At 36.3% G+C, this 57,671-nt stretch carries 48 protein-coding genes and 1 riboswitch (1 of these 49 running past the window's edge); of the genes, 9 read left to right on the plus strand and 39 right to left on the minus strand.

Annotation, left to right across the window (positions count from 1 at the left end):
• Window positions 1-92: 92 nt before the first annotated feature.
• Together BCR25_RS12455 and BCR25_RS12460 are read right to left on the minus strand one after the other, a co-directional pair.
• Window positions 93-1,253 carry a Cys-Gln thioester bond-forming surface protein gene (locus BCR25_RS12455; RefSeq protein WP_069663919.1) on the minus strand — a complete coding sequence of 387 codons (1,161 nt, stop codon included), beginning with the start codon at window positions 1,251-1,253 and terminating at the stop codon, window positions 93-95.
• A gap of 368 nt (window positions 1,254-1,621) precedes the next feature.
• Window positions 1,622-1,999 (minus strand): hypothetical protein, encoded by a 378-nt coding sequence (locus BCR25_RS12460; protein WP_069663920.1) that lies wholly within the window; start codon window positions 1,997-1,999, stop codon window positions 1,622-1,624.
• A gap of 725 nt (window positions 2,000-2,724) precedes the next feature.
• On the opposite strand from BCR25_RS12460, the gene BCR25_RS12465 reads away from it, so the two are divergent.
• A complete protein-coding gene (locus tag BCR25_RS12465) occupies window positions 2,725-3,621 on the plus strand; it encodes a helix-turn-helix domain-containing protein (protein WP_069663921.1) in 897 nt (298 codons plus the stop codon).
• A gap of 143 nt (window positions 3,622-3,764) precedes the next feature.
• Here the strand turns inward: BCR25_RS12465 and BCR25_RS12470 are convergent, their stop codons facing one another.
• The 3 genes from BCR25_RS12470 to BCR25_RS12480 all read right to left on the minus strand — a co-directional run bounded on the left by BCR25_RS12470 (window position 3,765) and on the right by BCR25_RS12480 (window position 7,084).
• The gene (locus BCR25_RS12470) at window positions 3,765-4,676 is read right to left on the minus strand and encodes an aldo/keto reductase (protein WP_069663922.1); all 912 of its coding nucleotides are present in this window, start codon (window positions 4,674-4,676) and stop codon (window positions 3,765-3,767) included.
• A gap of 65 nt (window positions 4,677-4,741) precedes the next feature.
• Window positions 4,742-6,229, minus strand: coding sequence for an AcpB/EbpR/MafR family transcriptional regulator (locus tag BCR25_RS12475; protein ID WP_245792158.1), 1,488 nt, complete (start codon window positions 6,227-6,229; stop codon window positions 4,742-4,744).
• Window positions 6,230-6,520: 291 nt separating this feature from the next.
• On the minus strand, window positions 6,521-7,084 hold the full coding sequence (locus tag BCR25_RS12480) for a hypothetical protein (RefSeq protein WP_069663923.1): 564 nt from the start codon (window positions 7,082-7,084) through the stop codon (window positions 6,521-6,523).
• Window positions 7,085-7,393: 309 nt separating this feature from the next.
• On the opposite strand from BCR25_RS12480, the gene BCR25_RS12485 reads away from it, so the two are divergent.
• The 3 genes from BCR25_RS12485 to BCR25_RS12495 all read left to right on the plus strand — a co-directional run bounded on the left by BCR25_RS12485 (window position 7,394) and on the right by BCR25_RS12495 (window position 10,422).
• The gene (locus BCR25_RS12485) at window positions 7,394-8,209 is read left to right on the plus strand and encodes a helix-turn-helix domain-containing protein (protein ID WP_069663924.1); all 816 of its coding nucleotides are present in this window, start codon (window positions 7,394-7,396) and stop codon (window positions 8,207-8,209) included.
• A gap of 346 nt (window positions 8,210-8,555) precedes the next feature.
• Window positions 8,556-9,863 carry a peptidoglycan DD-metalloendopeptidase family protein gene (locus BCR25_RS12490; protein ID WP_069663925.1) on the plus strand — a complete coding sequence of 436 codons (1,308 nt, stop codon included), beginning with the start codon at window positions 8,556-8,558 and terminating at the stop codon, window positions 9,861-9,863.
• Window positions 9,864-9,987: 124 nt separating this feature from the next.
• Window positions 9,988-10,422: a universal stress protein gene (locus BCR25_RS12495; RefSeq protein ID WP_069663926.1), complete on the plus strand. Its 435-nt coding sequence runs from the start codon at window positions 9,988-9,990 to the stop codon at window positions 10,420-10,422.
• Between the two features lie 73 nt (window positions 10,423-10,495).
• On the opposite strand, the gene BCR25_RS12500 is transcribed toward BCR25_RS12495, so the two are convergent.
• The 13 genes from BCR25_RS12500 to BCR25_RS12560 form a co-directional block, all read right to left on the minus strand.
• A complete protein-coding gene (locus BCR25_RS12500) occupies window positions 10,496-11,254 on the minus strand; it encodes a class I SAM-dependent methyltransferase (protein WP_069663927.1) in 759 nt (252 codons plus the stop codon).
• Window positions 11,255-11,471: 217 nt separating this feature from the next.
• Window positions 11,472-12,845, minus strand: a complete 1,374-nt coding sequence (locus BCR25_RS12505; RefSeq protein ID WP_069663928.1) for a glycoside hydrolase family 1 protein — start codon at window positions 12,843-12,845, stop codon at window positions 11,472-11,474.
• 16 nt (window positions 12,846-12,861) lie between these two features.
• Window positions 12,862-14,127: a glycoside hydrolase family 125 protein gene (locus BCR25_RS12510; RefSeq protein ID WP_069663929.1), complete on the minus strand. Its 1,266-nt coding sequence runs from the start codon at window positions 14,125-14,127 to the stop codon at window positions 12,862-12,864.
• Window positions 14,128-14,142: 15 nt separating this feature from the next.
• Window positions 14,143-14,940: a MurR/RpiR family transcriptional regulator gene (locus BCR25_RS12515; RefSeq protein ID WP_069663930.1), complete on the minus strand. Its 798-nt coding sequence runs from the start codon at window positions 14,938-14,940 to the stop codon at window positions 14,143-14,145.
• Window positions 14,941-15,111: 171 nt separating this feature from the next.
• Window positions 15,112-16,434, minus strand: coding sequence for a PTS sugar transporter subunit IIC (locus tag BCR25_RS12520; RefSeq protein WP_069663931.1), 1,323 nt, complete (start codon window positions 16,432-16,434; stop codon window positions 15,112-15,114).
• A gap of 22 nt (window positions 16,435-16,456) precedes the next feature.
• Window positions 16,457-19,081 carry a glycoside hydrolase family 38 N-terminal domain-containing protein gene (locus tag BCR25_RS12525; RefSeq protein WP_069663932.1) on the minus strand — a complete coding sequence of 875 codons (2,625 nt, stop codon included), beginning with the start codon at window positions 19,079-19,081 and terminating at the stop codon, window positions 16,457-16,459.
• 344 nt (window positions 19,082-19,425) lie between these two features.
• On the minus strand, window positions 19,426-19,758 hold the full coding sequence (locus tag BCR25_RS12530) for an antibiotic biosynthesis monooxygenase (RefSeq protein WP_069663933.1): 333 nt from the start codon (window positions 19,756-19,758) through the stop codon (window positions 19,426-19,428).
• Window positions 19,759-21,198, minus strand: a complete 1,440-nt coding sequence (locus tag BCR25_RS12535) for an ABC transporter ATP-binding protein (RefSeq protein ID WP_069663934.1) — start codon at window positions 21,196-21,198, stop codon at window positions 19,759-19,761.
• Window positions 21,198-21,893, minus strand: coding sequence for an energy-coupling factor transporter transmembrane component T (locus BCR25_RS12540; RefSeq protein WP_069663935.1), 696 nt, complete (start codon window positions 21,891-21,893; stop codon window positions 21,198-21,200). The genes BCR25_RS12535 and BCR25_RS12540 overlap by 1 nt, the downstream gene beginning before the upstream one ends.
• Window positions 21,868-22,485 (minus strand): MptD family putative ECF transporter S component, encoded by a 618-nt coding sequence (locus tag BCR25_RS12545; protein WP_069663936.1) that lies wholly within the window; start codon window positions 22,483-22,485, stop codon window positions 21,868-21,870. The genes BCR25_RS12540 and BCR25_RS12545 overlap by 26 nt, the downstream gene beginning before the upstream one ends.
• Complete coding sequence (locus BCR25_RS12550; protein ID WP_069663937.1) at window positions 22,482-23,627, minus strand: hypothetical protein; 1,146 nt, start codon at window positions 23,625-23,627, stop codon at window positions 22,482-22,484. The genes BCR25_RS12545 and BCR25_RS12550 overlap by 4 nt, the downstream gene beginning before the upstream one ends.
• A gap of 207 nt (window positions 23,628-23,834) precedes the next feature.
• Window positions 23,835-25,883, minus strand: coding sequence for a J domain-containing protein (locus BCR25_RS12555; RefSeq protein ID WP_069663938.1), 2,049 nt, complete (start codon window positions 25,881-25,883; stop codon window positions 23,835-23,837).
• A gap of 228 nt (window positions 25,884-26,111) precedes the next feature.
• Window positions 26,112-27,620 (minus strand): Lsa family ABC-F type ribosomal protection protein, encoded by a 1,509-nt coding sequence (locus BCR25_RS12560; protein ID WP_069663939.1) that lies wholly within the window; start codon window positions 27,618-27,620, stop codon window positions 26,112-26,114.
• Between the two features lie 441 nt (window positions 27,621-28,061).
• Here BCR25_RS12560 and BCR25_RS12565 point away from each other — a divergent pair, with 441 nt between their 5' ends.
• The 3 genes from BCR25_RS12565 (at window position 28,062) to BCR25_RS12575 (ending at window position 30,356) form a co-directional block, all read left to right on the plus strand.
• Entirely contained in the window at window positions 28,062-28,445 is a 384-nt protein-coding gene (locus BCR25_RS12565; RefSeq protein WP_083242692.1) for a VOC family protein, read from the plus strand.
• Window positions 28,446-28,477: 32 nt separating this feature from the next.
• On the plus strand, window positions 28,478-29,317 hold the full coding sequence (locus tag BCR25_RS12570) for a Cof-type HAD-IIB family hydrolase (RefSeq protein ID WP_069663940.1): 840 nt from the start codon (window positions 28,478-28,480) through the stop codon (window positions 29,315-29,317).
• A 187-nt stretch (window positions 29,318-29,504) separates the two neighbouring features.
• Complete coding sequence (locus BCR25_RS12575; RefSeq protein WP_069663941.1) at window positions 29,505-30,356, plus strand: MurR/RpiR family transcriptional regulator; 852 nt, start codon at window positions 29,505-29,507, stop codon at window positions 30,354-30,356.
• 133 nt (window positions 30,357-30,489) lie between these two features.
• Here the strand turns inward: BCR25_RS12575 and BCR25_RS12580 are convergent, their stop codons facing one another.
• Window positions 30,490-31,665 (minus strand): glycoside hydrolase family 3 protein, encoded by a 1,176-nt coding sequence (locus BCR25_RS12580; protein ID WP_379975126.1) that lies wholly within the window; start codon window positions 31,663-31,665, stop codon window positions 30,490-30,492.
• 226 nt (window positions 31,666-31,891) lie between these two features.
• Between BCR25_RS12580 and BCR25_RS12585 the strand changes: the two genes are divergently transcribed.
• On the plus strand, window positions 31,892-32,290 hold the full coding sequence (locus BCR25_RS12585) for a VOC family protein (RefSeq protein WP_069663943.1): 399 nt from the start codon (window positions 31,892-31,894) through the stop codon (window positions 32,288-32,290).
• A 259-nt stretch (window positions 32,291-32,549) separates the two neighbouring features.
• Here BCR25_RS12585 and BCR25_RS12590 read toward each other — a convergent pair whose 3' ends face one another.
• The 7 genes from BCR25_RS12590 to BCR25_RS12620 all read right to left on the minus strand — a co-directional run bounded on the left by BCR25_RS12590 (window position 32,550) and on the right by BCR25_RS12620 (window position 42,471).
• Window positions 32,550-34,106 (minus strand): hypothetical protein, encoded by a 1,557-nt coding sequence (locus tag BCR25_RS12590; protein WP_069663944.1) that lies wholly within the window; start codon window positions 34,104-34,106, stop codon window positions 32,550-32,552.
• A gap of 107 nt (window positions 34,107-34,213) precedes the next feature.
• Complete coding sequence (locus tag BCR25_RS12595; protein WP_069663945.1) at window positions 34,214-35,512, minus strand: MFS transporter; 1,299 nt, start codon at window positions 35,510-35,512, stop codon at window positions 34,214-34,216.
• A gap of 368 nt (window positions 35,513-35,880) precedes the next feature.
• Window positions 35,881-36,462, minus strand: a complete 582-nt coding sequence (gene thiT / locus BCR25_RS12600; RefSeq protein WP_071879537.1) for an energy-coupled thiamine transporter ThiT — start codon at window positions 36,460-36,462, stop codon at window positions 35,881-35,883.
• Between the two features lie 54 nt (window positions 36,463-36,516).
• A riboswitch (TPP riboswitch) is annotated at window positions 36,517-36,615 on the minus strand.
• 94 nt (window positions 36,616-36,709) lie between these two features.
• Window positions 36,710-38,554 (minus strand): beta-glucoside-specific PTS transporter subunit IIABC, encoded by a 1,845-nt coding sequence (locus BCR25_RS12605; RefSeq protein WP_083242677.1) that lies wholly within the window; start codon window positions 38,552-38,554, stop codon window positions 36,710-36,712.
• Window positions 38,551-39,954, minus strand: a complete 1,404-nt coding sequence (locus BCR25_RS12610; RefSeq protein WP_069663947.1) for a glycoside hydrolase family 1 protein — start codon at window positions 39,952-39,954, stop codon at window positions 38,551-38,553. The genes BCR25_RS12605 and BCR25_RS12610 overlap by 4 nt, the downstream gene beginning before the upstream one ends.
• A gap of 104 nt (window positions 39,955-40,058) precedes the next feature.
• Window positions 40,059-41,837 (minus strand): BglG family transcription antiterminator, encoded by a 1,779-nt coding sequence (locus BCR25_RS12615; protein ID WP_069663948.1) that lies wholly within the window; start codon window positions 41,835-41,837, stop codon window positions 40,059-40,061.
• Window positions 41,838-42,009: 172 nt separating this feature from the next.
• Complete coding sequence (locus BCR25_RS12620) at window positions 42,010-42,471, minus strand: phage tail protein (RefSeq protein ID WP_069663949.1); 462 nt, start codon at window positions 42,469-42,471, stop codon at window positions 42,010-42,012.
• Window positions 42,472-42,633: 162 nt separating this feature from the next.
• Here BCR25_RS12620 and nrdI point away from each other — a divergent pair, with 162 nt between their 5' ends.
• Window positions 42,634-43,068 carry a class Ib ribonucleoside-diphosphate reductase assembly flavoprotein NrdI gene (gene nrdI / locus BCR25_RS12625; RefSeq protein ID WP_069663950.1) on the plus strand — a complete coding sequence of 145 codons (435 nt, stop codon included), beginning with the start codon at window positions 42,634-42,636 and terminating at the stop codon, window positions 43,066-43,068.
• A 125-nt stretch (window positions 43,069-43,193) separates the two neighbouring features.
• Here the strand turns inward: nrdI and BCR25_RS12630 are convergent, their stop codons facing one another.
• The 13 genes from BCR25_RS12630 to BCR25_RS12690 all read right to left on the minus strand — a co-directional run.
• Window positions 43,194-44,165, minus strand: a complete 972-nt coding sequence (locus BCR25_RS12630; protein WP_069663951.1) for a diaminopimelate dehydrogenase — start codon at window positions 44,163-44,165, stop codon at window positions 43,194-43,196.
• Window positions 44,166-44,259: 94 nt separating this feature from the next.
• A complete protein-coding gene (locus BCR25_RS12635) occupies window positions 44,260-45,375 on the minus strand; it encodes a hypothetical protein (RefSeq protein WP_069663952.1) in 1,116 nt (371 codons plus the stop codon).
• Window positions 45,368-46,489, minus strand: coding sequence for an ATP-grasp domain-containing protein (locus BCR25_RS12640; protein WP_069663953.1), 1,122 nt, complete (start codon window positions 46,487-46,489; stop codon window positions 45,368-45,370). Before BCR25_RS12640 ends, BCR25_RS12635 begins: the two co-directional genes overlap by 8 nt.
• A gap of 3 nt (window positions 46,490-46,492) precedes the next feature.
• A complete protein-coding gene (locus tag BCR25_RS12645) occupies window positions 46,493-47,833 on the minus strand; it encodes a F390 synthetase-related protein (protein WP_169819020.1) in 1,341 nt (446 codons plus the stop codon).
• A complete protein-coding gene (locus BCR25_RS12650; protein ID WP_069663954.1) occupies window positions 47,814-48,656 on the minus strand; it encodes an MBL fold metallo-hydrolase in 843 nt (280 codons plus the stop codon). The genes BCR25_RS12645 and BCR25_RS12650 overlap by 20 nt, the downstream gene beginning before the upstream one ends.
• Window positions 48,653-49,645 (minus strand): 3-oxoacyl-[acyl-carrier-protein] synthase III C-terminal domain-containing protein, encoded by a 993-nt coding sequence (locus BCR25_RS12655; protein ID WP_069663955.1) that lies wholly within the window; start codon window positions 49,643-49,645, stop codon window positions 48,653-48,655. Before BCR25_RS12655 ends, BCR25_RS12650 begins: the two co-directional genes overlap by 4 nt.
• Before the next feature lie 4 nt (window positions 49,646-49,649).
• On the minus strand, window positions 49,650-50,666 hold the full coding sequence (locus BCR25_RS12660; protein ID WP_069663956.1) for an NAD-dependent epimerase/dehydratase family protein: 1,017 nt from the start codon (window positions 50,664-50,666) through the stop codon (window positions 49,650-49,652).
• 131 nt (window positions 50,667-50,797) lie between these two features.
• On the minus strand, window positions 50,798-52,015 hold the full coding sequence (locus tag BCR25_RS12665) for an RbtT/DalT/CsbX family MFS transporter (protein WP_069663957.1): 1,218 nt from the start codon (window positions 52,013-52,015) through the stop codon (window positions 50,798-50,800).
• 110 nt (window positions 52,016-52,125) lie between these two features.
• Complete coding sequence (locus BCR25_RS12670; protein WP_069663958.1) at window positions 52,126-54,723, minus strand: glycoside hydrolase family 38 N-terminal domain-containing protein; 2,598 nt, start codon at window positions 54,721-54,723, stop codon at window positions 52,126-52,128.
• On the minus strand, window positions 54,723-55,838 hold the full coding sequence (locus BCR25_RS12675) for a PTS fructose transporter subunit IIC (RefSeq protein WP_069663959.1): 1,116 nt from the start codon (window positions 55,836-55,838) through the stop codon (window positions 54,723-54,725). Before BCR25_RS12675 ends, BCR25_RS12670 begins: the two co-directional genes overlap by 1 nt.
• Window positions 55,839-55,853: 15 nt before the next feature.
• Window positions 55,854-56,177, minus strand: coding sequence for a PTS fructose transporter subunit IIB (locus BCR25_RS12680; RefSeq protein ID WP_069664221.1), 324 nt, complete (start codon window positions 56,175-56,177; stop codon window positions 55,854-55,856).
• Window positions 56,178-56,192: 15 nt separating this feature from the next.
• On the minus strand, window positions 56,193-56,639 hold the full coding sequence (locus BCR25_RS12685) for a PTS sugar transporter subunit IIA (RefSeq protein WP_069663960.1): 447 nt from the start codon (window positions 56,637-56,639) through the stop codon (window positions 56,193-56,195).
• On the minus strand, window positions 56,640-57,671 hold the 3' portion of the coding sequence (locus tag BCR25_RS12690; RefSeq protein ID WP_069663961.1) for a BglG family transcription antiterminator. Its footprint extends 876 nt past the window's final position; the window shows 1,032 of its 1,908 coding nt (coding positions 877-1,908); the start codon falls outside the window, past its right edge — the gene reads right to left on this strand; its stop codon occupies window positions 56,640-56,642. It abuts the gene before it with no gap.

The raw sequence follows: 57,671 nt of genomic DNA on the forward strand, positions 1-57,671 counted from the left end.
AAGGTGCATGTACGGTGTGGAGCGGGGGAAAACCTAGAGAAGTTATTTGCTTTTAGTAGCTAAGAAAGCAAACTTCAAAAGGTTACCTATCGCTATCGAAGCTTAGTTTGTGTTGGAACTGCTTCTCCGGCAGTTGTCACTGTTTGGGCTCCCGGTTTGAGCCAAAAAAATTGGGTTCCTGAATAAGGGGAGTTTCTCTGAAAAGAGATCTCTCCGTCAACAGAATCACCTGAAGGTGTAATCTTTAGAACGTCCCCTTCTTTAACTACTGAGGCATTAGTAGTATTGCTGATTTGATTATAATGAGCAAATACATTTTTTGTATCCTTGATCATTAACGTCTCACCAGCAACCACGGTAAATATTTGTTCATCAAATGAAGGTTTTAAACGATGGTGGTCTGCCGCAGCATCAATCATAGCCTTGTAAGCACCGTAATTCTCAAGATTACTTTCCACAGAATAGCCAATTGATTCCCAAACATAGAATTGTGTAGCAAAATAAAAATTGATTGGATCATTCATTTGAGCACCAAAATTGATAATGTTATTAATAACTCGTTTTTGATCCTCTGATACCTCTGAAAATGATATCTGAGGTGTATAACCTTCTCCTTTTTGAAACTCAACAGCAGGTTGTACACAATATGCAAGCATATTGTCAATCATTATTTTTCCCATCATTTCTGCTCCGAAAAGCCAATTTCCATTTAACTTGACATTCCATTTACAAGGATACAAGTCATAAGAACCTACAGCGAATGATTGTGCATAAGTGATGTTGATTATTTCGCCTTTATCATTGATGACTTGAGTTTTAAAAGTTGGATTTGTTTGAGCATATGCTCCATACATATAATTTGCTAGAGCGATGATTTCTTCATCAGTCAGTCCATTTACATCATAAGGATCTTCTCTTGTTGCTAGTTCTGCAGCAGAACGTCCTTGCTGAGCACTTTGTTGATCATTCTGCGCTTCTGATGATGTTTCGTTTTCGTTTGTCGGCTCTATCGTTGTAGATTCGATTGTTTGTTCAACTGGAGCTAGCTCTTCTTTAGTGGTCTCGTCGGTTACGGGATTCACAATAGTTTCATCTAATTTTTCTGTATCGGCCTTTTCTTGCTCCGCCATCTGACTGGTCTCTGGATCATTTTCTGCATAAGCTAGAACTGGCTTAAGAACAGGCAAAAAATTCGAAGTCAATGTAAATAAAAGTACAACCCAAGTAATAAGTTTCCTTTGTTTTATTCTCATTATTTTCCCTCACTTACTCTTTTTTTGATTCCCCTTTTTTTCTGTTAATCGTCGGCGACCGTATTCTCACTACTACACCACCTTTCAAGTACAAAAAAAGACGACATTTTTGTCGTCTTTTTTGAGTTTCACTGATCTTCACTACCTAACCTAGCTACCGTAATTTTATGCAACTAAAATAAATAACTTCATTGAAACTCATGTCCAGTCGTGAAGTTTATAGCAATCGGAACTCCAAACTCTATGAGAGTAGAATACTTTTACAAGTCTCTCAATGTCACAGCAATACCTTATTCGGTTCTACTCTTTCGCCCTAAGCTGTACTGATAACGAAAGCGGCGGACTCGCCGGATATTTAATTTTGGACATTACTTTTTATTCAACCGATAAATCCGTGCATTTATCTTTAGCTTTTGATTGTATGATAAACGCTGAAGTATCCGGTCATAAGCATCTCCTTTTCCTGTAAATTGAAGAACTGCTCCTTTTCTAGCTCTTTTGGCAATCATTGTATTCTTACAATCAAACACCATATGGATGCCGTCATAAATCTCTTCTAGCTCCATTGTTTCAACCACTGCAAACTGTTTTCCAACCTTTCCTTCTTCAAAATACATCACTCGTTTTTCAATTTTTTCTTTTTCTCTATTTACAAACAAATCCTCTGAACGATGAAACAATTTGAGCGACTTGGCAGAAAAAAAGAGATCCTCTTTCGTCATTTTTAAAGTGTCTTTTCTTGCCATCCTATCACCTCCAACAACCACTACTTATTCATTTATATTTAAAATCTAAAAAGAAGAAACTAATAAAAAAAGCTAGGGCACGCCACTATTTAAGTGTAACGCGCCCTAGCTCAAATAAACACACAAACAAAATAAGAGAATCACAAAACGAAAGTTAATTCTTACCATTAATAGAAAAATAAAAAGCTCTTTTTCCCTATCAAAAATGAGAAAACTTTGCTATACTCTAGAATGTGGCTTGCTTTAGTAAGCTACAGGGGTGCATTCCACATAAACCAGTGCAGTCTGTTTTATTGTGGACTAGTATTATGCTGACCTAGGCCTGAGAAACCTGGAGAGTAATACTAGTGCATCTCTATTTTTTTATATTAGTTTCTTCTTCTTAAACTTCAATACCTTTTTAAATTAACATGCTTTCAAAAATAAAACAACTACTTTTTTGTTTTTATTTTTTACTTATTGAATTCAAAATCACCTTTTCCTGTAAAAAACAATATGCACAGGCCACATTCTCTACTTATTTTCTTCGTGTTTATTAGCACCATTATAGGCTCTTTAATTGAAAATTTCTATCGAACATCAGTAAAAGAGCGAATTCCAATTATCTGATTACATATTTCGTCTTATTTTAGTCATTTTGAGCAAAATATGGACGTTTTTATTAATTTTTTCTAATAGTTCAGCTATAATCTGTTCTTGAAAGCAATCGAAAAGGAGAGACTATCATGCAATCAAAAACAGATGGAGAAGTATTAAAGCAATTACGTGCCTATCGAAAAATTACTCAAACAGACTGCTGTCAAGGAATTATATCAAGACACACTTATTCCAAGATAGAACGTAATCAAACGAGCCTGCATGTTCATATTTTAATAGAATTACTTGAACGTTTAAATGTCAGCTACGATGATTTCCTTTTTTTAAAAAATGGGAGAATTACATCTGAATCTTATCGTAAAAAATTTGCCGCTTTTACCAAAGAAAATATCCAGAGTATGGATCCTTCTGAACTGTATAAAGCTTTAAAAAACAAAAAGGAAAGCAGCATGAAACACTTTCACTATTATTTACTTTGTAAAAAAAGAATGACTGAACTTAAATATGGTAAGATCGAAGGCATCTCTAAGACTGATTTAAATCGTTTAAACTCTTATATACACGGACTAACCTTTTTTTCTACGAATGACTTAGCCTTATTTTCAGATATGTGCAGTTACCTAAGTTATCAAACGGCAAAATATACAAGCTCAAAAATCATTAAACAGCTTGAACACTTTTCACACTATTATGACCTCACACAAGCCTATCAACAAGCTTTTCACCAAGTACTATACGCAATCACTTCTATAGCATTAACTAATCATGACTACCTATTTGCTCAATATCTATTGGAAAAAACAAAGGAATTTATTTTTAAATTTCCCAATCATTATTATTTAGTTATGTTTCATCTGAATACAGATTCATTAAATTATCAAAAAACTAAAAATAGCTATTATTTGACCAAATTATTTGTATTGAAAGATTATATGAAAATAGTGGAAGATTACGCTTTAGCCGATACCATAGAAGGACAGATACGATCGTTACTCGATCATAGTTCTTCACTGCCAACGAAATAAAGTAATTAAAATTGTACCAAAAAAGTCCATTCTGAACATTCAGAATGGACATGGTTTATTCTCTTTTCGCATACCTATCATAGATTTACAGCATGTTTTCGATAAAACGTAATAGCATAGAGATTTAAGATTTGAGGACTAAATTAAGGTAAAATATTTCCAGCTGCACGATAAATCTCGTACCATTCTTCTCTACTTAGAACAATGTCTGCCGCTTTAGCAATCTCTTGGATTCGATCTTTATTCATCGTTCCAGCAATAACCTGCATATTGGCAGGATGTCTTAAAATCCATGCAGTAGCTAAGCCAGTTGACGTACACTCGTGTTTTTCAGCAATTCGATCCAATACATTATTCAATTCGGCAAATTGCTCGTTGCCAATAAACACGCCTTCAAAAAAGCCATACTGATAAGGTGACCAAGCTTGAATCGTCATTTGATTCAACCTAGAATAATCTAGAATGCTGCCGTCTCTATCGGTACTTGCTTCATCAGTCATATTTACATGAATTCCTTGATCAATCATTCCTGTATGTTTGATACCAAATTGAAGTTGATTTGCTACTAAAGGTTGCTTGACCGTCTTTTTCAACAGTTCGATCTGCATTGGTTTTTGGTTGCTAACGCCAAAATATTTCACTTTTCCTTGTGATTCCAATTGATCAAAGGCTGCTGCAACCTCTTCGGGCTCCACAAGGGTGTCAGGACGATGTAATAATAAGGCATCAATATAATCCACACCTAGACGTTTTAGGCTTCCTTCTACAGAATTAATAATGTGTTCTTTTGAAAAATCAAACATTCCTTTGCGAATTCCACATTTCGTCTGAATAATGATATCTTCTCTTTGAATTGCAGATTCTTTTAAGGCATTACCAAAAATTGTTTCACACTCACCGCCACCATAAATATCCGCATGATCAAAAAAGTCAATCCCATGCTCATATGCCGTTTCGATGATTTCCGTAGGGTTTTCAGCTCCATTCATTCTCATACACCCAAGAATGACTGATGCCGCCTGTAATTCACTTTTCCCAAATTGAATCTTTTTCACTGAAAAACCTCCTAGTATTTGTCTTTACTTTTATAGTTTACCACATTTGATTGAAAGGGCTTCATTTATTTTCTTTTTCTTGCATTTTTCAAATAAACTTCAAGTTGATCAAATTGTTTTTCTGAGAAATGTTGATCAATAAGCATCACCTTATGTTTATGTTTTTGAAACAGCTCACTGTGAAAAACAGTCGTTAAAATAACACTAGAGTATGAGATAGAGGATGATTTCCGAGCATAGATAACCATAATATTATATTTGTTGTGAAAATAATCGGTAATTCTTTTACCCAATTCGTGTTCTAGTTCCAATGATAAGTCTGTCAACAAACAGATAAAAAGCCTTTGTTCAAAATACACTGGAGGAATGAGTGTAGCAAAAAGTGTAAAATAACGATGGATAAGAATTTCTTCAGGAATTCTACGAAAAAATGACTCCTCCTTTTTCAACTCGTACAGTCCTTCATTTAACTTCCGCATAAATTTAGGGTATCTCTCCTCTAAAGTCAATACAACTCTAGTTCTTTCAAATGAAAAATCTGAGACTAGTTCATAAAGTAAATGAAAAGCTAGAAAAGCCAAAACACTTGATTTTGAATGTTCAATCTTTTTCTCCCAAAAGATATGACGAAATTGATTTGTTGCTTTCAAAGTAGTTAAATAACAATTTGTCTTATTTAAAAAATGTTCTTCAATGATATATGCTTGTACACTTGAACCAAAATAAGGCAAAAAATTCGCCTGAATAATTAAATACAGATAAGATAGCTCTGCTCTGTCCATTTTTTGACTCGTTTCATCCTTCAAAACTCTCTTTACGAATTTTGAGAAAATGGCACTGTCGTTTAAGTAGGGCTCCCACTCTTTTTTCAACTGAATTCTATGGCCTTTTCGCTCCCGCCAGATTGCGATATGTATCATTCTGATAAATGTCTTTCTTTGAAGTTCATTAAGTTGAATTTGAAAAAACAGGAGAAATGTTTCTTCTATTTTAGAATAAAAGTGCGTATCGATTGGTAAAAAATGAGCTTCTGTTCCTTGATAGACAAACCAATAAAAGTGCAAAATGAATGCACGAATCTGACTTTCATCTCCAAGCAACTCATAACTTCCACGTCTTAAACGCAGTTTCTTTTTTTGTAGCCAGATGTTGATTCTTTTTATTCGTCTTCTTAAGCTGGATTCACTGATAGATAAATGATCAGAAAATTCTTTTGTGTGAATCGGCTCTTCTTCAATAACAGCTTTCAGAAAACTGATTTCTGGACGCGTCTTTAAAAAGTAAGTAACAAACACATCAATATAATAATCACTCGAACGTTTGAGATAAAATAAATTTCTTGATTTAGTGCTAATTGATAGATGCTGTTCTAATTGAAATTGCCGGATAAAATAGTTCAGTTTTTTGATATAACGCAAAATTGTTTTCGCATCGATCAACAATTTTTTTGAAAATAGCTCCAACTTCTCCTTACCGTCAGCAGAAACAAGTAAGAAAAAAAGGTCCAACAATTTTCTTGATTCATAATCAACTAACTCTCTATAATCTATCATTTGACTTCTCCCTAGTGTTTAAACTTTTTTGAGCCCCTTCTAAATTAATGAAAAAAGAGCCTACATAGATAAACTACGCAGGACTCATTATTTTTCATTTTTTATTTATAGATAGATGTTTAATGCTGTCTAAATTACACATACAGCTACCTTTGCAAGTTCTCATTAATGCTCATATATCTGCAACAAGTTGATCATCAAATACAGCTTTCCAGACTTTGATAAAAATATACAAGATTTTTTCACATAAACGAGATTTTCTTGCGTATCTTAATAATAAGGGAATTTCTTTTAGCGCCAAGTATAGCTTTTTACCAGCCACAATGTAGTATCCTTTTTCATTTTTAGTTTTTGATAGTTTCTATTCCAAGTATCTTGCAAAAATCTAGTTAGATTGCGTTTGGAAGTCTGTTTGATTATTTTATACATTTGTTTGATTGCTTTTCGATTACTTTTATACTTTTGGCGGTTTCCACCAGTAAAGCCATAAAAAATGTCGATGCCTTCAGACTTTTTAACCAATGGAGATTGTTGAAGTAGTTCATGTTGAGCTTTTTTGATTCTCTTTAAGATTCTCTCAGTCGTTTGTTGATCATACTTTTGTTTGATAATCATTTTGCGCAACCTAGAATACTCTATTTTTGCAATATGATTATAGAGGTGAGCAGCATAATCGAGTCCTTTGTATAAAATATTAGCACTGAAAGACATGTTTACTAACAGCTTGTATTGATGTACAAAAGCTTCTTCAATTTTTTGATTATCACTTTGAGAGGGTACCTCTTTATTTAATTTTTCTAAAAATTCATAGAGTAGATGATTTTTTTGCTCTTCTATTTTTGCTATTTTTTTCATTATAATTTTCCTCCTTTAGATAATTGAATAAATTTCGGTATTTTAAAATAAAAATAAAATGGGTTGCAAATAAAATATATCTATTATGTATCACTAAAAAAACAACCCTTTAAAAAGCTTTCTTGATACTAACACGCCCTAATACTCTCTTCATGCCTATCACCTCCAACCATTTGAATGAAATTATTTCGGTATAAAAACATAATATCATTCGAAAGAATAAAAAGCAACAACATTTTGACTATTAAACACTACAAAACAACTCTAAAAAATGATATAGTTAAAAGAGAAAAAACAGGAGGTACTAATTTGAAAATTGATTTAAAAGCAGCTGGACAACGAATCAAAGATATTCGTTGTCAGCACAATTATTCTATGGCACGTTTCTCAAAGTTAGTGGGAAATTCTAGTGCTAGCACAGTAAATAATTGGGAAAAAGGCAATAACCTACCCAAACAAGAACGCTTGGAGAAGTTAGCGATTCTCGGTAATACAACTGTCGAATGGATTCGCTATGGCACTTTTGACGACTATGTTGCTCGTTTGCTAAACCAAAACAATTTGAAAAGCGCTCTCGATGAAAACCAGTTTCAACAATTGATCAACGTATTAAAAAAACAGAAAATAACTTACTTGCAGGATTTAGAAATCTTAACGATTGCTAACGACCTGTTTCCAAATTCATTTGAAACAACCTATCAAATAAGTCTTTCACCAAAAAGTACTTTAGTGATATCAGAAGATTCTGTAACGTACGGTATCGAACAAGACGAACAATATAGACAACGTTTTCTACCTAAAATAGATTCGCTATTTTACAACTCTGATCAAAAAGAGATCAATAAGATGATTCTATTTCAGCTGTTTGATTTGCTGAAACGTTCAGAAACATCTGTACATTTCTCATTACTTTCAAAGATTTTTTCTATTATTTCTGAAATCGTCACAAATGATATCGCGTATAAGATCCATGAATCAAAGATTGTAGATTATTCAAAAGATCTAGATACGCATGAGCACGAGAAAAAGCTGTCAAATAACGCTATCCAAAGCAAGTATATTGATGCACAACAAGAACTTACAGAACTTTTAGATACATTTTTTTTAGCGAATAACGGCGAATGAATTCTTCTTTAAAAAGTTTTAGACAAATAGTTGCTGATTTTCTTATTCTGAAACACATGTCATATATTACAAATAGATGATATTTTTATTGCTAGATTTTAAATTTCATCGCTTTTTATTAATCTTGCAGTCGATCAATGATTATTCTTCGTCGGTTATGGTATACTTTATTTTGTGTTATTGAAGTTTTTGGAGCGCAAAACGAACGTCCAGTTCATCTCATGCCCTAATCACGAATCAGTCCAAGATGGACTCAAAGCAACAACTGGAGATTATGTTATTCAGGCGTTGGGTATCTTTGTTCCATTTTCTAAAATACGATAAATAAAAAGCGAGGAACCTCATTTTGAAGAAGAAATTATTACTTACACTTTCGTTTATTTTATTAGTAAACGCAGCCCCAATAAGTGCGTCTGCTGAAGATATCGATCAAAAGATCGATAGCCAAACAAAAAAAATCGAAGAGATTGTTAAAACCGAACAAGATGCTAAAGAATATCTTGCTTCACTAGAATCTGAAATTGAAACGATCGAAACGGAGTATCAAACAGTATTATCAGAAAAACAAAAACATGAAAAAGAAATGAATAAATTAAATTCAGATATCGCAACTTTGGAAAAAAAGATCGAAAAAAGAAATGACCAATTGAATGCTCAAGCAAGAGTTACACAAACAAATAATGAACAAGATTCTGTATTAAATGTGGTTTTAAATGCTGAATCAATTTCAGATGCTATTTCTAAAATGTTGGCGGTAAACACATTAGTGACTGCCAATAACGACATTTTAACAGCTCAAAAAGAAGATAAAGACGAACTTGATACTTTAAAAGTCTCGTTGACTAAAACACTAGCAACTCTTGAAAAGAAAACCGAAGAACTTGAAGAAAAAGAAGCAGCTCTAACTGAAGCTAAATTAGAGCAGAACGTAAAAATCAATGAAATCTCTGCTGCACTGGCTACTGAAAAAGCAGAAAAAGATAAATTTGTAAAACAAAAAGAAGAAGCAGCAAAGAAAAAAGAAGCTCAATTAAAGGCAATCGCTGAAGAAAAGAAAAAAGAAGCTCAAGCCAGAGCTATTGCTGAAAAACAAGCAAAAGAACAAGCTGCTAAAGAACAACAAGCACAAGCTTCAGCTAAAACAGCTCCAGCAGAACAACCTGCTGCAAGTGTTCCAGATACAACTACTGCAACAAATGATGATGCACCAGCTAGCTCTGATGATACTCAAAATGCTGTAACTCCCCCAACCTCTTCTGGCGGCTGGGCGACTCCGGTTTCAAGTATGATCGTAACAAGTGGTTTTGGCGGCAGAGAAGATCCTACAGGAATTTCTGGTTCATTCCATGATGGTATCGATTTTGGTGGTGCCAGCGGTACGCCGATCATGGCCTCTCGAGGTGGCGAAGTTGTCAGTGCAAATTATAGTGGTATGGCTGGAAATCACGTAGTTATCAAACATGATAACGGCTATTATTCATACTATTTGCATATGAGCAGTTTAAGTGTTGCAGCTGGACAAAGTGTAAGTGCTGGACAGACACTAGGTGGTATGGGTACAACTGGAAATTCAACTGGTGTACATTTACATTTTAGTATTTCTACCGGCTTATGGAGTGGATTTGTTAATCCAGCGCCATTCTTAGGACTATAATTAAATAAAAAATAAGAAAATCAGATAAACACTGATTTTCTTATTTTTTTATTTTACTCTATTAGTTAAAGTCTGCTACTGAACATGGTATAATAAAAGTAGATAAAGAAAGGTGATGAGTAACATGAGCAATGCTTACAAAAACATCTTAGTTGCTGTTGACGGTTCAAAAAATGCTGAGTTAGCTTTAGAACATGCGGTTTCAATCGCAAAAGAAAAAAATGCTTCACTTTACCTACTTTCTGTTGTTGATGAAAATGCAATCAGTCACAGCTCATACGCGTATTCAAAAGTTCTAGCCGAAGAAAAAGAAGCAATCGAAAAAGAATTATTAAAGAGTATCTATTATGCCACACAGCAGGATGTTCACGATGTAACTCCTTTGGTGGAAATAGGCAATCCCAAAGAGATGATCGCAACCGTTGTTCCCACAAATCAATCGATTGATTTGATTGTGGTCGGTGCTACTGGAAAAGGTCAAATTCAAGCTAATCAACTTGGTACTACTACGAGCTACGTCGTACAGTATGCCCCGTGTAATGTGTTAGTCGTTAAATAAACAATAAAAGAGCGTAACAAAACTAGTCGTTCGTTTTGTTACGCTCTTTTTGCTTTGTTCTTAGCCAACTTGCCTATTTTAACGATTTCCCAATTAAAATAAAGCGATGTTGATAGTTCGTAATGAATCCGTTCACTGCCAGTTCTTCTTGTAATTTTAATAATGATTCAAACTGACTTGTTACCGTAAATTCAGGATATTCCCAAGGAATTCGCTGAATATAATAAATCAACCCTTCCATATCATAGAATTTTTGAAGCGGAAAGGATTCATCTTTGAAAAGAACCTCAAAGTTTTCCTTTAATAATTCTTTTTCAGCTGTTACTAATGACCAGCTTGATGAATGACGTTTATCTGCTATTTTTAATTTTTCTGAAAGTATACGACCGTTTTTATCCCCCACCTGTTGTGTGATAAAGAGTCCGCCGGGTTTCAATACGCGACTCACTTCTTTTGGGTCATAAGACTCATGACTATTCAAGATTAAATCAAATGAATCATCTGGAAAATCCAACTGGTCTGTTTCATCCACAAAAACGACGGTGACACCTAATGGCAAAAGACGTTCCATAAGTAACTGGAAATTAGGTAACCATCCTTCTGTTACAGCAGTCATGTCATCTGGATGTCCAAAAGTTGACAATAATTCTCCTCCACCGGTGCCCATATCTAATAAATACATCGTTTTTTTCAGATATTTTCGAACCAAACTCGAATAATCCCACGGCAAAGGCTCTATGCTCCAGCGATTTGTCATAAATGAAAAATCCCACCCTATAGGCGTATTTCCTTCCAGCATTTTCCAATACTCTTTTTGACTTTCTTTTTTCATAACCGTTTCTCCCTTACAAAGTATTCTTTTCAAGTAAGTTCAATACAGTTATTGATCTGATAGAAATTCATTCACTCAATACAGCTTCTATCACATTATAACTGTATTGAGCAGCTACCTCGACACATCACCTTACTCCTTTCGGTCAATTATTTTAACGGCAAAAAGAATCTCCTAAAAATCAGCTTTTAAGAGAAACTTTGCATTTGTCTTTGGATCATTTTAACCCATTTTGATCAACTAATTCCTTAAACCACAGTCCGCTTTTCTTCAATCGACGTTGGTCATTGTTTAAATCTAACTGATAAAAACCATAACGATTTTTGTATCCATTTAGCCATGACCAGCAATCAATAAACGTCCATGAATGATATCCAAAGCAATTACTTCCTGCTTCAATCCCTTTATGCAGTTGAGTGAGATGATCTTCCATAAACTCAATCCGATAGTCATCTTGAATCATTCCAGAGGCATCCATGAAGCGTTCCTCATCAGCAACACCCATCCCATTTTCAGAAACATACCAAAGAATATTTTTATATTCATTTTTAATCATCATTGCCACATCATACAAGGCTTCGGGGTAAATTTCCCAGCCTCGGTAAGGATTGATTTTTTTATCCGGCCAATCATAATGATCATAGAAATCTGCCGGTGAAACAGCTGGTTTATTAACCTCTTTCGGCGCTTGAACACGGCTCGGCTGATAATAATTCATTCCAATAAAATCAACTGTGTTCTGTTTGATTTCTTCTAAATCATTTGCTTCGGTGACCGGAAGTAATTGATTTTGTCTTAAACAATCGATCAACCCAGCTGGAATCGTTCCTAATACAGCTGGATCTAAAAAGCTTTTTGTGTTCAGCAAATCGGCTAGCTCGGCTGCCTGTAAATCTTCTTTTGATTGACTTCTCGGATAGCAAGGAGAAACATTTAGAATAATTCCAATTTTGCCTGAATGGCTACCTTCTTTAAACGCTTTGACTGCCAAGGTATGAGCCATCAATGTGTGATAGCCAACTTGAACAGCTTTCTTAAAGTCATGGATCGCAGGATAATGATAGCCGTATAAATATCCACATTCCACATGAACCATAGGCTCGTTAAAGGTTGTCCAGTCGTCAACTAAATCACCAAATAATTCAAAACATGTTTTGGCATAATAGGCAAATGCATCGACAGACGCACGAGTTTCCCAGCCGCCTTTTTCCATCAACCACCAAGGCATATCAAAATGAAAAAGATTGATAATTGGCTTTACCCCATTTTCTTGCAATTCCTTAAAATAATCACGATAAAAATCAACAGCTTCCTGATTGATTGTTTTGCCGTCTGGTAGTAGGCGAGTCCATGCGATTGAGGTCCGATATGAATTCATATGGATTTCCTTCATTCGCTTAATATCCTCATGATATAATTCGTACATATTCGTCGTATGTTCAGGGCCTTGGTCTTTTTGAAATTTTTCTGGAGCCAGTTCATACCATTTGTCCCATGTGGAAGGACTTTTACCATTTAATGAGCTGTGTCCCTCTGATTGCGGCGCTGAGGTAGCTGCTCCCCATAAAAATGATTTGGGAAATTTTTTCATTTTACGTATCTCCTATTTAGCTAATTTTTAATGAATCTAACAATAATTCACAAAACATCATATTTGCCCATGAAAACCATTCACGGGTGTATTGGCTAGGATCATTGACGTTTACGCCCTCGTGCATATGATTTGTTCCATTTTCTGTTTGAACGAGTCTATCTAAAAGAGCTTCTTTTTCTGCTTGATTATTTGTTGTGAGTCCCTGAATCGATAAAGCGATTGGCCAAACATAGTCTTTTGGCGTATGCTCACTTCCGATTCCCTTCAAAGTAGTTCCTTCGTAGTAATAAGGATTGACTTTAGAAAGAATCATCTCCCGTGTATTTTGATAGATTTCATGGTCGATCGAACAATAACCTAAGTATGGCGCAGACAATAAACTGGGAACATTTGCATCGTCCATCAACAGATAGTTTCCTAAACCGTCTACTTCATAAGCATAAACTTTTTTCCCTTCATGTTCAACAATTCCCCACTTTTCAATTCCTTGTTTGATTTCCTGTCTCAATTGTTTCGCCTGTTTGATCAATGTTTGATCATTAAAAAACTCTAGCAAAATTTCCTCTATATAGCCTAAAATAACAACCGCAAACATATTTGCTGGAATGAGATAATTGTATGTACAGCTATCATCACTCGGACGAAAACCTGACCAGGTCATACCGGTATAGCCGCATGGTTCTCCAATGCCGTCTGTCAACGTGTCTTCCGGACGCTCTCCCAAACGCTCAAAACGATAAGGCGAGTTTTCATGTCTTTGCTCAGTTTCAAAAACAGTGAGAATATTCTCTATCGCTTGCTTAAAATGCTTAGTAAAATGTCCTGTTTCTCCAGTTTTTTTCCATAAAAGATACGCTAGTTCGATTGGGTAGCATAATGAATCAACCTCATACTTTCTTTCCCAAATCCAACCATTCATATCCGTGTTATCCTGATGATAACAGTGTCCATTTTCAGTCTCATTGAATGCATTGGCATATGGATCAATCAATATGCATTTGATTTGTCGATCAATCAATCCTTTTATTAATTGTTTAATCTTTTCATCTTGATTCGCAACGACTAAATATGGTTTGATCTGTGCTGATGAATCCCGCAGCCACATTGCTGGAATATCACCAGTGATCACAAACGTATCTTCGACGGTCTGAACGACGGTTGTTTCCAATGTATTATCAAAGCAAGTCGAAAAAACATCGCTCCATCGCGGATTGACAGACCGCTCTTTGACTTTCTCCTTTAGCGCTTCAATCACAGCTTTGGAATAGTCGACTGTCATACTTCTTGCTCCTTTCTATTTTCCTTTTAAAATCACTTCTGATTTGATCCATGATTTAATTGTATCTTCATGATACATAGCTAAAATTTCTGTATATAATATGTCGATCACTGTTAAAATCGGGATTTGTGGAGAAATTCCTCCCATATCTTTTTTTCCCATTGAACTCGTCAAACAAAAAGAAGCTGCAAAATGTTTATACGGGCTTTTTTCATTTGCAGTAATAACAATCAATTTTGCTCCCTTTTCAAATACGATCTTCACAGCTTCTTCAACCTCTTCCTTATTTCCAGAAATGGAAGAAACGACAACAAGGTCTCCTTGTTGGACACCTTGAGCCATCATGGCAATCGAGTGTTCATCTTTGATCACATTGACAATTTTACCTAGTCTTGAAAATTTAAACTGAAAATCTTCTCCGCAAAATGAATTATAACCTGTCCCCCAATAATGAATGATCCGGCCGGCATCGATCATAAGTGCAGCTTTTTTTACTTCTTCTTTATCTAATTTTTCAACAATATCATTTAACAGTAAGGAATAATTCAAATTAACATAGCTAATGCTGGAATCTGATTGTTGTTTCGTTCCTTTACTTGAATACTTATATAAGTAAATCAACTCTTTGTAGTTTGCTAAACCGATTTTTTTACAGAAACGAGTGATCGATGCGTTCGACACACTTAGTTTTTTTGCCAACTCCTGAATGCCTAGTTCTTTATTACCATCAAGAAAATACTGAGCAATCACTTTTTCTACATCTGTAAACTTCTTTTCATTTGCCTGAATGATCAATTCGATATAGCTTTCCATCTTCAATGCGCTCCTTCCTTTTTATACTGTAATTATGAGATTAAAAAATAAGAATAGGACAGAACCTCATTGATGAAACACACTGTAAATTTTATTGTCTAAAGTGCAACCTACAGAGTTCTGCCCTTATTCTATTTCATCTATTCATTTTTCTTTACCCTTTGTTCCAGATTAATCCTGTGCGTTCAATAGCTGACTTTCGTCAAATTTCATATTCATTCGTACAAATGGCGCGTAGATAAACACATCTAAAACAACTAAAACCGCTGTCAAGATCACTGGACTTAAATGAAATGCCCCTAAAATCCAAGTACTGATAAAGATTGGTTCATTTCCAGAATTCAGTACAACTAAAGGAACGACCCAACCGATTTTGGTTACGATATAAGCCACGACTGCATTAAAAACAGGTACGAAGACAAACGGAATGAACATCAATGGATTCAGTACGATCGGGAACCCAAAGATAATTGGTTCATTGATTCCGAATAATCCTGGAATAAATGATAGTTTTGCCACTTCACGCCCACTATACGATTTCGGAGTGAAAATTAAGATTGCTAAAATCAAGCCAAATGTAGCCCCTGAACCACCGATCATTGCGTACACATTCGTCATCGTGTTTGGTGCAACAGAAATATCTGCAAAGCTTTTAGTTTCAGCAAATTTCGCCACATTCTCCAAGAAAATAGGTAACCATAACGCTGACACAACACCCCAAACGATATTGAATCCGTGTAAACCCAAAAACCATAGAATTTGCTGCAACAAGATTACTACGATGATTGCTGGTAATCCTGTACCGACTGATGTTAACGGTTGAACAAAGAGCTGACTGACAAGATCCATAAACGAGTTAAAATCAAATGCTTCGATCACAACTTTCATAACGGAACAGATCAATAAAACAATGGAAATTGGAATCAAAGCAAAAAATGAATCGAAAACATTTGGCGGTACATTCCCTGGTAATTTAATAGCGATTTTATGTTTCGCTAAAAGTGAATAAATATATACCGCAAACAGTCCTACGATCAATGCGGTAAACATTCCTTCATAGCTAAAAAAGTTATTGGCGTAGCCTTGAACGACTTCTGCAGAAGTATCTGCAAAGTTAACATTATTGGGCACCATCACAAAATATGCTGCAAAAGCGAGTAATGTTGCCAATAACGGATTGATATTAGATTCAGGATGCTTCTTCATTAATTCTTTTGCAAAGTTAAATGCTGTCGAAAAAACGATCAGTAACGCCACAATCCCTAATGTTCCTTGGTAGACATTCCCAAAAATAGCAGAAAAGGTTTGTCCAATCGATGTTTCGCCGAAAAATGCATCGATCTGCATTTTGATCAAATTGGAAAATGAACCGACAACTGTAAAGGGGATACTGCTGATAAATGCATTTTTTATCGCTTGTAGAACACTGTTATTATCAACTTTATTGGCGATTTTCAATAATGGCTCTTGGATTTTTTCAATATTTATATTCATTTTTAACGCGACCTTTCCCTGGTTATCTTTCTATTGAAATTGTTTTGATTTCTCCTGGTTTAAACGTACCTAAGGTGACTGTTTTCACTGCGCCATATGTTTCAAGTACTTGTTCATTTAAATCGATCAAACGAACCGTTTTACTTGCTGGTAATACGACAGTTTGTGCATCAATCGTTTCTGTCAATGATGGATTATACATACGAATATTGATCCACTTTTCATCTCGACTTAATTCTAATGCACTAAATACTAAGTTTGGATTACTCCAGTCGCTAAATGTTTGTAACGGATTTAAATGATCTACTTTATTGCTTTGGAAATACTGGATAGGATTCGTAAATCGATTTAATGTTTGAATTTGATAATACGGTACTGAAACTGAATATTTTTGATAGTCTTTTTGAATCTTTGCTGGGTCAAAGCTTGTTTCAATCATCAAGGATAATTCCATTTCCAATTCACCTAGTAGTTGACTGTCAGGTGTGGGAATATATCGATACTGATTTCCAGAAGCATCTCCTGGTCTTCTCAATAACTCCGGACGACCGAGAAAGCCTACGCCTCTAAACAACGTAATATGCATAGCCTGATCGATTATTTGATACTCTTTAATCCCTTTACTCATTACTGTCCAACTTGCCAGTTCATCATGAATATTTGCATAATGGATCATTGGATAGATTTCTGTTGGTTCTTCTTTCCAGCCAAGTGTTCGCCAGTCTTGGATATGAGGATCTTGATTTTTTCTTTCAACGATCCCAAATAACGTATCCGCATAGCTACTAACAGATTGAACAGGCGTCTTGATAACCACACGCATTCGATGATCTTTCGCTTGATTATTGATCGTTACTTTCATATTGATACGTTTCTCGTCCTTTTTCAACATCAAACGAATCGTGTAATTTATTTTTTGATCTAAACGTTGTTCTTTTCTTGACTCTAGATCATGGGGAACTTGCCAATCTCCTGTCAGTGTCAACGTAGATATCAGCTCTCCAGTTGAAATCACAGCTTTTGCTGCATCAAAGCCCAATTGAAGAATATAGTCGTCATACGCTGGTGAATAATCATACGTATCTCCTTCATCTCCAGATTCCTCTACATAAAGACAATTTTCATAGGTTGCTTCTTGAATTTTATCCGTGATACTAAGCTTTCCTTCAGAGAAAATGATTTTCAATGCCTCATTTTCAATAGAGGTACGTTGATTTTCCTTTTGTTCTTTTTGGATCATTTCGTCAGATTCTTGAACTGTAACGATGGCATAAGAAAGTGGTTCCAGTTCTTTTTCAATCATCATTTTATGGATATAGTAATATTTCGATTCATCATAGTCACTTTGAGATCGTCTAACTTCACCAGCATATACTTTTTCAGTCGACAGTATTTGTACGTTTAATTCGTTTTGATTTTGATCGAATAGTTGTATATATTCTTTTTTGGTACTCACTTCTACTGTGTACGACTCCGTCCTTGAATAGGGCATGGTGTTGAACAGCACAAGATCATTTTCTTGAATGCCTTCAATTGATTCAGATATTTTTCGAACAAGATAATCAACTGTCGAATAAGAAAGTTGATCTGCTTCTTTATATCGTGCTAAAATCATTTCGTTTGTTTTATCTGTGTTACAGCCGCCAATACTATCATGCGCATGATTTTTCAATAATAACTTCCAGATATAATCTAATAGCTCTCGTTTAAATGGAACACCAAGATCATCAGCCATTAGCATTAACGGTTCTAGTTGAAAAATCAAGCGATTCTCGATCGTGTCATTCATTTTCTTTAAATCGTATCTAGAAGAATAAATGGAGCGATGGATCTTCGACACGCTCCCACTCATAAATTCCCCTTGCACCGTTGGCAAATTTGGCTTTGCTTTTCTAAGTAGATTAAAGATATGAGGATAGTTGCTTTCTTCTATTTTGTATTCGTCTCCAAATTGTTCGTTCATTTCTGCTATGATTGTTTTTAGGCCTCGGTCAACAGCGCGTTGATCTCCACCAACTGGCAAGGTCACAACCTCTGCAGCACTATCTTGTTTCACGATATCAAGGATTTCTTTTTTCTGGTACAGTTCCCCTTCGACCAATGTAACGCCTGCATAATAACCATTACGAATATTAATCGTCAGTACCTTTGAGCCATCTTCTGCTGTCCAATAAAATTCACGACTTTTCGTAATTTCACTAGGCATTCCCCGCCAGAAAACAGCATCCTCAATGCCAAAACCATTATATATTTTGGGCATATCTTTCCCTTGACCAAATGAGTCCGGAAGGTACCCTAATGCAGTGTGACCACCCAAACGCTTAGACATATCAATACCGATTTGCAAGTTTTTTACTACTGATTCACCTGCTACGACAAATTCATCCATTTGGGTATACCAAGGTCCAATAAATAACTGATTGTTCTCAACTAATTCTTTGATTTTTGCTTCTTTTTCTGGGTATACCTTTAAATAGTCATCCAAAATACTTAACTGCCCATCCAAATAATAGTAATCCAACTCGTTATTTTCTAAAGCAAAAATCACTTCGTCCATGTGATAAGAAAATTGAATAAATGCTTCATTGTCACTAAAATACCATTCACGATCCCAATGAGTATGAGCAACAACATGTATGTTCTTCATTATATTTCTCCTTCCATCTTAACCTCCTATTTAATATACGCTTTAACGAAAAAAAAGAAAACGATTCCGATAATATTTTCAAATATTTTCTTATTTTTCGTTATATTATGAAAATAGTATCAATATGTTTCTCTCCAACAATAGCTACTTAATCAAGTAATTTCCCTTTGTAGACATTTGAAATATGAAACTGTTTTCAGCATGATTCGCTTTTTTCGTATTCAATCTCGATTATTTAAACAAAAAAAAAGACTAAAACATAACTCTTTGAGTTACATCTTGGTCTCTTAGAATTCAAATGAATAATCGATTTGCCTATTTCTAGCTGCTAAATACTTTGTGTATTAAGTTAATACCTCATATTCAGCAATCGTGCTGGAAATGATTCCTGGGCGTTTCTTTTCACCTGTAGCATTATCTGAGGATTTTTTTTGATGCATCTGTTTAAAAGATTGGCTCTTCACCCAGTTTTTTTGATGTTCTTTTGAAGTCCAACGGCTTAATACGACTAGTTCCGTTATTTCTGGATTGTCCGGTAATAAACGATGCATCAATTGAAAATTCAAAAAACCGTCCACAGTTTCCATGCTTTCTTTTGTATGCCCTGCTGTAAATTGTTGAATGATTCGCTGTGAATGCTCTGTTTCAGTTTGGATCGTGTTCGTTACAATAAACATTTATTTCCCTCCATCACTTATCTTTGTATGTTCAATAAAATAATCCTCAATGATTTGTCCTTGATCAAAATGTAGAATCCGTTGACAAGTTTGACTGATAAATTCTTTATCGTGTGAAATAACTAAAACTAAAATACCTTTTTGCTTTAACCAATGGATCGTTTTGCTGACCTCTTCCATATGCACCAAGTCTAGTCCGCTCGTCGGCTCATCAAAAATAATGATTCTTTTTCCAGACAACAAGGCACTCGCAATTGCTACACGCTGTTTCTCTCCACCAGATAGTGTCTGAGGATGTCGGAAAAGTAATGGTTTTAAATGAAGCATTTTAATCACTTGCTCGATTTGTTCTGGGTCACTAGCATTGAGACAAATTTCTTTTTCTACTGTTTCAAAAAACAACTGTAAGTTAACGTCTTGCATAACAACAAAGCTTTGTTTGATCAAGTTTTTCGTAGTCATGTTTTCTTGATTCAACAAGATCCTACCAGCACGAGGCTTAATTAGACCTGATAATAGTTTTGAAAACGTTGATTTGCCAGCTCCATTATGCCCAATAACGCCAGTCACATGAGCATTACTTAACGTCAACTCAGGTACCGTTACAGCAGGTGCTTTTTTTCGATAATGAAAAACCAGCTGATCACAAACCAAATTCAACTCTCCATGATTTTCCCAAACAGTCTCTTTTTTAACAAGACTTGTTTGATCAAGAGCACGTAACCCTAATTGTTTGACTGCCTCCGCTGATTTCTCATGCATTTCCTGACTGGAATACGATCCTATGAATCTGCCATCTTCCATCAACAAATAGCGATCGGCAAGATCCTTTAAATAATACAATCGATGCTCTGAAACAATAATCGTCATTCCCATATTTTTGAGAATGGCAAGATATTTTTTTAGTTTTTCGATCGTTTCTTCATCAAGATTGCTCGATGGTTCATCTAACAAAAACAGACGATGCTTTAACATGCTAGCTGAAGCAAATGCAATCAGCTGCTTTTGTCCTCCAGATAAATGAAACATACTCTGGTCTAAAAATGTTTCTAGTGAAAATAACTGAGTCATCTCTTTGATTCGCTCGATCATTTCAGATCTAGGAACACCATAGTTTTCCATAGCAAAAGCCAATTCAGAGTAAACATCACTCGTAAAAAATTGCGTTTTGGGATTTTGAAACACCGTACCAATTTCACGGACATACTGGTTAAACTCTTTCGTTAAAAAATCCTGATTCAAGACTGTCCCAGTTCCACTCAGCTTCCCAGTATATAGCTCTGGAATCAATCCATTTAACAGTCGCAGCAAGGTAGATTTTCCACAGCCGCTTTTCCCGCATAAGACAACAAACTCGCCTGACGGTATGTTTAAATCGATTCCTTTAATCATTTCTTGCTGATCCTCATAAGAGAATGCGATATCCTTTATATCAATCATCATAGCATCCTCCCGAAAATCCCGCCCACTATCAATAGAACGATCAAAATGTAATCTTGTACGTTCAAACGAATGTCATAAACACTCGTATGCAACGTTGGATTGGCCAAACCTCGAACTAAAGCAGCCGAGGATAGATCTATCGACGTATTTTCTGCCGTCATTAAAATCGGAACAATAATATATTCCATTGTTTGAAATGGATGAATGAATAAATCTAATGTAGTTACAGCGATCCCTCGATATTTCATTGCATTGCGAATACTTTTAAAATCATGAAACAAAGTGGGGAAAAAACGAACCAATACAGTCAAAGGGACAATCAGTCCAAAAGGAATATGACATTTCTTTAATGCTGCGATCCACTCGCTGATTTTTGTTTGATTCATTGCAAAAGTCGCCGCCATGATTGTTGGTAAAAGACGACGATTGCCAACAAGTAAGAAATCAAAAAATGCTGCAATACCGTTGTCTATGTACGGAAATAGCCAATGATCTCCTAAAATAAAAAGCCAAAACACCACATAGAAAATCGTCCCTTTTTTGATTGCACCATTCAAAATAAATAAAGCATATAACAAACTTACAAAAAGAATCTCTGCATTAAAAGGTAATGGAAACATCAATAAAAAACTGGCAAAAAAAATCGTACACAACTTACTTCTAGGATCAAACCTTACGTATGCTTTGTTCATAATTTTTTCCTTTAGCTTTATCAAAATGCTTCGCATACAGTTTCTGTCCAATAGTAATTCCTATAATACTGCATATAATCACTGCCGCTGTACAAAAATAAAATGTCCCTGTTGTGATCGGTGTAAATACTTTATCAATATACACAGCATCTTTGCCGCGAGCTATCAATGCATCTACATAAGCATTTTTCATGAACCATAAAGGCAACACAGGACCCATAAGACCAAAACTGAATACTGTATAGCTAATCATTGTCCGAATCTTTTCTGGAAGTCTTGTTTTATATTGAATCAAGTCAGCACCGATGGCACACAAAACGTTTGGTAAAAAAGACAAGGGAAAGTGACCAGAGATCAAGAAAAATAAGCCCATCACACTGCCCATGATCGTGATCGCACCGAATCTAGGGATCCGATGAATCACTAATAAGTAGATAATTCCTGCAAAAAGTGCAGTAGCGCTTGGAATAAGGACATTATTGAACGTTGGGATCGTAAACGTCAGGATCCCCAGCGTAATCGATACTACTAAAAAATAAATGGCTGTATAAATGCCAATTGAAATAAAATCTTGAATTTTTAACTTTTTCATTCTTCTAACCTTTCTTGCTTCATTGTAAATAAAAATAATAATTGCCCATAGGTTTGACTGACTATTTTTAATTGGTATCGTCCATGCTGGCTTAACGAATCACTTGAAAAAATGAGCTGATCCTCTGTTGCTTTTTTGATTAGTGATGATCCGTCTAATGTATCTTTTTTAGGAGTAAGAATATCGATCGTTGCCTCTTGTTGCATGATTTCCGTAATCAATTCAGGTGCGATCTTCAACGTAATCTGTTCACCTTTTACACTATCTGTTTCTACAATTTTTGGACGACTGTTCATTGGCTTTTTAAGAACTGTGGTAAAATGCACATCCTCAAATCCTTCAGCCAAAATTTCAATGCTCACTTCTTCTCCTTCTGTCCAGTGATCGAACAGCTGATACCTTGTTTGATCAGTCCCAGCCAAAAGACCGAACTCAAGATGATTTTCAGGTTTGTGGTATAAATAATCCGGCCACAATAAAGGAATTGTTTGTCCCGCTTTAGTCAAAGTCATACTATAAATATATTTTCCATAAGCTTCATGAAATTGATCATACGTTTCAATCCCATATTCCGGCAAGAACTGGATCATTCCGGCATAGCTGTAATGACCAAAATAATACAGCTCATTAGTCAATTCCAGTTGCGCCTGCACAAAGCGATCGTTTGAATCCTGATCAGTCAACGCTTCTCTGGGACCATATGTACCATTTAGTGATAGGCGTTTATATTTTGTTCCATCTACGTTCTCTGCTGCAAACAGCTGACTTTGTTCCACTTTATCAATGAATGCTGGATATTTTTCAGGTGTAATTTTTGCAATTAGATACTCTTTTGCCGAGACGTAAATAGGTATCTTTTTCATGCTATAGTGATCGTCTTCGCTCAATATATTTTGCTGATTTGTATGAGGAAATCGTTTGATGATGCGCTGGAAATTTTCTGATATGCGGTAATCATCTTGCTGTAGTTCCGGACACTCAGCTGCATAAAAATCAAAAAAGCTCATCGTTGCCTCTCCAATAAAATAACTAGGCAGCTTTTGCTCCTTAATATAGATCTCTTCAGCTATTTTTAATGAACAGTCAGCTGTCTTTAGATGATCATACTGAACCGAAAAAGTACCAAGCTTAATTTCTTTCATAGCATCACTCCTTTCCTTATTGGGTTAGTATAACATATACATATGATAATGAGAATCATTATCAGTAAAAAATAGCTAGCTATTTCCTTGTTCATTTGCTCCCTAAAAAAGGAACTAGACTGCAATAGTTTGACGCATGCTTCTAGTTCCATATTCTAGTACAACCTGAACTTGTAATCTGCGCGAATCTACACGATTGTTCTTTTTCTAAAATGAGCCAATCTTTTCTTCTGCCTGTTCGTACAATTGTTTTTGTTTAGGTTCATCCAGTTTTTCCCATTGCTCACCATAAATATGCTCTAATCTACCATAATCATCGTATGAAAGTATAAAGCGAGGTTCATCGTTCTCATCATTGACGATTGTATATAATTTTCCTTCCTCATCACGAGTCATCTGCCAAGTCCCTCCCTCAAATTCTGTTGCTAGAGGTATTTTAAGATGCTTTTCCAACAGTTCTTTGACGGGATCGGTCGTATATTCTGGATTTTCCTGTAAATGTTCGGCTCTTTCTTCAGACAATAAATAATACACAACAAAAAATTTCTGTGACATCAATGGTCTTACTTGAATATCTGCCCATAGATCAGCAAATTTCTCCTCTGGTAAAAGTGTCCAGCCCTGTCCAAATACGTTCGAAATTTTGTCTTGTTCGTCTTCTTGAAAAATTAAAAAGGGTTCTTCCTCTTCATGCATCGTCACAGCTGTAACTAATCCGTATTCTTTAACATTATCTGGAGATACATAAAAATCATACCGAGATTTGATCGTTTGTTCAGGCAACTCGGAAATAGTCACATTCTGTGCCATTTCTTTTGCTGATCCAGTTAGCTTTTCTTCAATGAACGTTTCTTTTTCTTCATCTTCAGGATCAACATAAAAGTAGTAAAGAAATTGATCATACGCATGTTTACTTTCTTTTAAACTTTTGTGCGTCTCTATAAAACGCTTGTTAAAGGTGGCACTCTCACCACTAAATAAGGTTTGTACCTCAGAAATTGTCGTGTATGAGGGTTTTTTTGAACTTTTTGAAGCAAGTGAGCTAAATTTCAGCAGAAACATCATGATCACAAAGAATACCCAAATATAATAGCCTGTTCCTTTTTGTTTTTTCTGCTGAATAGCGACTGGTTCGCTTGGAAACAATACAGCCAGTTCATCAGCTTTGAATAGTGAAGGAGTCTGTTTGCTTAACTCTTCCCAATATTCTTTGGTACTCGAGTAACGTTTTAACTGAAAATAGACATAGCCCATGAGTAAATGATCTGTACTTGATGGAATCACAGTTTCACTTCTATCAAAAGTCAAGATGTGATTCACCGGCTGTTCCTTTCTGACCCAATCTACATAAGCTTTAAAAAAAGTACTTGTCGAATTTGTTTTCAGTTTTTCGGCTCTTTCAAATAAATAATAAAAATCGTTTATTGTTTGTTCTTTTTCCAGTCTAAAGTCATTCATCAACAGATAAGCAATTTCCAAATTTATCACATCAAAATCATTGCGTACTGTTTTTTTGCACTCGTATAATCGTTCTTGCCATACCGACGGATCAGGAATACCTGTAGAAAATATTCGAAACAGTTCATAACGTTGTGTGAAATAATCGATCCGCTGTTCCTTTTCTATCTCTTCATAATTATCAAACGAAAATGCTGGAACTTGCTTGATTTCTCTCCATGTGTAACAGAAATAGTTTCCAGATCTATAATCCATTGCTAACGCATCAAAATCAAAAAAATGCCCTAAATATTCTATGACTTTCTTTGATAATACACGATAATTTGTTAATAAAAATTGCTGCATGATATAAGCTATTTGATTATACTCTTCTATCGTCCATTCTAACTCCTTTGAAAAGAGCACAGTCCATTTTTGCGGATCTGAAAAAAAATCACATGTTTCATAAATCACTGTCAATTTCTGCGTAAAATCGCCTACCAGATCAGACTCTTGTCTAAAGTTTTCTGGTAGTGCTTCACTATCAGTAAGGTCTATCTCGGATCGTTCATCAGCCACTATTTTTATTGATTCGGTCTGTTCAACAAGAGACTCTTCCATCAGCTCTGTTGATTTTGATTGGCTGCTATCGATAATTGTACCTGATAAAAAAAGGGCAGAGTCAAATGCCTCTTTCAATTGTTGAAAGTCCCCTGCTTGCTCCTCTACATTAAGCTCCTTTAATTTGACAGCATATGCTTTCTTGATTTTTTTCTTGTCTGAGGTCGGTTCCAGCCCCAGAAGTTCCCAACAATTCATAACCCAACTCACTTTCTCACTCGCTAACTAGTCTTCTTATTTTATTATGACAAAACTCAACGATAAAGACAATATGAAAAAAATGGAACAGAAGCGATCGCTTCTTCTTTCCGAAGGGATTGCCTCTGTTTCCAGCATTTATTGAGATTCCAAATGACAGGAGTTATGTCTCAATCACTAAATTTTGATGTATAGTAGCTAGCTGTCAAATAAGATCCGTTCGATCGGCTAAACAGTCTCATGATTTTCTAAAGAAATAAGCTGGGTAGCAATTTTTTTCAAAAACGCCTGATCGTGTTCCACTATAAGCATTGTTGGTTTAACAGACAAAATCAACTGCTCCAGCTGTTCTTGATTAAACACATCTAGATAATTCAGCGGCTCATCCCAAATGTATAATTCTGCTGGTACCGCTAAAGACTTGGCTAATTCAACTTTTTTACGCTGTCCCATACTCATTTGCTCGATTCGATTCTGAAAGACTTCTCTTTCCATGCCCAACTTATGCAGATTATTGAGAAATTCCTGATGGTTCAGTCCTTGCGCTTCTGAAAATTCCGTCAAGGTTCCTTGATTATCTTCATAATTTTGACGGACATAACTGATCGTCACATTTTCTGGTCGAATGATCGTTCCGGTGCTTTTTCCGTCGAATTGTCCTAATAATAGACGAATGATCGATGATTTACCAGAACCATTTGGGCCGATCAGAGCAATACGCTCCCCTTGGTTTAATGTAAAGGAAATCGGTTGAAACAATTCTTTGTCCTGATAACCCAATGTTAGTTTTTCAACTGTTAAAACTCTTTTGTGATGACTCGGCTGATAATTCATCGTCAATGGATCGACATATTCGATATCTTTCAGCAAACTTTCTTTTTCAGCGAGCTGAATGTCCATCCGATTTTCTATCGTTTTTGATCGCTTCATCGTTTTAGCTGCTTTAGCACCGATAAAGCCTGTGTCATAAATTGCACCGCTGCCTTTTTCAGTTGATTTTCCATATTTATCTTGTTCTCTTGAACGAGACCATTCGGCTTTTTCAGCCGCTGTTTTCCGCAAACGTGTCACTTCTTTTTTGATTTTTTCATTTTGAGCAAACTCAAATTCGTCTTTGATTTTTTTCTGTTCTTCATACACTGAGAAATTGCCTTGATAAAGTTCTAACTGACTTTTTTCGATTGACAATACATGATCTACCACTTCATCAACAAATGAACGATCATGACTAACGACGATAAAGCCTTGGCGTTTCTTTTTCAGATATTCAGCAACTTGTTTACGACCTTCGATATCTAAATGATTCGTCGGCTCATCGATCAAAGGAAAGTACTGGTCATCAATAAATAATAAGGCCAGTAATACCTTCGTTTGTTCTCCGCCAGATAAGGTTTCAAATTCACGCCATAGAATATCAGGATCAACGTTTAAAAGATTTAGCTCGCGCTCAACTTCCCATTGTTCAAAATCACTGATCTCCTGCAAAACATAATAGGTTAGCTGTTTTTTATCTTTGATCGGCTGAGGAAAATACAAAAAGTCCAGTTGATGCTCAATTTTCCCACTGTAGCTTAATTTTCCTTGTAAGATATTCAACAGTGTCGTTTTCCCACGACCATTTCTTCCGATCAAGCCTAGTTTCCAGCTTGTATCAAAATTTAGGTTGGCTTGTTCAAATAGTAATGTTCCTTGGGAATCATACCCAAAGGTTAAGTTTTTTATTTCGATTTTAGACATTCTATCACCTCGTTAAAAAAGCTGAAGGAACTTTGGGGTTCCTTCGACACTTTTCAGAACTGGCTTTTTCAGTTAGTCGTACACAAAAAGACCCATACACTGAAAAATTAATGCCAATTCTGAAAATCTGCACACTGATCCCTTGATTACTCTCAAGTTACAGTCTGAATGCAGCTTCAACAAATTGACTTAATTTTTCAATGCACGGATCCCTCACTTCGATTTTTATTGTTTACAATATAGCATGTTGATTTAGCATTTGTCAAGAACTGCTCCTTTTTATCTCCAAAATTAGCGTGTGTTTGACACTTTTTTTCCATGTTTGCTGATCCCTTTTAGGCTCTTTTGAAAAAAATCTATCAATTATTCCCAAAAGGCATTTTAAGGGGCTGTTTTGTTTTATACTAATACGTGTAAATGATGATTGATGGAGGGATTATTTTGAAAATTGAACATATTGGATTATGGGTAAAAGATTTAGAAGCAATGCGTGCGTTCTATCAAACGTATTTCAATGTACAAGCATCTGAGCTGTACCATAATACGAAGACAAGTTTTCGTTCTTATTTTTTAACCTTTGAAAACGGCGCTAGACTGGAAATTATGCAGCGGGATGACGTGACTTATCGCCATAAAGGAAATGAGCCGCTAGGTTTTGCTCATTTAGCCATCTCTTTGGGCAGCAAACAAAGTGTAGATAATCTAACGGATGTTTTAGTGATGGAAGGCTATGAATTATTAAGTCCTTGCCGAACAACTGGTGATGGGTATTATGAATCTGTCATTGCTGATCCAGAAGGAAATCGTCTAGAATTGACGGTTTAAATAAAATGTACAAGGAATCAGGAGGAACACATATGACTATCAAAGCTATTGTATTAGACATCGACGGAACCTTATTGAATGATGATAAAAAAGTCTCAAAACAAACAAAAGAAGCATTGATCACCGCTCAAAAACAAGGTATCAAGGTTGTACTGGCATCTGGCAGACCTACTCCCGGAATGTTGAAATATGTAGATGAATTGCAGCTGGATCGATATAACGGTATGATCGTCTCATATAATGGCGCTCATGTAGTTGATGTCAGTGAGCAAAAGGAACTTTTCAGTCAACCGCTGGCTATCGAGACAAGTAAAGCTATTTTAGAGCATTTAAAGAATTTTGATGTAAAGCCAATGATCGCCAAAGATGAATATATGTACGTAAATAATGTCTATGATGGAATGCTTGATTTAGAGGGGGCAAGCGAACCGTTCAATATCATTGAATATGAATCTCGCGGCGGCAATTTCCAATTATGTGAAAAAGAAGACTTAGCCAACTTTGTTGATTTTCCTTTGCATAAAATATTAGTTGCTGCTCAGCCGGAATATCTGAAGAACAATGCTGAAAAAATTCTAGCTCCTTTTAAACACATCGTCAGCGGTGTTTTTTCTGCCCCGATGTATTTTGAATTTACGGATCAAGGAATCGATAAGGCGCATGCGCTTGAACAAACACTAAAACCACTAGGTATCCATCCAGAGCATATCGTCTCATTTGGCGACGGACATAATGACTTGTCCCTAATCAATTATGCCGGCATTGGTGTTGCAATGGGAAATGCTGTTGATGAGCTGAAAGCAGCAGCCACGAAAATCACCCATTCAAATAATGAAGACGGCATCGCTAAAGCATTAGCCGAAATTCTTTAAGCAATAATGACGTTGGAACTTAAATAAAAATCAGTTTCATTTTGGATTTCAACTCTGAATAATCGACGAGAAAAAGCAACTCCTTTGGAGCTAAATGCTTTTTTCTTTACCTCTTTTATACGTAATAGACATTTATCAGTTATACTATAACTAGATGGACAAACGTAACTGAAAGGTGTCTGATACAATGAATGTACTTTTTAAATTAAAAAATTTAGAACCATTGACCGCCAGTGAGCAAACATTGGTTGACTATATTCTTAGCTCTCCAGATAAGGTGATCCATTTATCTCCGCAGGATTTAGCCGAGCATTCTTATGTTTCCATTTCAACGATCTATCGGCTCATAAATAAGCTTGATCTTGACGGTTTAAATGATCTTAAACTAGCTTTAGTCAATGCTTTAAATGAGCATCGAGCAACACCGATCATCGATATCGACTATCCAATATCTGCTGAAGATAATCTTTATGCGATGACAAAGAAACTAAAAACAGTTTATGAGCAAACTGTACAGTCAACGATCGATACGAATGACTTTGATCGTATGAGTCATAATAGTAAACTGCTAGCTGAAGCGAAATATATCGATATATACGCTTCTTCTGCCAATATTTATTTTGCTCAAAATTTCCAGTTTCAAATGCAAGAGATCGGTAAGCGTATCAATGTTCCTATGGACGATTATATGCAAAATTTGAGTGCCGCCAATAGCACACCTGAACATTTGGCGATCATCGTTTCGTATGAAGGACGCGGAACAAGTGTGAAAAAAATCATGGAGATCCTTAGGAAAAATCAAACAAAGATTTTATTGATCACCTCCAAAAATAGTCCTCTACGTCAAATGCAAGTGGATGGTCTGCTCTTCTTTTCTTCTCTTGAAAATCACTATAATAAGATTTCATCTTTTTCGACCAGACTTTCATTAATGTATCTTTTTGATCGCTTATATTTGAGTGTTTTTCATTTAGACTATGAAAGAAACTTAGCATATAAATTAGAAAATTATCAAAAAATGAACCCAGATTTGATTTAGATAACAAAGACCTCGACAAAAGCATTTAGCTCTGAGAAGTAAAAGGCAGCTAAATGCTTTTGTCATGTCGTTTATTCAGTTTTTGAGGATACGTCAAATTTGCTCTTTCCTTTTGCTCTGTACCCTTTCGCTATTATTTCTGATCGATCACCCCAAGATCCATCTTCATTTTTAGCACTCTATAAACAGATTGATCCACAGCTTCTTCTGTGTAGGTTCCTTGCTTGATCGCTTGTACTACAAAAGGAATCTGTTCTTGAAAAGAAGAAGATAAGATCATGTCATTTCCAGCTTGTAAAGCTGCCAATCCCGCCTCTTCTTGTGAAATGAAATTAGCTAATCCGGCCATATCCATATCATCAGTCATGATCACACCTTGAAAGCCTAATTCATTTCGCAATAGATCGTGCACTGGTTTTGAGATAGATGCTGGCATTGCCTCGTCAATACTTGTCACGATTGTATGAGAAACTAGAACACTGTCTGCGCCTGCCGCGATTCCCGCCTGAAAAGGGAGAAAATCATTGCTTCTAAGCTCTTCTATACTTCTAGAATCATAGACGATCTCAACATGGGAATCTCGATTGTTGCCGTATCCTGGGAAATGTTTTAACGTAGATGCTATTTTTTGCTGTTTTAATTCTGTTACAGTTTCCTTTATATACTCGCTCGTTTTTTGTGCATCCAGTCCTAAGGTACGCTCATAAATGAACGCTTCTGGATCAGTTGCTACATCTGCATCCGGAAATAATCCGCCTTGAATACCGTATTCATGAAAAATAGCAGCTTTTTGCTGAACATCTTTGCGTATGCCAGCTAACCCTGACTCTCTGTAGATTTCTTGAGGAGATTGAAAAGGCTTGGGCACTAAATTTGCTCCTAAACTCAAACGAGAAACTGTGCCTCCTTCTTCATCTGATGCTATAAACAAAGGGACTTTACTTGCTGCTTGATAAGCAGCTATTTTTTCTTTTAGTGTCTCTGGTGTTTCCATTTCAACATCTCTGCCAAATAATAAATAGCCGCCTAAATGATTTGTTTGAATGCTTTCAATTTGACCTTCCACTGGTACACGAGCTAAAAACAACTGTCCAACTTTTTCTTCTAAGCTCATCGACTCGATCATCGAGTGAAGGAGTTCTTTTTGCGTCTTAGCTGCTGGTTCTTTTGGAGTTGAATGAGTCGTTCGGTCCGAGTTACTTGTTTGACTATTTTTTTCATTTTCTACTTTGTCTGTCTGTTGATTCACCAGTAAAATCACTCCTAAGCTGATGCCAAAAATAATCAGTAAAATCAAACTTGCACTGATTAGTGTTTTTTTATGATTGATGGTGCTCTCCCCCCTAAATTAGCAATAGTTTCCTTATCTATTTTAACAGCTTATACGGCAAATGTGCTAGTCACAAACATTGAACTGTTCCAAAGAGTGAGTGCAAAAAAAACAGGAGGATTTAATCAATTATTTTTGACAAAAAAAAGGTCGTGTGAGATGCTCTACTCGTACAAAACAAAAAAAGAGAGAAGGTTGAGTTTTTATGGCTACAATGGTTTTTGTAAATTTTCCAGTGAGTGACGTGCAGCAATCAACGGAGTTTTATGAAAAATTAGGCTTTAAGAAGAACGAAGACTTTTCTACAGAAGAAGCAAGTTCCATGGTTTGGGACGATAATTTTTGGATCATGTTGTTGAATCATGAGTTTTATAGTAAGTTTATCAAGGACAAAAAAATCGCTGATGCTCATACGACAAGTGGCGTTTTGGTTTCATTTAGTTTAGAAAGTGCCGATGCAGTGAAACAGTTTGGTGAAACTGCTAAAGCAAATGGCGGTGATTTCTATAAGGTAGATATGGGCATGCCGGAAGATCAGATGTTTGGGCTTGAAGTTCAAGATCTAGATGGAAATACCTTGGAACCAACTTGGATGCAAATGTAAATAAACAGTCTTTCCTATCTAATCATGTTCAAAAATTTAAAACTTTCATGTGATTAAGGTCGTAGCCTAGTGGCGTTGCCCCTTTTACCACCATTTAATCAGATTTTAGAACATATGTACAAAGACTTTAATATCAAAAAATAAGCTGAAATTGCTTTCAAACAGAGCAATTTCAGCTTATTTACGACTCTTCCACCGTTTGTCTAGATTCCATGTGAGCAGGTATCACTCGGAGAGTTATTATTTCAACCCCATCACTTTATTTACTTTTCGGTCGAAAGAGTGTTTTCACTTCTCTTTCCCTAAAATCAACACGTAAAATCGTTTTTTCTCCTCTATTTCTATCCTTAATGATGTCTTGTCTTTCAATAATCGCAGTTTTTGCTACACTTTTTAGTTTTAGAATTGTTGTCTTATTCCCTCGATAGCCAACTTTTAAAGCCTGCATGACCTCCGCCAAATCCTCATCTGAAAAATCATTTTCGATGATCTCTTTATAAAGCAGCTCTAGTTTATACACTTCATTTAAATCTACAGTGAAAAGGGCAGTTTTTAGACTATCCATAATAACTGCTCCTATATCATTCGAAAGATCGTCCAGCATTTGTTCATAGCTTAGCCCATCCAATAAATAGCGTTCAAGATACTCCGCGTTCGTATGGTTACAAAAGATCTTTTCTTTTGTGATTTTATATAATTCTTGTTTATATTCTGGTATCATCGGCCATTTGTCTTCTAACAGTTCCTCTTCCAATGAAAAATCTGATATCTCAGTACTTAACTTGCTTAGAAGATTTTCACAATAAGCTTTTGAAACGTCATTTGCTTCAACAAGGATTTCTGTAAACGAAATGAAGCTAAATTTATCCTCTGAAAAATAGTGTTCTATGAAATACGCACTAATCGCTTGGTTATTTAGACTTCTCATAAGCAAGTGCTTATGCTCTTCCTTGATGGCTTTAAACTGAGCGAGCTTCACAGGTAAGAATTCATGGATAAAATAGTGTTTCATCGCTCTAGTTGCCTCGTACTCAGTTTTATAGAAAAGATAGATTTTCTGACGGTTTTTCAACCAGTGATCAAATTCTTTTTGGCAAAAGCTTTCATCTCTTTCCAATTTTTTTGGGAGTATCTTGTGAGAATAAAAATGCCGCTTCGCTTTATTGGAAATAAATTGTCGATAAAAAAAGGATACTGCGATACTAAACACACCGATTGAAACAGCGATAAAAATATATGTATTTCTCTTTTTTTCACGCAACCGTTGTTCTTCTTGCCTTGCTAGTGCACTATCTTCATAAATCTTTGCCCAGCCTTTTTCATTAACTGCTTGTTCAACATTGGTATAGATATAGTTAGAAATATCGATGACAGCCTCATCGTATTTTTCTTCTTGAATCAAGCGCCAAATACGCTTTTTCATCTCAATATCTTCATTTAATGGTGCAACAAAAGATTGTATTTCTTCACTATGAGCAATGGTCAAATCCCCTTTTGCTAAAGTAAAAATAACAAGAATGTTGTTAGGATTCGTACGATTTTGGAAATCAAAATTTCGAAATTCATTATCAATGTGGTAATCTAAACGATTCCCTGCTGGTTCCACATCCGTTGTCAAAGCAATTCCCAACTCTGGTGAACCTTCTAGAGCTGAGAACTTCTCTGAATTTAATTTTGAAACATACTCAAAGGTGCTCTCTTCCAGTGATTCGAGATCATCCTCGACATACCTCTGTGCATTTACATACTCTGTTGATACTAAAACCAATAAGAAAGACAACGCCAATACTATTATCCAATAACTACTTTTTTTCATTTAATCAATATTCCTTTTTTTGCTTATTGTACCATAGATTTCAACTCATAAATATAGGAATAAAAAAACACGAACTTCAGACTAAAGCTCGTGTGTATACTTTCTTATCACTCTTGATCTACCTGCTCGGAATCATTTCTTCTCTTTTCTTCTTCCAGCCGTTTTTGCAATTCTTTGTCGTAGTTTCTAGCCACCGGAATCATAAAATTGATCACTCCGCAAAACAATGCCCCGACTCCAGCAATCACAAACATCTTTTCCACACCGAGCTTGTCCGCCAACGGTCCAGCAAAAATCAGTCCCACTGGTCCAGTAATACTCATTAAGGAATTCAACACGCCTAAAACGCGTCCAAGAACACTAGGTTCATAGCTTTGTTGGATCATTGCCATCAATAATGTATTAAAATAGGGTGTAGCAATTCCAGCAATCAAATTCAGCAGCACAAAATAAATAAAACCGCTATTGGTACCTGGTAATAATCCGCTCACCCCAATGGTTACACCAATAACGCCATACGCAGCAAAAATCAGTATCATACGGTTTTTCCATTTCCCAAAAATACCGATCACTGCACCTCCTGCCAGCATTCCCACTGAATAGACCGTTTCAACAAGCCCAGCTTGTCCCACCGTTCCATTAAAATAATTCATTGTCATTAGAGGATATAAACTTGCAGCGGGCATAAATAGCAGCATGAATATGGCTCCGACGATCGTAATATACCATAGTCCTTTATTTTCATATAATTTTTTAAATCCAAATTTCGTATCTGCTAAAAGATGAATCGGTTCTCCTTCTGACATGATCTTTGGAATTGTAACAAAGAATAATAGTCCAACCCCAAAGACAGCCCCCAGTACATCAAGTAAAATCAAAAAATTCATTGATACCATAGCATACAAGACCGCACCGAGTGCTGGCGCAATGATAAAATTCGCTGATTGAACCATACCAAATTGTCCATTGACTTTCGTCAATTCTTCTTCTGGTACCATAGTTGGCAGGATCGATTGAATCGTCGGCATCTGAAACGTTTGGGCAACAGAGCGAACAAATAACGAGACAAACACCAGCCATAATGGAAATTCCGCGGAAACTGTTCCAGCAATCGATAGAATAATAGCAAACAGCGCCACAATAATATCGGTGACAATCAATAATACTTTTTTATTCCAGCGATCGATCAAAGGTCCTGTAAACGGACTCAATATCACCATAGGCAACATCCCCAAAAGCGTGGCTAAACTTAAAACTGTCGCTGATCCTGTGGTTTTTGTAAGATACCAAATGATCGAATATTGTACAACCATACTCGTAATTCCTGATAAAAACTGTCCTGTTAAAAACAAATAAAAGTTCTTCTTCCAGCGAATATTTTCAACCCCATGAACATTTTTTTCCATCCCAACCACTCCTATATTTTTTTATTGCTCGATTTCTACTATTGATTAGATACAATTCTTTATAGGATGATTGTACTTGAAGTTGGCTAGCAGCACAATTTTAACGAAAAAATCGTTTTCTTTGGGGCTTTACATCCGAATAAACACCGAAAAAAAAGCCCTCCAAAAATAGCCAGACAATCACAAAAATTGGAAGAGCATCAGGTACGTACCACTTATTATCCGTTTGTAAACGTACTCTGATGCTTGCAATTTCCGTGAATCGCTTACTATTCTTAGAGGCGCTAACCGTTTTTGTATTGATTTCATTAAAAAATCAGCTAAACAATGAACTTTGAGTTTTCTACTTACTTAATTTTATTATTTTGTTACATAAATTTTGTGCCTTTTTCTGGTAAGAATAAATTAGGATTAATTTTTAGTAACACAATCAGAAATAAAGCTGTTGCAATAGCTGTTGCTAAGGCACTGACACCATTCATCACAAAAGAAAACAACCATGGATTCATTCCCCATAAAGCGAAACTTCCCCAAAAAATCACTCCAGCAATAAAATGCCAGAAGTAACGCATCAACGTACCTAGAACGGTCGCATAACAAATGATCCAACTGCTTTTCTTAAACTCTCCATTTTTAATCGTTTGCTGTAGTTTTTCACTAAATACCCCGGCAAAACCAGCAAAGCCAAATGCCAAAATGTACTCGATCACGACTTGGATCGGCGTCAAATAATACACTTGAGCTAGCGGAAAATGAAGCAATCCCCAGATAAATGCAGAGAAGAACCCAGCTTTTAACCCTCTTCTTAAGGCAAAAAGTGTGACTGGAATCATTCCTAATGATACGGAAAAACTGCTGCCGATGTTTGTTGGGATAAACGATAAAATCATCGCAATCGCGGCAACGATCGTTCCTTCGATCCAAACTTGTAGTTCTGCTTTTCTTTGCACAAAAACTCCTCCTTGTAGAACAACCAATTCACAAAGGAGGAGTAAAAATACATGTATTTACTCCATCACAATTCCTACGCTCGTATTAACGAACAGGTTCGAAGGGTTTAGAGTAGGTACTCAATCTCAGCCAAGGCTCCCCTTTGTGATGGGTTCTATTTAATTTTAATTGTTATCATAATTAGATAACATAAAAAGCGTATCATTTCTTGCCTTAAAAGTAAAGAAATAAAACAAAAGAGCAAAATCAGTTTTCTATCTCAATGATCCAATCACCCGTTTGAACAGACAAGTCTGTTCCATTCATTTTCTTTCGAATATCTTTAAATTCTGAATGATTCGTAATTACCAATGGAATAATTGGATCATAGCCTTTTTCTATAATTGCTTCTTGATCAAATGTCAGCAGCAATTGCTGATTCGTCACTTTATCTCCCACTTTTACTTGTGGATTAAAGCCTGCTCCTTTTAAATTTATAGTATCAAGCCCAACATGAATCAATATTTCTATACCTGATTCTGAACGAATACCAATGGCATGATGCGTATCAAACAACATAGTAATTTCTCCTGAAATAGGTGCATATATTTTCCCATCATTTGAAATAAACGCTACACCATCTCCCATCAATTTTTGTGAAAACACATCATCTTTAACTGTCTCCAATAATTGCATTTTGCCATTCACTGGTGAGTAAATCTTTTCAGAAATTTCTTTGGAAACCTCGGCTTGTTGTTCTGGCTCTTGTTTAATTCCGATTACTAAAGTACCGACGAACGCACCGATAATGGCAATTAAAACACCGATAATAATGTGAATATAATTATCTGCATGGTACGTTGGCAAAGCTAAAATTCCTGGTAAAGCCACAGCTGTGCTATAGGCATGAAAAATAGACAGGTACGCGGCAGAAATACCGGCAGCTGCTAAAGCCACGTAAAATGGTTTTTTATATTTCAAATTATAACCATACATCGCAGGCTCTGTAATTCCGCAAAGTGCAGTAAATGCAGAAGTAAATGCTCCTGATTTTTGTGCCTTATCCTTGATCAAAAAGCCTGTTGCAAAAGCAGCACCAGATTGTGCTAAGTTTCCTACCAATAATGCTGGTAAAATAATGGTGATTCCTGTTTCTGCTAACTCCTGTACCATTATTGGCGTAATGGCATAATGCATACCAAACATCACTAATACTGGACGGAGTGCCCCTAAAAGAAAGGCACCTAAAAACCCGCCAGCTGTGTAGATGTAATTCACACCAACGGCAATATAGTTTCCTAAGTAAGAACCCGCTGGTCCTAAAACAATTAATTGTAAAGGAATCATAATAACTAATGTTAACAATGGCGAAATAAGAATTCTAAAGGCTTCCGGTGTCTTTTTCTCGATAAATCTATAAAGGTAGCTCAGTACCCATACAGAAAAAATAATAGGGAATACTGTTGATTTATAATTAACAAATAAGACTGGTAACCCTAATAAATCAATACTTTTAATCCCTGTTTCAGCTGCATTCATCGCGCCATTCATAATGGTCGGATACATAAAAGCAGCAGCTAAAGCAATAGCCAAATATTCACTCGTTTTGAATTTTCTCGCTGCGCTGACAGCTAAGAAGAATGGCAAGAAATAAAAAATCAAGTCTCCCGTCATTTGAAGGATTTGATATAAGCCTGATTCAACATCGATCAATTTGAAATTCACTAAAACGGCATTTAAGGCTTGAATCATCCCACAGCCAATCAATACTGGCAGTACTGGACTAAAAATACCAGAAATCGTTTCAATCAGTAAACCAAAGCTAAATTTTTTCTTCTCTACCGTAGAAGAACGCTCATTTGTACTTCCACCAAGCAGGTTCATAAATTCCTCGTAAACATCATTTACTTTGCCTCCCAAAACCACTTGAAGCTGACCATTACTCAACTGTGCCTTGATCACGCCATCAATCTGATCCAGCGCTTTAAGATCTACTTGCTGATTGTCCTTTAAGTTTAACCTTAATCTCGTCGCACAATGGGTTGCATTTGCGATATTTTTTTCTCCGCCTACCTGTTCAAAGACCTCTTGGGCAATCTTTTGATTACTCATAATGAGTATCCCCTTTCTTGAATTACATTTTGATACCAGTAAAAACTATCTTTTTTTATACGATTTAAATCTCTTAACTCATCATTGGTTCGATTGACATAAATAAATCCATATCGTTTATCCATTCCTTCTCGTCCACTTACTAGATCAATAGCAGACCAAGCACAGTAACCGATAATTGGAAAACCTAAGCTCAGACAATCCTTGATTTGTTTTAAATGATTAGCTAAAAAATCAATTCGATACGTATCGTGAATTTCTCCTTCAACGACTTCGTCATAGGCACCTAACCCATTTTCTGTGATAAGCATCGGCAATTGATAGCGATTGTATACATCCATTAAAGCAATGCTTAATCCTTCAGGACAGATATTCCATCCCCAATCAGTCTGAGGAATTTCTTTATTTTCAACTAGCTTGTAAATTCCTGCTTCTTCTTCCATGAACACACCTTGACCGCGTAACTCAATTTTTTCTTTTTCACTGTGGGCTACTGTTTGGTTGAGGTAATAGTTGATTCCAATGAAATCTGGCGTATTTTCTGCCATTAATTGCAATTCTTCCTCTTTAACTTCTGGGCAAATATCACGATCTTCCATATACTTCCAATGAATTGGGGAGAATTTTCCGCGACAGTGTAAATCTAAAATATAATAATGAGACAGTTCATTAAAAGTCATTGAGGCTATAACATCCAATGGATTCGCAGATGCAGGGATTGCCGGCATCGGATTAACTGCTGGACCAATTTTAACATTTGGAATAATCTCATGCGCCAGCTTAATTACTTTAGCTGTAGCCACACACATATAGTAGTTAGCTTGTTGGACTTGTCCTTCAAATTCCACCCCTTCACTCTCTTTAGATAGACCTAAGCGTTCGCTGATTTTAATGACATGATCTTGCTCATTGATCGTCAGCCAATACTTCACACGATCGCCAAAATGGGTGAATAAAACGTTAGCAAATTCTTCATAGGCATCAATACTTTTTGGAGAAAGCCAACCACCAAAATCATCAACCAGCTTGGAAGGGTATTCAAAATGATAAATAGTCACTAACGGTTCGATGCCGTAGCCTACTAATTTATCAACGATCTTATCATAAAAAGCTAGGCCTTCTTGATTCACGTTTTTTCCATCAGGCATAATTCTAGTCCAAGACATAGAAAAACGATAGACCTTTAATCCTAATTCATGAAACAAGTCAATATCTTCTTCCCAACGATGGTAATGATCACTTGCCGTTGAAAAATCTGTGATGCCTGCTTTTTTAGGACTGCGATCATGAAGCGCCTCTCCACGACCGCCACTTGTTTGACCACCTTCTACTTGAAAAGATGATGTTGAAGCACCAAATAAAAACGTATCTGGAAAACGTTCAATTTGTTTATGGTACATTTAACCACTCCATTTCTTTGATTTCTTTCTTCATTTTATTCACTTCCATAGATAAAAGCCATTCACTCTTTTTCAGAATACATCCGAAAAAGAGTGAATGGCTTTTATTCAATTCGTGCTTTTAATTCTTTGACCGTCAGCATTTTTTTTAATTCACTAAAAAACAGCTGAACTTGTCCTTCGAGAGGATTATAACTACTCTGAATAACAAATTCTATTTCTTTCCCTCTGTGCTTATATTTCTTTTTTAACTGAGTAATGTTGATACTGGATGGTATTTCTTTGTCAAAACGAGTGATAAAAATAATTGGTTCCTCAAGCACTATTTCATCTTTGATCACTTGATTAGTATTGGCTGTGCGTTCGTTTATTCTTTGTTGTTTAGAAATACTATTCTTGTTCGTCTTATGAAGATAGGTGGTTTCAAACCATTTTCGTTTTTCCTTATTTTGATGTGTGAGCAACATCGTAAAATATTCTTTTAGCAACTGTAAATCCTGTTTGGTCGGCATATCTTTGATCAAAAACGCTCGTTTACTTTCAAGTATGACTCGCTCACTAGTTGTTAATAAAAGGAAATAGTGTTCTTCATATCTCTGTGGATTCCTTAAATACTCATAGATCGTTACATTTTTTATGGAAATGATTTTATAACCCGAATATTCTTTGATCAATTCCTTTGTACGATAAATCAAGCTCGGCAGATTATCTGTGATAAACAGAAGCTGCAGCTGTTGCTCCTCGTATTCAATAAATTCAGCAAAATATAATGCAAGGTAGGCTTGTTCTGATTCAGGAATCGCTAGGCCAAAAATCGGTTCAAAATAATCCCTGATCACTTGTAGTGTTAAAGGATATTCTTGATTGATTTTTCTTTTATTGTAATTATCATTGTCATTTCCATTTGCCAGACGAATGATCAGCTTATGCATATGAATAATAAATTTATTTTCCCAGTCAGCAGTTGGTTGAATAGTGATTCCTAGTTCTCTGTCCACAGCTTTATAAAAGGTAGCAAGCTTATCTTTTATGAATGTATAGTGAGAGAGAGCTGTTACTTCTCCAGTGTAATTCGTAACGTTCAATTCATTTAATTTTACTTGAATATAAGACATATCTTCTTTGGAAATAGCCAAATTTAGTTCACGAATTATTTCTTTTAACAGCGAAGATAGTTCCACTTTTGCGGCTGCCTGTTGCTCTTGTTCTGATAAATAAAAACCCTTTCGATTCCTTATGATAGTCGAAACTAAATAATTTTGAAACAAGGCCAATGATTTTCCCGAAATAAAATACTGATGTTCATAAAATAAACGATCAGTCACTGTTTTTACCTGTTCGAAGATGAGCTGTGTATCATTAGGTAACTTTAGGAGTGTATTCAACGAACGGTCATAATTAAATAATTTCGCTAATAGATTCCTTTTCTCTGGCTCAGAACGATTAATTTTCAAGCCTTTTTGAGCAGAGACTTCAATAAACTCCCGTAGTTTCCATGATTGTTCCATTTCTTTATGAATAGCTGTTTTTGACACATAAATCCGTTTAGAAAGTTCCTCCATGCTCAAATACTCTTTTTCAAAAAGCAACACAAGTAAAATTAGATTTTGACGCTCAAATTCACTGGAATTTTGCTCTTTGTTTTCTTTTATTAATTGGTTCAGCCAAGCAAGAGTCTCTGGTGTCAAATTCTGTGTCTGTCCTTTTCTTTTGGTTAAATAAAAAAAAGAACCATCATCTGGCAGTAGTTTGTTTATTTCCTGTACTTCTAATTGAATTGTTCTTTCTGACACGTTTAAAATGGAGGAAAGAAACGAACTAGAAAAAGAAAAGGAATCAGATAATAAAAATGAAAGGATCAATAACTGTCTGTGGGTGAACATTTGTTTACCTTCTTTCTTAACAATCAGACAACGAATAATTAAGTTCTTCATTTATTTTACTTGATTGCATTTACTTGTTCAATCTTTGTTTTTTTGAAGAAACAGAAAGATGAAAAAAAGCGAGGAGTTCACTTTTCTTCATCTTTCTTTACTACTTACTATTAAAGCTGGTTTAATATTCACCTTTGATTACAAAAAATGAGCCTCGAATCGTTCCAGCAAGTTTTGATTTTTGTCGAGCAAATTTGAATTTTCCGTCAAACTCGACGGGTACATCCATACCGTCAGAAAGCTTAAAACCGACCGCTCTTTTCCCACCTTCTTCAAGGGTATACATCACGTTAACAGATAATCCATTTTCATAAAAAACATAAGCCATTTTTATACCGTCTACTACAAAGCTTGTGACTTCCAAAGGTTTATATGGAAAATTTATGTCTCGCTCTGCTAAAATTTTTTCTATCCAAGCCAGTGTTTCTGGGTCTTCACTTGCAGGAACAGTGACAAATTCATGTTTGTATTTATTCCAATAATATCGAGCTTCATTTGCACGTAATCCAGCCATTGCTTCTGCCACCGGAGAGCTTTCAAAACCGACAGTTGATACATTTTTGAAATCTACTTTGTAAGACATTTGGACTCCTCTTTTCTATTTTTATAGGCTTATTATAAGGAATAGTACAGCCCCTGACAAATAATCGAATTGCTGGTTAAAAATCAAAGAAGTAGTTGTATTTTGTGGAATCTTTCACTATAGTTAGAGAGGTAAACTACTTAATTTTTGGAGGTTCTAATGATGAAAATCCTATATATATCTATCTCTGGTAATACTCGCTCATTTGTTACACGTTTGGCTGATTACGCAGCTTCAACACATAATGATCCTATTGAAATCAAAGAAATTCATGAAAATTCAGTATTTGAAGATGAGACAGAACCTTTTTTTACATTTGTTCCAACGTATTTAGATGGTGGAAATGGTGTAGATAACGGGGATACAGAAATTCTTACTGAAACGATGCGTGACTATTTGGATTATCATGGTAATTTCCGTTACTGTTTAGGTGTTGTGGGTAGTGGCAATAAAAATTTTAATCATCAATACTGCTTAACCGCTAAGCAATATGCTGAAAATTTTTCGTTTCCTTTTTTAGCTGATTATGAACTTCGCGGCACACAAGAAGATATTGAGCAGGTGTATGCTATTTTGGTTAACGCCAGCAAAAATTAGCGTTTTATTGAACGAAAAGACTGGGACATAATTCGATGAATTACGCCCCAGTCACTTGTAATTTGAATAAACGGTGGAAGCAGAAGCAACTGTTGCGCTACGCTTTTGCCCCAGCCTCCACTTTTTTACAATAATTCTTTTCTTAATGCTTCATCAGATTTAGGAGATAAATACTTCGGTGGAATATCTAACACTGTATACGCACCGTATTGTTTTTCTTCCGCTAAACGTACACACGCTCTTGCATATGCAACTAGCACACTTGCTGTAAATTCTGGATTGCTTTCTAGTTGTAGATTATACTCGATTACTTGTTTTGTATTTTCATGAGTGGTACCTGTATGCAGAACTGTTCCGCCATGCGGCATCGCTTTATGCTCTTTATCTAGTTCAGCTTGAGTAATAAAATGAACTTCGGTATCATAGTCGGCAAAATAATTGGGCATTGAAACAATTTCTGCGCGGATTTTCTCTGCATTTGTTCCTTCTTCCAACACAACAAAGCACTCTCTAAAATGCTTGTCTCTTGTTGTTAGCTCCAGTTTCTCTCCTGCTTTAAGCTTATCGATCACTTCATTATTTGGAATCGTATATTGCACTGCATCGATCACACCTTCAATACGTCTTAATGCATCTGAATGTCCTTGACTGACGCCTTTACCCCAAAATGTATTTGTTTCACCGACTGGTAAAATACTTTGTGCATACAAACGATTTAAACTGAATAAGCCTGGGTCCCAGCCAGTTGAGATAATTGATGTGGTTTGCCCTTCTTTGGCTGCTTGGTCCACTTTAGCAAAATGCTCAGGGATTTTTGCATGTGTGTCAAAACTATCGATTGTATTAAATAATCGTGTCCATTCAGGGGTTTGTGTCGGCAGATCTGTTGCCGAACCGCCGCATAAAATGCAAACATCGATTGCCCCTTTTTTTCCCTTTAATTCGTCCATCGTAAAGGCCTTCGCCCCTTCTGTCTGGACTGTTTCAGGTGCTCTTCTAGTAAAGACACCGATTAATTCCATATCTTTATTTTGTTTGATTGAACGCTCCACACCACGTCCCAGGTTCCCGTACCCGATAATTGCTACTTTAATCATACTTACATTCCTCCACTTCTATGAAATAAATTATAACAAAAGAAAAGATTCTCTGACAATGACTCTTATGAAATTTAGGTCTGTTTTTTTAGTATCAATACGCTCGCTTATTACTCATACGAGTTAAAATAGTATTCACTTTTTGTAATAACCAAAATGATAATCGGCGCTCTTTTGCAGAAGCTGGCCGTTTGTAGTAAATGTATTCTGGAAAATACTCGGCTCCTCTTGATAGTTTGAAGGGACCAACACCCGAACTCATATGAAAAAGTTGTTCATCGTTCACACGAAGCAGCGTATAATACGTTAACAGCCGATAAATCCCGCTTTCTTTGGGATAGCTTAAATCATATCCCAAAATCGGCACAGTCAATGTCCCATCCAATTCCCAACTCATCGTCACGCCAATCAAGTTTTCTTCATCAAACACTCCTGTAAAAGACGTATTTTGAACAGTTTTCATTGCTTCGATAAATGCTGGTGTATATCTAGGATTGATTTGAGAATATTTTGAAATATATAATTGCGTATACAGTTCAATAATCCGTTCACTATAGTTTGTTACGTCAAAATTTGTGCGGATATTGAATGTGGTATCTTTTGCCAGCTTACGATCTTTTTTAAACGTTTTTTTCTGCTGAATCACTTGTGATTGATGAGCAATAAAAACCTGTCTTGAGATAAAGGACTGATAGTTCAATGCACTTAGGTTTTCCATCAATTGCTGATTTAAGCAACTATTTTGTGAGCGATAAACAATTGTTTTAGTAGGAAAACGTCGTTGCAATAAAGCTTCAATTTTTTGTAGTTCTTCAGTGGTAAAGGGTTGAAAGAGATTGGTCGATAATAAATAATTTCCTACATAAACGACTTCATCGATCGTTTTTGGTACAATACGTTTCAACAACTGGAAAGCTCCTGATAACAGTCTTTTTCCTTTTATACCAGTCAAAGCCAGCTCTTCTTGTGCATAATCTAAATATTGTGCTCTCAAAGAGGTAGGATAGGTTTGTCCTTCTTGAAATTGCGCCACGACCACCAAGCAAAGCTTTTGCCCAACTTCTAAAGCATAACAAGTACCATTCGTACTATTTTCGACCAACTCTGAAAGTTCCTGACTGAAAAACACTTGAATATAGCTGTATAAAGGATGGTTCGTCAACCGGCATTCTGAAAAATCTGCTTTTGAATATAAACGGACTTCACTCATTGACGTTCTCCTTTTCATCCTTTTGAACAGAAGGATATGAAATATCATAGACCACAAAATCGGTGATACTACGTTTATTTTTTTGAGCCTTAAACAGATAAGTTCCCAGTACCCAAGGCAGCATCAACCATGTCCGCCATTCAAATGCTTCTTTCAAAACATCTTTTGATTTTAAGTATGCTGGATAGGTGTTGCGCCAATCCTTTTTTGTAACAATTTTGCCTAGCCAAAGAAGTTTGATGCCATAAGATGTAGCTGTCTTAGTTGTATTTTTATTACCTTGGGCAATAAGACCGTTGATGATTCGTTCGCTATCTAGAACAAGGCCAAAAGTTAAGCGAGGATTGCACTCTATGGGATAAAAATTCTCTCCGTCAAACATAAAATCAAAACTGAAAAAACCATTATCACCTAAATTTCGACTTAAAGTGTTTATGATAGTAGTTAATTTAGGGTGTTCAAAACGCCTAAAGGTGATACTAGCAAAATTTTCGATTCCTAAATTTGTATCATAAGTAACAGCTGAAATTACGTTTCCTTCTTTTAACATAAGCGAGACACAAATCTGCTGCCCTTCAATTTTTTCTTGGACAATCATGTCTTCAATCGTCTTATTTGCGGAAAGCTCGTCTTTCGATGTTATAACCGATTGCCCAAAGCGAGAATAAATAGGTTTGAGTAGTTGCTTTGAGAAATCCACCTCTTGCCCTTGATAGACTTCACTTTTTGGAACAGCTAAGCCAATTTGTTCACACCACTGGATAAAATCTAATTTGTGATGAAGTATGTTCAGCAGTTTTTGAGACCCAAACAAAAAACGTGTCCCGCTTTTACGTATTTCATCTTGTAAAACCCCATAATAAAGGGTTTCTTCATTCACTGGCAGTAATAGATCAATGTGATAATTCTCAATAAAAGACAAAACATCTATCCGAAAGGTTTCCCACTGCGTTGCTGGCGGAGCAATGATTTCAACTTTCGTGAAGATTGTCGAATAGGTCGCAAATGTTGGTGTGATATGTTCCAGCATATAAATATCGTGCCCTTGTTGCTTCAATTTTTTTCCAATGAAAAGAGCTAAGGGAGAACGCCCACCGGTCAATACGATTCTCATCGATCATCCACCTCTTTTCACATTAGAGATCACACGGCGCATCTTTTTATCTTGTTCGTAATCCCATGTACCAGTTTCCACGTTAATATGAACCATTGGTTGTTTTTCAGGAGGTATCAACTCGTTTACTTGTTGGACGACCCTTTGAATAATTTGCTGTTTTTCGGCTTCTGATGAAAGCTCAAGTTTCACAGTGATCTGCTCTGCTGTCTGCTGTATACATTGGAATTGCTTGATTTCGTCACTAGCTCGTGTAATCGCATAACGAATAAAATCTGGAAACACAACCACTTCAGACGCTTTTGTACCAAAAATAAAACAGTCATCCTCTCGACCCTCGATCTTTTCCAAAGCAGTAAAAGAACTACCACAAGGACAAGGTGTTTTACGCTCCACCAATATATCCGTATGCCGATAACGAATCAACGGCTGTGTCGTTCGATACAAGTCCGTAATAATTGGTACAAAGCGATCAGACGAATCTGTCAGATATTCTTTTTCGATAAACACAATATCCTCGTTTAAATGCAGTGTTCCATGATGACAACTGATTCCTAAAAAGCCTTCGGTTGCTTGATAGATCTCTTTTAAATGACAAGACAAGCTATTTTCGATATACGTCCGATCAACTTCTTCTAAAACCTCTGCGATGCTGAACACTTCTTTTAGCGGATAATCTAAACGATGACTGGTATAAAAATCAGCAATCATGCGCAACATGGAGGGCTGCGCAACTATCACATTGGGTTTTAAATGCTCTAGTTGAGCCAAATGTTCATTGACTGGTTTCAGCAAATCAAAAAAGTGTAACTGAATTTTTCCTTGATTGATCGTTTCATATAAATTATTATTGGCTCGCATAAAAAAGGCAATCACAATTTTTTCTCCTTTAAACTTACGGCGATCGATTGCTTTTTTCATCATCGCAGCAGACCATTGGATAGTTTCTTCATCGCTAACTAAAAAGACCCCTTGATTGCCTGTTGTTCCAGAAGAAAGGCCAACAGAAACTGAACCGATTTTAGGTGCAAAATCTCTGTTTTCCTCAGCGTGCAATGCCACTTCTTTCGCTTGTTTCAATGAAATTTGTTTTGTGTTTAATTCATCGAACGCTCTCATCATCACAGCTTTATCCATAATAGGAAATTCGCGATGATTGATTACTCCATTATAGTTTATAAAGCGACTATAAAATGAGGACTGGGGGACAACTTTGTTTAGGTGTTTTTTCAACCGTTTTTCTTGATACCGACGAAATCTTTGCGGCATTTTTTTACTTAAAAAGTCTTGATAACTTAACTCAATATAGGTTTGTAAGAATATCCTAATTTTCTTGATAGTCAACAACGGCACCTCCATTTTTATGATCCCATTCGAGAAGCTGAGTTATTGAATTTTGGCAATGAGATAAGAAAATCGGCAATTCAGGCTTTCGTTGATGAAGCTGAGCCAAACACTCAATATTTCGCTGCATTTCTTTAAAATCGTGGACAATCAGTTTTGTCACTTTTTTCGGCAATAGTTTATCTGTGATCGTTTCTATATGCCAAGCCACATCCATCGCCAATAAAACTGGTCCTTGAATCGTTTGTAGATAAAAAATATATTGCCCCAATGCATGTCCAAACATCGGAATTGCTAAAATACTTTGATCTCCAAAAAGGTCATAGCCTTTTAGTTTTAAATCAGGACATTCAATGGTTCTTTCATCCTCAAAATAACTTGAATTTCCCAGTGTTTTTGGTACTAATTCTTTAAAGAAACCCTGACGCAATTGAAGCAGACGCGCTTGCTCGATCAAGTCATTGAGCGCTTTTGACAGCATAAGCTGATTATAGGTCACTTCAGATAAACCGCCGATATGATCGGGATGAAAATGAGATAAAATCAACCAATCATATGTTGATTTTACATGCTGTTTTTGATCTATTTTTTGTTTTTCTTTTTCAATAAATAATTGACCATAAATGAGTTTAGGTACTGGTTTTAGTCGAGAGAGAAACTGATCACCATATCCTGTATCGATCAGAATTTTGCCAGCAGTCGTATGCTCCAATTCGATACAAGTGATTGGATATTCCTGTTTTTTGAATGATCCGCCCGATCGTGTCAAAAAGGGCCGCTGCATCGCTTTTCCAGTCTTGATTACCTTAATGTGCGTAATCATCGACGATTGATCCTTAATAGCTGACCACCGATCGACATTCCTGCTCCCGTTCCTAAAAGTAATACTACTTTTTCTTGAAAATTTTCTTCTTGTTTTAATAAATAGTCAAAGGTAAAAGGAATTGACGCGGCAATAGTATTGCCTGTTTCTTCAATAATATCAACCATTTGTTCCTTTGAAAATTTGGCAAGACGAGCAGCTATTTTCATTCCAGGTCCACTGGCTTGATGCGGAACGAGAAAATCAATTTCTTCAATACCTATTTTAGCATCAGATAAAAGACTACTTAAAAATTCAGGTAGTTTACGGCGCATCGCTTTAATCAGCTCAAAGCCATCCATATGAAAATAACGATCTTGCATGTTTTCCGGAATAAAATCCGCGCTTCCACCAGCCTTGATTTCCGCACTATGTGCATATTCAGGATAAGTCATAAACTTAGCACCTAAAAGCTCAACGTCATATTTTGCTTTTGGCTGTTCTTCCGTAGAAAAAATGAACGCAGCACTGGCATTCCCAATCAAGGCACTGCTTTCAAATTCATTCGGATCTAATGCATCATCTCCTGCCTCTGCTGAAACAACTAAAATATTTTTATAATTGCCAGAAGCAATAAATGCCTGTGCAACTTCACAAGCACTAATAAAACTTAAACAAGTTGCATTCACATCAAAACAAGGAATCGGATGTTTTTCCTCTAAAAAATGCTCCGCAATCAAACTAGCTGTACAGGGAATCGGCTGTTCAAAAGTGCCAGAAGCACAAATCAAAAGATCTAACTCCTGATAAGACATCTGAGCATCTTTTAACGCTATAATGATTGCTTTTTTAGCTAGTTTTGAAGTTCCTTCATCATAAAAATGACGTTTAGCAATACCCGTTCTTCGCTGTGTTTCACCTGCTTTCAAACCGAAACGTTGATCGATTTCTGTTGATAAAATAACTCTTTCAGGCAAATAACGGCCTGACCCAACAATTGTAAATTTCATCTTTTCACCTATCCATTTTCTTTTTATAATCTGTTATATATTTTTGAATTCCTTCATCCATCGTCATGATCGGCTGATAGCCTAGCTTTTCTTTTGCAGCGCTAATATCAAGTGTTTGACTGTAGGCTAGAATACTTACAGTATAACGTGTCAAAAGTGGTTCTTTTTTTAATCTTAATGCATAATGAACACGTTCCAGTATTCCTGCGGTCTTATAAATAAACTGTTCATTAAAATTCCTATAACGAACTTCTTCACCTAAATACTGAAAGATACGTTCGATCAGTGATTTGAATGGTACAGGCTCATCATTAGTAATATTGAAAATACTTCCTCGAATCCCATTTACTTCAATGCAAAGCCTCAAAGCATACGCAACATTTTCTACACAAGTCATATCCATAATATTTCCTTGTCCTTTACGAAATAACGGAATACCGATTTTTTTATTGACTGCCATCAGTCTGGGGAAAATACTCGTATCACCGATGCCGAATAATCCTCTTGGACGAACAATCACAAGCACAATTTCTTCTTGGTAACGATAAAGTAGCTGCTCTGCTTCGATTTTTGTTTGTATATAATAATTTAAATAGGGTCCAGCTGGTGCCTCTTGCATTAAATCAAGCTCTTTGATATTAAAATCATCCTTACATTTCGCATAAATACTTGGAGATGAAACAAAGACAAAGCGTCCGACCTGTTTAGCAATTGAAGCTTCTACGACCGTTTTTGTCGCTTCGACGTTTGCTTGGTAAAACTCTTCATAAGGACCATAAATAGTCGATAAAGCAGCACAGTGTAGACAAGCTGCCGCCCCTTCCGGCCATAAATTAAAGACTTGCTCTCGATCGCTTAAATCTAGTATTAAAGGGGTAATTCCATATTTCTCTTCCAAAAAGACTAATTGTTTTTTATTTCTACCAACTGCGATTACCTCGTAGTTTTGAGCAACTAATTCTTGTATAACATAATGCCCAAGAAATCCAGTTGCTCCCGTAACGATTATTTTTTCTCTCACATGATCCTCCTTACTCTTCCTTTAACTCTTTTTCAACAGGAATACTCTCTATTTTATCATAGATAAATCAGCATGATCGATAAACAAAAAAGTCAGATGAAATTCTTACAGAATTTCACCTGACTTTTAGCTTAAACAAGCTCTTCTGGTCGTTTTAAAAAAACTGTTAAAATACTAGCGAAAAAGTAAAGTACTGCAAAACTAAACAAGACCACAAAGCCGCCAAATCTTTGAAAAAGAAGCGTTACTAAAACAGGTCCCAAAAAATTGCTCAATCCTGAACCAAGATTCAAGACCGAGATCGCCGTTGTCTTTTTCTCTGGCACGATCGCTGGAATCAATGCTGATAAAGGACCAAAAGCTGCAATTCCCAACGAAAAAACCACAAAAGCCAGCATAAGCAATCCTACATTTCCCGGAAAATAATAGACCACTCCGCCGATCAACAAACAAGCCACTCCTGTCAATGTCCCGCCGAAATAACTGACGATTTTACGCCAGCCATAGCGATCACCCAAATGACCAAATAGAATACCAGCAAAGGCATTAACTATATATGTCGCTGCCCAAATCCCACCCCATTGAGTCAACGAATAGTGGTGATCGACAAGAAAAATCGGCATCATTATCACAAAACCAAACTGGCCAATATTATTAATTGCTTTAACGATTAGACCGATCACCAGTCTAGGACAGTCAAATAGAATCGTGATTCCCTCTTTCATTTCTTGTAAAACACTTTTTTCTTCAGCTTGTTCCGGCAACTGATCACGATTCAACCTCAAAGCAAACACACCGCCAATTACTGCCATCCCAAGACCTAAAACCAAGATCCAAACAGGTTGCGTAAGCTTTAGTAAAAAAGAGGACAAAATCGGACTAAGAATCGTCATTCCCAAATTAAAGCTAAACCAAAACCATGATGTCGCTGTTCCTAAACGATCAAATCCCGTTCTAAGCGTTACCCAAATTAAAAAGGCATAGGCAAAAAGTGGATAAGACGCTCCTCTTAACATATAAGCAAGTGCTATTACAAGAAATGTCTTTTGAATAAGTCCAGCAATCAGCAGCAAAGTACTAAACACATATATCAATACGCCTACGAACATTACTTTCCGTACGGAAAAAGCATTGACGAAAAAGCTTGTCAACCAAGAAAAAACAGCAACAAATAAACCATAAAAACTAAAAATCAGTGAAACCAACTGAAGTTCATATCCCGATGAAACCAAATAAGCAGAAAACCAGCTCGTTTCGATGCCTGCCCCCAGCATAAAAAATATCAATCCAATATATCCAAAAAATAAACGTTGAGGAATCCCGATTACTCGTGTGATTTTTTCAACCATCAGACACGCTCCTTTACTCTAAATAACGAAAGAGTGCAGGACATTTCCATTGCCCAGACACTCTCTTGTTTTGATCTGTCAAAATCTATTCATATTTCCGTAAAACGATTTTATTGTTCAGAGACGAAATAACTAGCAACACCATAAGCTGGTATCAATCCAGAAAATGGCTGGACTTCTTCGACTGCATTCACTCTGATAGGTGTCATCCCTGGAAACAGAACGGATAAATCCAATTCTATTGCTGCAGCAGTCGGGTTTTCAAAACGAACAATAAAACCGTTTTGATAATAAGACCGATGAATACTGCTGACCATTGCATCCGGCTGTTTATCAAATGAAAGTATGCTGAACACTCGTTGATTGAGGGCTAAAGGTCTGACTCTTTTTTGAATTTTATTATCGATTCGATAGACAAAAAAGTTCAAATTTTGCCGTTGGTAACTAATGGTCGGCTGTTCTTTTTCCCCACGCCACTGAGCAAGCTCTTGTTCTGACACATCTGTATGATTCATTTTTATAACAAATGTAACGTTCATTTGCTGATCTTTAAGCTGGGCTAGTGGCGTTGCCATCATAATATGCCCTTTTTTCGTAGTGTCACCAGAAGCACGTCCTGGACGATAAAGTAAATCTGGTTTCCCTAAAGAATCAGTTGTAGCCAATAAGGTGATCAGCAGTTCAGAACGACGATATTCATACTCTTTGCTATCATGCGTAAACAGGGTGCAAGCAGCTTGTTTCGTAAACGCAGTTACCATTTTTTCAAATGGTTCAATATTTACCGGCATTTCAGAGTAAACTGTTTCCCAGTCTGACAAGTCCTGATTTTCTTTTTGAATAAAACCATATGGAATAGCAGACAAAGCATGTTTGATTTCATTCGTTAGATTGATTTTTAATCGTAGACGATGATTGAGAACAGTGTTTTTAAAGCTTAATTTTCCGGTCACTTCACCTTCAAGGTTCAATGTTAACGTTAATCGATAGTTAAAGTCTGTATCTGCAATATGTTCGCTTCGTTTTTGCAAGTCGTATGGCAATTTTATCGAACCAGTCAGATGCATTCGGCTCAACAATGGTCCTTGCTCACAGAAGCATTCTGTAAATGAAAAATCAATTTCTCGATCATTTAAAAGTGGTGAAAAATCATACGTATCACCGGCATTTCCATCATCTACAAGAGAAATAAAGTTATTTAGTTGCTGCTTACGATCTTGATAATGAACCTGACCATCTACAAAAGAAAGCTGATATTCTCCCATAACAATCTGCTGCTTCTTCGTCTGAATCAATCCGCTGTCATTGATTCCTTCTTCAAATGAAAAGACTTTATAGCCTAGTCCAGGCAGTTCACAAGTAATAGCCACCGTCAAAATGTAGTAACCTTGTTCTGTAATGAAACGATTACCTGCTGGCGTTTCCTCTAATACATTTTCTCGACTATCAATATATTCCGCTTCTAAAACAACAGCTGAACAGCCTGCTACATTGATTTCTTTTACTGGTGAAAGAAGCTTAACGATCTTTTGACCATGAAACGTCATCGGTGAAGGATTGACAACTATGAACTCTTGCTCTGTTAAATCCAACGCTTCTGCGATCCTTTTTAAAACAATATTTTCAATACTATCACAAATTTCGTCTGCTTCTTTCAATCGATGAGCGATATCTTCAGCAACTGCGTCTGAAACACAGCCAGCTAAACTATCGTGCGCTTGACACTCTAGTAATTTTTTCCAAGCTTTTAAAAGGAGTCTATTACTTAAATCAATTCCTAATTGATGTGCAATGACCATCAGTGGCTCTGTTTCACGAAGCAATTTATGTTCTAAATGAAAGATTCCTTGTTTTAAATCCATTCGTACAGAACCGATCGTCTTATGCACTCGCGCTAATACCGGTGAACGAAATTCGCCTCGATAGGTTTCTAAATCCATTTCTTTCATCAATTCTAAAAACTCTTGGTACGAGCTGACTTGATAGTTATATTTGCCCAAGGTATTGATCTGTGCCACTTTTTCGCTAAAATCACCAATGATTCCTAATTGATCATTTCCGGAAGGAATCATGATTTCAGAAGAGTCTGTGTATTGTTTAATAAAATCAACCGCTTTATCTAAACGCCCCTCCACATAATCAACGGTTGGTTCAAGCAACATGCCCGTTCCATAGCCTTGCGGAAAATTCAGAGCATACAAGCTTTGGCTCCCACCCAAACTTTCCCATTTAAAATAAGGAGATTGGACATGTTCGCCTAAATGAACCCCGCGCCATAAAATGATATTTTCTAACCCAGCTTCGTTCAAAATAACTGGGATTTGTGCATTAAAACCGAAGGTATCCGGTAAGTAACCGATTGGCATGATTTCTCCGTATTTTTTACTTTCATACATACCGATCATCGCATTTCTTAAAACAGACTCACCCGATGTGAAAAAGGCATCTGTTTGAGTGAACCACGGACCAATAAATAGCTGTTTTGCTGCAATCAAGGCTTGAATTTCTGTTAATTTTTCCGGATATAACTCTAAGTAGTCATCTAAAATCGATAACTGTCCATCCAATACAAAACTTGCCTCTGGATTTTTTTGCAGCTCAGTAATCACATCAGTGAATAATTGATCACTTAAAACCAGTGCATCCATCGATGTAAAATACCATTCACGATCCCAATGAGTATGATTTACAATGTGTACATTTGTCATTAACTTTGCCACTCTTCTTCCCATGCTGCTTCATCGAAATCGTCTTCAAGATCAGAAGAAACCTCTTCAATACCAGCGTTTTTATCTCTTAAAAGAGCACTGCTCACAGCCACAAACAATGAACCTATTGCAATAGATAAGATATAAATCGGCCATTTCTCTACTGTGAACCAGCCGTAAAATCCGCTGATTGGTGCTTGATTGACTGCACCAAGTCCAACTGCCATTGCCGAACCAATCGCTGAACCGATCACAGTTGAAGGAATTACTTTCAACGGACTTTCAACTGCAAATGGAATCGCTCCTTCACTGATTCCGACTAATCCCATAATAATTGACGATTTGCCTGCTTCTTTCAGCTCTGTATTGTATTTTTTCTTTGCAAAAACAGTTGCTAAGCCCAAGCCAATCGGTGGAATGATAATCGCTACTTGTGCAGCTGTATTCGGTGCATAAACTCCGCTGGTCAATAAAGCCATGGCCGTTGTCACAGCTGCCTTATTGACAGGACCACCTAAATCAAAGCCAACCATACCGCCAACAATCGCCGCCATTAAAATTTGATTACCACCGCTTAAACTGTTCAACCAATTTTCAAGACCTGTATTCAGTGCTGCAAACGGTACACCGATAATATAATTAATGACAAGCACAGTTATTAATGTCCCTAAAACTGGAATCAAGAATACTGGTACCACTGAAGCCATCGATTTTGGTAATTTGACATGATTACGAATCCATAGACAGACATACCCTGCAATCAAACCCGCTGCGATCGCGCCTAAAAAGCCGGCATTGATGTCTTTTACCAGCATTCCTCCCACTAAACCAGGAGCAATCCCTAATTTATCTACGATAGAATACGCAATAAATGCGGCAATAACTGGAAACATCAATCCTAAAGCTGTTCCACCAAAACCATCAATACTATGAAGTAGACGAATAAGACCATTTGCACTTTCAGCATATGAATCATCCCATATATCAGTGATTCCATAAAGCGAACCGCCAACCCGAGAAATCGCCATGATTACAGCTCCAGCGATTACTAATGGAATCATATAAGAAATCCCTGTCAACACATGATTTTTAATATCAGTTGCAATTTTTTTCATTTCTATTTCCCCCTACTACTTCTCTTCATCAACTAACGCTAACGCTTCTTGAATAATTTTTTCTGCATTTTTGATAGGTGCTGCTACTGGTACCTTTAGAATCTTTTTCCCCGCAAAACGTTCTTCATTACGCACTTTTGTATCAACTGCAAAGATTACAACTTCACCGATTGCTACGTCTTTTTCTGTCAATTCATTTTCGATTCCTGTCGCCCCTTGGGTTTCAACTTTGATCATATCTCCTAAACTTTTTGCTCCTTTTTTTAAGGCTTGTGCTGCCATATACGTATGAGCGACACCTGTTGCACAAGCAGTTACAGCAATAATTTTTCTTTTCATCATTTGTTTCCTCCCTTATCCTAAATAGTTGATTATTTTAACTCGGTCATTCTCTATTTTTAATGCTTCAACGAGATCATCATCCATCAGCTTTACCGCAATTTCTGACAATAAACGTAGATGTGTTTCGCCCTTTTCACCATCTGGTATCGCTAACATAATAACGATCGACACTGACTGATCGTCAAGGGCAGCCCATTCGACTGGTTCCTTTAACTTAGCATAAGCAATAGCTGCTTCTGTTACCTCACTACTTTTGCCATGAGGGATTGCAATGCCGTTACCGACTCCTGTGGTTGAGTGCTTCTCGCGTTCTAAAACGGCTTGAATATATCCTGCTTTATTTGAGAGAACGCCTTTTTTGTCCAAGCAGTCCGCTAATTGTTCAATAACTTCCAGCTGGGTCGTTCCCTCTAAATCAATTAAAACTTGTTCTATATCTATGACTTGCGCAACGTTCATCTATGATCCTTCTTTCAAATAACTTAGTAGTTGTTTTTTATTTCCTTTAGCTAAATAGCCTCGGTCACCGTTATCGATGATTTCAAGTAAGTTGTCGTAAACTAGCTCCAACTCTTCAGGTGTTTCATCTTTGATGCAAATAAAGAAAATGTATTTGACTTTTTCATTGCCCCACTTGATTTCTTCCTTCAATCGTACAAAAACGATTGCTGATTTTAATACCTGCTCTGGTGAACCATGAGGTGTAGCAAATTTTCCAAATGACGTGAACGACAATGTTTCTCGCTCGATTGCCGATTGAATGATCGCTTTCTTAGCATATCCTTTTAGGCTGAGCTGTTCGCCAATAAATCTTATGACTGCTTTAACCGTTGGCAGGGATTGCTCTAAAAAAATCAGTTCCGAATGAATTAATTGAGAAAATTCTTTTGTGCGGACAGCTGTTGCTTCATGTTCTTTTAAAAATCGATTGATTTTTTGTTGATCTGCTAGGCTTAAAACTGGTGATACATAGACGATCGGCTGATTTTTCATTGTTAAATTGACCGTTGATAAGACCAGATCCTCCGTCACTTTTGTATTCGCTAACTCTTGTATAGAAAGAATTCGGGAAATATCGATTTTTGGAAAGGTTCTTCTTAATCTTGCCGCTAATAGTTGAGATGTTCCCTTGCCACTGCTGCAAACAAGTAAAACCTTTGTCTTGTAGGTATTTTCTTCTTTCTCACGTTCTTTGAATGCTTGAATATGGACGGCTAGATAAGCGACTTCATCTTCTGGGATCACCAGTGTAAATACTTTTTCCAGCTGTTGCTTCAACTGAATAGCCTCTTCAAAAGAAATTGGAAAGCTCTGTTTGACATCTAATAAGAATGGATTCACCACTGGGAGGCCATAACGAATCCGTTCAATTACCGCTTTGATATGAGCAACTAAGCCAATCAACGCCGCTTCGTCATATGCAGTGATCGTCTCTTTGATACTTTTACGGATTAGGTCATCGTTCATTGCGTCTTTTACTGGCCTTATCGT

The sequence above is a fragment of the Enterococcus termitis genome (assembly GCF_001730305.1).
GTDB classification, from domain to species: Bacteria; Bacillota; Bacilli; order Lactobacillales; family Enterococcaceae; genus Enterococcus_L; species Enterococcus_L termitis.

What these genes read in the sequence shown, in the direction of transcription:
- BCR25_RS12455 (WP_069663919.1), bottom strand. Translation starts at nt 1,253, where the DNA reads ATGAGAATAAAACAAAGGAAACTTATTACTTGGGTTGTACTTTTATTT.
- BCR25_RS12555 (WP_069663938.1), bottom strand. Translation starts at nt 25,883, where the DNA reads ATGAATTGTTGGGAACTTCTGGGGCTGGAACCGACCTCAGACAAGAAA.
- nrdI (WP_069663950.1), top strand. Translation starts at nt 42,634, where the DNA reads ATGAAAATCCTATATATATCTATCTCTGGTAATACTCGCTCATTTGTT.
- BCR25_RS12510 (WP_069663929.1), bottom strand. Translation starts at nt 14,127, where the DNA reads ATGACAGTCGACTATTCCAAAGCTGTGATTGAAGCGCTAAAGGAGAAA.
- BCR25_RS12585 (WP_069663943.1), top strand. Translation starts at nt 31,892, where the DNA reads ATGGCTACAATGGTTTTTGTAAATTTTCCAGTGAGTGACGTGCAGCAA.
- BCR25_RS12630 (WP_069663951.1), bottom strand. Translation starts at nt 44,165, where the DNA reads ATGATTAAAGTAGCAATTATCGGGTACGGGAACCTGGGACGTGGTGTG.
- BCR25_RS12655 (WP_069663955.1), bottom strand. Translation starts at nt 49,645, where the DNA reads ATGAAATTTACAATTGTTGGGTCAGGCCGTTATTTGCCTGAAAGAGTT.
- BCR25_RS12620 (WP_069663949.1), bottom strand. Translation starts at nt 42,471, where the DNA reads ATGTCTTACAAAGTAGATTTCAAAAATGTATCAACTGTCGGTTTTGAA.
- BCR25_RS12515 (WP_069663930.1), bottom strand. Translation starts at nt 14,940, where the DNA reads ATGGAAAGCTATATCGAATTGATCATTCAGGCAAATGAAAAGAAGTTT.
- BCR25_RS12480 (WP_069663923.1), bottom strand. Translation starts at nt 7,084, where the DNA reads ATGAAAAAAATAGCAAAAATAGAAGAGCAAAAAAATCATCTACTCTAT.
- BCR25_RS12575 (WP_069663941.1), top strand. Translation starts at nt 29,505, where the DNA reads ATGAATGTACTTTTTAAATTAAAAAATTTAGAACCATTGACCGCCAGT.
- BCR25_RS12495 (WP_069663926.1), top strand. Translation starts at nt 9,988, where the DNA reads ATGAGCAATGCTTACAAAAACATCTTAGTTGCTGTTGACGGTTCAAAA.
- BCR25_RS12685 (WP_069663960.1), bottom strand. Translation starts at nt 56,639, where the DNA reads ATGAACGTTGCGCAAGTCATAGATATAGAACAAGTTTTAATTGATTTA.
- BCR25_RS12465 (WP_069663921.1), top strand. Translation starts at nt 2,725, where the DNA reads ATGCAATCAAAAACAGATGGAGAAGTATTAAAGCAATTACGTGCCTAT.
- BCR25_RS12675 (WP_069663959.1), bottom strand. Translation starts at nt 55,838, where the DNA reads ATGAAAAAAATTGCAACTGATATTAAAAATCATGTGTTGACAGGGATT.
- BCR25_RS12460 (WP_069663920.1), bottom strand. Translation starts at nt 1,999, where the DNA reads ATGGCAAGAAAAGACACTTTAAAAATGACGAAAGAGGATCTCTTTTTT.
- BCR25_RS12530 (WP_069663933.1), bottom strand. Translation starts at nt 19,758, where the DNA reads ATGTTTATTGTAACGAACACGATCCAAACTGAAACAGAGCATTCACAG.
- BCR25_RS12505 (WP_069663928.1), bottom strand. Translation starts at nt 12,845, where the DNA reads ATGAAAAAATTTCCCAAATCATTTTTATGGGGAGCAGCTACCTCAGCG.
- BCR25_RS12680 (WP_069664221.1), bottom strand. Translation starts at nt 56,177, where the DNA reads ATGAAAAGAAAAATTATTGCTGTAACTGCTTGTGCAACAGGTGTCGCT.
- BCR25_RS12605 (WP_083242677.1), bottom strand. Translation starts at nt 38,554, where the DNA reads ATGAGTAATCAAAAGATTGCCCAAGAGGTCTTTGAACAGGTAGGCGGA.
- BCR25_RS12535 (WP_069663934.1), bottom strand. Translation starts at nt 21,198, where the DNA reads ATGATTGATATAAAGGATATCGCATTCTCTTATGAGGATCAGCAAGAA.
- BCR25_RS12520 (WP_069663931.1), bottom strand. Translation starts at nt 16,434, where the DNA reads ATGAATATAAATATTGAAAAAATCCAAGAGCCATTATTGAAAATCGCC.
- BCR25_RS12590 (WP_069663944.1), bottom strand. Translation starts at nt 34,106, where the DNA reads ATGAAAAAAAGTAGTTATTGGATAATAGTATTGGCGTTGTCTTTCTTA.
- BCR25_RS12670 (WP_069663958.1), bottom strand. Translation starts at nt 54,723, where the DNA reads ATGACAAATGTACACATTGTAAATCATACTCATTGGGATCGTGAATGG.
- BCR25_RS12610 (WP_069663947.1), bottom strand. Translation starts at nt 39,954, where the DNA reads ATGTACCATAAACAAATTGAACGTTTTCCAGATACGTTTTTATTTGGT.
- BCR25_RS12475 (WP_245792158.1), bottom strand. Translation starts at nt 6,229, where the DNA reads ATGATAGATTATAGAGAGTTAGTTGATTATGAATCAAGAAAATTGTTG.
- BCR25_RS12570 (WP_069663940.1), top strand. Translation starts at nt 28,478, where the DNA reads ATGACTATCAAAGCTATTGTATTAGACATCGACGGAACCTTATTGAAT.
- BCR25_RS12545 (WP_069663936.1), bottom strand. Translation starts at nt 22,485, where the DNA reads ATGAAAAAGTTAAAAATTCAAGATTTTATTTCAATTGGCATTTATACA.
- BCR25_RS12665 (WP_069663957.1), bottom strand. Translation starts at nt 52,015, where the DNA reads ATGGTTGAAAAAATCACACGAGTAATCGGGATTCCTCAACGTTTATTT.
- BCR25_RS12615 (WP_069663948.1), bottom strand. Translation starts at nt 41,837, where the DNA reads ATGTTCACCCACAGACAGTTATTGATCCTTTCATTTTTATTATCTGAT.
- BCR25_RS12540 (WP_069663935.1), bottom strand. Translation starts at nt 21,893, where the DNA reads ATGAACAAAGCATACGTAAGGTTTGATCCTAGAAGTAAGTTGTGTACG.
- BCR25_RS12595 (WP_069663945.1), bottom strand. Translation starts at nt 35,512, where the DNA reads ATGGAAAAAAATGTTCATGGGGTTGAAAATATTCGCTGGAAGAAGAAC.
- BCR25_RS12525 (WP_069663932.1), bottom strand. Translation starts at nt 19,081, where the DNA reads ATGAAGAACATACATGTTGTTGCTCATACTCATTGGGATCGTGAATGG.
- BCR25_RS12650 (WP_069663954.1), bottom strand. Translation starts at nt 48,656, where the DNA reads ATGATTACGCACATTAAGGTAATCAAGACTGGAAAAGCGATGCAGCGG.
- BCR25_RS12500 (WP_069663927.1), bottom strand. Translation starts at nt 11,254, where the DNA reads ATGAAAAAAGAAAGTCAAAAAGAGTATTGGAAAATGCTGGAAGGAAAT.
- BCR25_RS12640 (WP_069663953.1), bottom strand. Translation starts at nt 46,489, where the DNA reads ATGAGAATCGTATTGACCGGTGGGCGTTCTCCCTTAGCTCTTTTCATT.
- BCR25_RS12550 (WP_069663937.1), bottom strand. Translation starts at nt 23,627, where the DNA reads ATGAAAGAAATTAAGCTTGGTACTTTTTCGGTTCAGTATGATCATCTA.
- BCR25_RS12560 (WP_069663939.1), bottom strand. Translation starts at nt 27,620, where the DNA reads ATGTCTAAAATCGAAATAAAAAACTTAACCTTTGGGTATGATTCCCAA.
- BCR25_RS12635 (WP_069663952.1), bottom strand. Translation starts at nt 45,375, where the DNA reads ATGAGTGAAGTCCGTTTATATTCAAAAGCAGATTTTTCAGAATGCCGG.